At 40.2% G+C, this 49,037-nt stretch carries 44 protein-coding genes; 8 read left to right on the top strand and 36 right to left on the bottom strand.

What is annotated here, in order from left to right; genetic code table 11:
- Positions 1-725 precede the first annotated feature (725 nt).
- Entirely contained in the window at positions 726-1,526 is an 801-nt protein-coding gene (locus T501_RS13425) for a hypothetical protein (RefSeq protein WP_044915336.1), read from the top strand.
- 96 nt (positions 1,527-1,622) lie between these two features.
- On the opposite strand, the gene T501_RS13420 is transcribed toward T501_RS13425, so the two are convergent.
- Both T501_RS13420 and glyA read right to left on the bottom strand, forming a co-directional pair.
- On the bottom strand, positions 1,623-2,912 hold the full coding sequence (locus T501_RS13420) for a glycoside hydrolase family 3 N-terminal domain-containing protein (RefSeq protein WP_050008309.1): 1,290 nt from the start codon (positions 2,910-2,912) through the stop codon (positions 1,623-1,625).
- 833 nt (positions 2,913-3,745) lie between these two features.
- Positions 3,746-4,984 carry a serine hydroxymethyltransferase gene (glyA, locus tag T501_RS13415; RefSeq protein ID WP_026510750.1) on the bottom strand — a complete coding sequence of 413 codons (1,239 nt, stop codon included), beginning with the start codon at positions 4,982-4,984 and terminating at the stop codon, positions 3,746-3,748.
- A gap of 234 nt (positions 4,985-5,218) precedes the next feature.
- On the opposite strand from glyA, the gene T501_RS13410 reads away from it, so the two are divergent.
- Together T501_RS13410 and T501_RS13405 are read left to right on the top strand one after the other, a co-directional pair.
- Complete coding sequence (locus T501_RS13410; RefSeq protein WP_026510749.1) at positions 5,219-6,220, top strand: diacylglycerol/lipid kinase family protein; 1,002 nt, start codon at positions 5,219-5,221, stop codon at positions 6,218-6,220.
- A gap of 138 nt (positions 6,221-6,358) precedes the next feature.
- Entirely contained in the window at positions 6,359-7,075 is a 717-nt protein-coding gene (locus T501_RS13405) for a phosphatase PAP2 family protein (protein ID WP_044915335.1), read from the top strand.
- 72 nt (positions 7,076-7,147) lie between these two features.
- Here T501_RS13405 and T501_RS13400 read toward each other — a convergent pair whose 3' ends face one another.
- From T501_RS13400 to holA, 3 genes are all read right to left on the bottom strand, one after another.
- Entirely contained in the window at positions 7,148-8,173 is a 1,026-nt protein-coding gene (locus T501_RS13400; RefSeq protein WP_044915333.1) for a glycosyltransferase family 2 protein, read from the bottom strand.
- Positions 8,174-8,247: 74 nt separating this feature from the next.
- Positions 8,248-8,838, bottom strand: coding sequence for a DUF1653 domain-containing protein (locus T501_RS13395; RefSeq protein WP_044915331.1), 591 nt, complete (start codon positions 8,836-8,838; stop codon positions 8,248-8,250).
- A 149-nt stretch (positions 8,839-8,987) separates the two neighbouring features.
- On the bottom strand, positions 8,988-10,004 hold the full coding sequence (gene holA, locus T501_RS13390; RefSeq protein ID WP_044915330.1) for a DNA polymerase III subunit delta: 1,017 nt from the start codon (positions 10,002-10,004) through the stop codon (positions 8,988-8,990).
- A gap of 106 nt (positions 10,005-10,110) precedes the next feature.
- Between holA and T501_RS13385 the strand changes: the two genes are divergently transcribed.
- Positions 10,111-10,515, top strand: coding sequence for an amino acid-binding protein (locus T501_RS13385; RefSeq protein WP_026510745.1), 405 nt, complete (start codon positions 10,111-10,113; stop codon positions 10,513-10,515).
- 123 nt (positions 10,516-10,638) lie between these two features.
- Here T501_RS13385 and T501_RS13380 read toward each other — a convergent pair whose 3' ends face one another.
- The 12 genes from T501_RS13380 to argC all read right to left on the bottom strand — a co-directional run bounded on the left by T501_RS13380 (position 10,639) and on the right by argC (position 24,115).
- Positions 10,639-10,944, bottom strand: a complete 306-nt coding sequence (locus T501_RS13380) for a hypothetical protein (protein ID WP_026510744.1) — start codon at positions 10,942-10,944, stop codon at positions 10,639-10,641.
- 151 nt (positions 10,945-11,095) lie between these two features.
- A complete protein-coding gene (locus T501_RS13375; RefSeq protein WP_197027961.1) occupies positions 11,096-13,318 on the bottom strand; it encodes a DNA internalization-related competence protein ComEC/Rec2 in 2,223 nt (740 codons plus the stop codon).
- A 95-nt stretch (positions 13,319-13,413) separates the two neighbouring features.
- Positions 13,414-14,352: a GerMN domain-containing protein gene (locus T501_RS13370; RefSeq protein ID WP_049945804.1), complete on the bottom strand. Its 939-nt coding sequence runs from the start codon at positions 14,350-14,352 to the stop codon at positions 13,414-13,416.
- On the bottom strand, positions 14,349-15,833 hold the full coding sequence (locus T501_RS13365) for a sensor histidine kinase (protein WP_044915326.1): 1,485 nt from the start codon (positions 15,831-15,833) through the stop codon (positions 14,349-14,351). The genes T501_RS13370 and T501_RS13365 overlap by 4 nt, the downstream gene beginning before the upstream one ends.
- 13 nt (positions 15,834-15,846) lie before the next feature.
- Positions 15,847-16,527 carry a response regulator transcription factor gene (locus T501_RS13360; protein ID WP_026510741.1) on the bottom strand — a complete coding sequence of 227 codons (681 nt, stop codon included), beginning with the start codon at positions 16,525-16,527 and terminating at the stop codon, positions 15,847-15,849.
- A 22-nt stretch (positions 16,528-16,549) separates the two neighbouring features.
- Positions 16,550-17,323, bottom strand: coding sequence for a helix-hairpin-helix domain-containing protein (locus tag T501_RS13355; protein WP_050008308.1), 774 nt, complete (start codon positions 17,321-17,323; stop codon positions 16,550-16,552).
- A 156-nt stretch (positions 17,324-17,479) separates the two neighbouring features.
- On the bottom strand, positions 17,480-19,006 hold the full coding sequence (locus T501_RS13350; RefSeq protein ID WP_044915323.1) for a sugar ABC transporter substrate-binding protein: 1,527 nt from the start codon (positions 19,004-19,006) through the stop codon (positions 17,480-17,482).
- A gap of 21 nt (positions 19,007-19,027) precedes the next feature.
- Positions 19,028-20,209: an aspartate aminotransferase family protein gene (locus T501_RS13345; RefSeq protein WP_081843163.1), complete on the bottom strand. Its 1,182-nt coding sequence runs from the start codon at positions 20,207-20,209 to the stop codon at positions 19,028-19,030.
- 49 nt (positions 20,210-20,258) lie between these two features.
- Positions 20,259-21,149 (bottom strand): acetylglutamate kinase, encoded by an 891-nt coding sequence (gene argB, locus T501_RS13340; protein WP_026510739.1) that lies wholly within the window; start codon positions 21,147-21,149, stop codon positions 20,259-20,261.
- Positions 21,150-21,253: 104 nt separating this feature from the next.
- Positions 21,254-22,477, bottom strand: coding sequence for a bifunctional ornithine acetyltransferase/N-acetylglutamate synthase (gene argJ, locus T501_RS13335; RefSeq protein ID WP_044915320.1), 1,224 nt, complete (start codon positions 22,475-22,477; stop codon positions 21,254-21,256).
- A 61-nt stretch (positions 22,478-22,538) separates the two neighbouring features.
- A complete protein-coding gene (locus T501_RS13330; RefSeq protein WP_026510737.1) occupies positions 22,539-22,985 on the bottom strand; it encodes a GNAT family N-acetyltransferase in 447 nt (148 codons plus the stop codon).
- A gap of 74 nt (positions 22,986-23,059) precedes the next feature.
- Positions 23,060-24,115, bottom strand: coding sequence for an N-acetyl-gamma-glutamyl-phosphate reductase (gene argC / locus T501_RS13325; RefSeq protein ID WP_044915319.1), 1,056 nt, complete (start codon positions 24,113-24,115; stop codon positions 23,060-23,062).
- A gap of 281 nt (positions 24,116-24,396) precedes the next feature.
- Between argC and T501_RS13320 the strand changes: the two genes are divergently transcribed.
- Complete coding sequence (locus tag T501_RS13320) at positions 24,397-25,623, top strand: argininosuccinate synthase (protein WP_026510735.1); 1,227 nt, start codon at positions 24,397-24,399, stop codon at positions 25,621-25,623.
- Positions 25,624-25,720: 97 nt separating this feature from the next.
- Here T501_RS13320 and T501_RS13315 read toward each other — a convergent pair whose 3' ends face one another.
- From T501_RS13315 to T501_RS13300, 4 genes are all read right to left on the bottom strand, one after another.
- A complete protein-coding gene (locus T501_RS13315; RefSeq protein WP_044915318.1) occupies positions 25,721-26,527 on the bottom strand; it encodes a hypothetical protein in 807 nt (268 codons plus the stop codon).
- A gap of 45 nt (positions 26,528-26,572) precedes the next feature.
- A complete protein-coding gene (locus T501_RS13310) occupies positions 26,573-26,866 on the bottom strand; it encodes a DUF1294 domain-containing protein (RefSeq protein WP_026510733.1) in 294 nt (97 codons plus the stop codon).
- A 102-nt stretch (positions 26,867-26,968) separates the two neighbouring features.
- Complete coding sequence (locus T501_RS13305) at positions 26,969-28,060, bottom strand: S66 family peptidase (protein ID WP_081843160.1); 1,092 nt, start codon at positions 28,058-28,060, stop codon at positions 26,969-26,971.
- 76 nt (positions 28,061-28,136) lie between these two features.
- Complete coding sequence (locus tag T501_RS13300; RefSeq protein WP_044915316.1) at positions 28,137-28,619, bottom strand: DUF5721 family protein; 483 nt, start codon at positions 28,617-28,619, stop codon at positions 28,137-28,139.
- Between the two features lie 244 nt (positions 28,620-28,863).
- On the opposite strand from T501_RS13300, the gene T501_RS13295 reads away from it, so the two are divergent.
- Complete coding sequence (locus T501_RS13295; protein WP_044915314.1) at positions 28,864-29,700, top strand: DegV family protein; 837 nt, start codon at positions 28,864-28,866, stop codon at positions 29,698-29,700.
- 170 nt (positions 29,701-29,870) lie between these two features.
- Positions 29,871-31,040 carry a lysozyme inhibitor LprI family protein gene (locus T501_RS20340; RefSeq protein ID WP_050008307.1) on the top strand — a complete coding sequence of 390 codons (1,170 nt, stop codon included), beginning with the start codon at positions 29,871-29,873 and terminating at the stop codon, positions 31,038-31,040.
- A gap of 263 nt (positions 31,041-31,303) precedes the next feature.
- On the opposite strand, the gene T501_RS13285 is transcribed toward T501_RS20340, so the two are convergent.
- The 12 genes from T501_RS13285 to T501_RS13230 all read right to left on the bottom strand — a co-directional run bounded on the left by T501_RS13285 (position 31,304) and on the right by T501_RS13230 (position 40,598).
- Positions 31,304-31,660 carry an Hpt domain-containing protein gene (locus T501_RS13285; protein WP_044915313.1) on the bottom strand — a complete coding sequence of 119 codons (357 nt, stop codon included), beginning with the start codon at positions 31,658-31,660 and terminating at the stop codon, positions 31,304-31,306.
- A 308-nt stretch (positions 31,661-31,968) separates the two neighbouring features.
- Positions 31,969-33,042 carry a peptide chain release factor 1 gene (gene prfA, locus T501_RS13280; RefSeq protein ID WP_044915312.1) on the bottom strand — a complete coding sequence of 358 codons (1,074 nt, stop codon included), beginning with the start codon at positions 33,040-33,042 and terminating at the stop codon, positions 31,969-31,971.
- A 174-nt stretch (positions 33,043-33,216) separates the two neighbouring features.
- The gene (gene prmC, locus T501_RS13275) at positions 33,217-34,059 is read right to left on the bottom strand and encodes a peptide chain release factor N(5)-glutamine methyltransferase (protein ID WP_044915310.1); all 843 of its coding nucleotides are present in this window, start codon (positions 34,057-34,059) and stop codon (positions 33,217-33,219) included.
- Positions 34,060-34,065: 6 nt separating this feature from the next.
- Positions 34,066-35,022, bottom strand: a complete 957-nt coding sequence (locus T501_RS13270) for a DUF1385 domain-containing protein (protein ID WP_026510727.1) — start codon at positions 35,020-35,022, stop codon at positions 34,066-34,068.
- A 132-nt stretch (positions 35,023-35,154) separates the two neighbouring features.
- Positions 35,155-35,364 (bottom strand): 50S ribosomal protein L31, encoded by a 210-nt coding sequence (gene rpmE, locus T501_RS13265; protein ID WP_026510726.1) that lies wholly within the window; start codon positions 35,362-35,364, stop codon positions 35,155-35,157.
- 250 nt (positions 35,365-35,614) lie between these two features.
- Positions 35,615-36,247, bottom strand: coding sequence for an RNA polymerase sporulation sigma factor SigH (sigH, locus tag T501_RS13260; RefSeq protein WP_044915341.1), 633 nt, complete (start codon positions 36,245-36,247; stop codon positions 35,615-35,617).
- A gap of 1 nt (position 36,248) precedes the next feature.
- A complete protein-coding gene (gene rlmB, locus T501_RS13255) occupies positions 36,249-37,031 on the bottom strand; it encodes a 23S rRNA (guanosine(2251)-2'-O)-methyltransferase RlmB (RefSeq protein WP_044915308.1) in 783 nt (260 codons plus the stop codon).
- Positions 37,032-37,125: 94 nt separating this feature from the next.
- Positions 37,126-37,620, bottom strand: coding sequence for a Mini-ribonuclease 3 (locus tag T501_RS13250; RefSeq protein ID WP_081843159.1), 495 nt, complete (start codon positions 37,618-37,620; stop codon positions 37,126-37,128).
- A 45-nt stretch (positions 37,621-37,665) separates the two neighbouring features.
- Positions 37,666-38,229, bottom strand: coding sequence for a 2-C-methyl-D-erythritol 2,4-cyclodiphosphate synthase (gene ispF / locus T501_RS13245; RefSeq protein ID WP_044915307.1), 564 nt, complete (start codon positions 38,227-38,229; stop codon positions 37,666-37,668).
- A gap of 102 nt (positions 38,230-38,331) precedes the next feature.
- Positions 38,332-38,637 (bottom strand): AzlD domain-containing protein, encoded by a 306-nt coding sequence (locus T501_RS13240; RefSeq protein WP_026511976.1) that lies wholly within the window; start codon positions 38,635-38,637, stop codon positions 38,332-38,334.
- Positions 38,630-39,349 (bottom strand): AzlC family ABC transporter permease, encoded by a 720-nt coding sequence (locus tag T501_RS13235; protein ID WP_026511975.1) that lies wholly within the window; start codon positions 39,347-39,349, stop codon positions 38,630-38,632. Before T501_RS13235 ends, T501_RS13240 begins: the two co-directional genes overlap by 8 nt.
- A gap of 52 nt (positions 39,350-39,401) precedes the next feature.
- The gene (locus T501_RS13230; RefSeq protein ID WP_044915306.1) at positions 39,402-40,598 is read right to left on the bottom strand and encodes an alanyl-tRNA editing protein; all 1,197 of its coding nucleotides are present in this window, start codon (positions 40,596-40,598) and stop codon (positions 39,402-39,404) included.
- Positions 40,599-40,839: 241 nt separating this feature from the next.
- Here T501_RS13230 and T501_RS13225 point away from each other — a divergent pair, with 241 nt between their 5' ends.
- Positions 40,840-42,561, top strand: coding sequence for a methyl-accepting chemotaxis protein (locus T501_RS13225; RefSeq protein WP_044915305.1), 1,722 nt, complete (start codon positions 40,840-40,842; stop codon positions 42,559-42,561).
- A gap of 119 nt (positions 42,562-42,680) precedes the next feature.
- On the opposite strand, the gene T501_RS13220 is transcribed toward T501_RS13225, so the two are convergent.
- From T501_RS13220 to T501_RS13210, 3 genes are all read right to left on the bottom strand, one after another.
- Complete coding sequence (locus T501_RS13220; protein WP_044915337.1) at positions 42,681-44,015, bottom strand: MATE family efflux transporter; 1,335 nt, start codon at positions 44,013-44,015, stop codon at positions 42,681-42,683.
- Between the two features lie 570 nt (positions 44,016-44,585).
- Positions 44,586-46,367, bottom strand: a complete 1,782-nt coding sequence (locus tag T501_RS13215) for an alpha-amylase family glycosyl hydrolase (protein WP_044915304.1) — start codon at positions 46,365-46,367, stop codon at positions 44,586-44,588.
- 856 nt (positions 46,368-47,223) lie between these two features.
- Complete coding sequence (locus T501_RS13210) at positions 47,224-48,627, bottom strand: zinc ribbon domain-containing protein (RefSeq protein ID WP_044915303.1); 1,404 nt, start codon at positions 48,625-48,627, stop codon at positions 47,224-47,226.
- Positions 48,628-49,037 lie beyond the last annotated feature (410 nt).

Below are 49,037 nucleotides of genomic sequence, written 5' to 3'. Positions count from 1 at the left end.
GGAGTCAAGGGACAGTACGCTGGGCGCGTGCGCCCGGGCAGCCCTTGACGCAGTGACACGGATTATCCTGAACTAACAGACAGCAAGCATGCTTGCTGTCCTGCTTCCGGCGAGGACGGGTCTGGGCAGAGCCCAGTTAAAGGGTCAAGGGACTAGTCCCTTGCAGGTTCTTAGGGCGGAGCCCTGAGCCTCCGGAGGACGTTAATCATGTCTCAGCCTGTATTTTGACCATTAACTATTAAATTCCGAGGTTTCTGCGGAGCAGAAACTTCCATTTCATAATAAAAAAGCCGGAGTTCTGCGTGGTTGGATGACTTTCATACCTACTTCTCTTAGGGGTGGAATTCACTAACTCTTAACCGGACAACGTGAACTCGACTTCTGATTGTCATACGCATTTTTCCGACTTTTGTGCTATTATAGCCGTAAATGTGGATAAAATCCATCATTTTTGTAAAAAGAAAACTCCACCACGTGGAATTTACTCCTACAAGGTGGAATTTACTCTTACAAAGTGGAATTAACTATTACAAGTCACCCTGTCTTATTCCGGTTTTTATCCCGATTCGTAAAACCGAGCATTTTTACACATTCTTCATATTGTTAATCATCTTTTCATTTGAAAGATTGCATTTGCCGGTGTAAAAATAAATTAGAGGTACTATACACAGCAAGGATGCTGTCGTTTCCGGGATATTTTCCCGAAGATCAAAGGAGTGATTTCTATGGGAATTAACATCAATATGGATTATTCCACCTTATTTGGAAGTTTACCGGGAGGTGGTTCTTCAAACAATCTGATGTCAGGGCTTTCCAATATGCTATCCGATTACTCCTCTATCAGAAATGGAAGCTATGGCAAGCTGGTTTCAGCATATTATAAAAAAATTGAAAGCGAAGATTCAGATTCAACCGAAAAGTCAGAACGCAGTTCAAAGGATACAGGATGGCCAAAGACCGAAACTCCAAAATCCAATGCTGCAGAAAAGAAACAGTATTCTGCAATTTCTTCTGATGCAAAGAGCGTAGCTTCTGATATCGAAAAGCTTGCAAAAGCTGACAGCTCTGTTTACAGCAAATCCTGGCATAATGTAACTGATGAAGATGGTAATGAAAATAAAGTATTTGATTACAACTCGTCAAAGGTTTCAAACGCCGTATCAAATTTTGTAAAAAGTTATAACAGCCTTATGGATTCATCCTCTGATGTATCAGATGTTACTACTTCCACAAGAGCTGATTACCTGTCCAAATTGACCAACTCCTACAAGAGCGAGCTTTCGTCTATTGGAATTTCAGTTAAGAATAATGGTAAGCTCTCACTTGATAAGGAAAAGTTAAACGCCGCCGGAGCTGAAGCAGTAGAGAATGTCTTCACCCAAAAGGCCGGATATGGATATAAAATATCTCAGGCTGCAACAAGCCTTGAGACCGCAGCTTCCAGAGCAGCATCCAATTCGTCAACATATTCGAAATCTGGATTTATGAACTCTGATTTTTCATCGATTATGGACTCTTTCATCTAAGAAAGAGCCATCGTACGCCGAATGGCGCACTTTAAAATAGCCGCCGGACCAGTATTTTTACTGATTCGGCGGCACTTTAATTTTATTAGCTTATTATTACTGAGCAGTTATCTCCTCTACTCTATTGGCATACTTCACTCTGTAAACCCTTCTAAGTGATTCGTTTATTCTATCCTCTGAGATCGTGCCATTCTGAACTGCAGCCAGCACTCCCTGATATGCCTCTCCAAAATTCTCCGGCAGGAAAATCATGTCTGCACCTGCCTGCAGCGCTGCAACGGCTGCATCTGCAGAAGAATACCTGTCAGAAATATCTGATAAAGAATCAGTAATTATGATTCCGTTATATCCGAGCTGTCCTCTAAGAACCTCCTGCATAACTGTCTGACTCAGGCATGAAGGTGTATCATCACCTGTGATTCCGGTGGAAGGTGCGCTGCAAACCATTATCATGCTTGCTCCGGAATCAATTCCTGCTCTGAATGGTTCAAGAACTTCTGCAAGTCCGTCTACATTATTACCACTGTTTATTGTCTCAGGAAAATACTGAAGGCAGGCTGAAACTCCAAATGACTGTAATCCCTCAACAGTCTTGGCAACCATTGCAGATACAGTCTTTGAATCAGCACCAAAAGAATTCCCTTCAGCTGACAAATTGGCATTAACACCAAGATTCAAATTGAATCCATAACCGTTTAAATAATCTGCAACTCTTGATGCAGTATTGTAAGCTTCGTCAGCATTACCATTACTTCCAAGCTCTGCCGGTGATGCAACAGGATCAAGTCCCAAAGCATTTGCCACTACACTTTTCTCACCGCCAACCTCAACTGTAGATAAAAACAAAGGATATTTACTCATTGCTGATGTAGAACTAAGCATTTCTTTTATCTGAGCACCATCCTTGATATTTTTTGAAAGATATACAAGACCTCCCACTGCATAGGAATTAAGTGCATCCTGGGTAGCAGTGCCAGCCTTAATGACAGCATCTGAGTTGGTGAGCTGCTCCGGTGAGACCATAAAAAGTCCTGCCACCCTATCCTCTAAAGGCATCTCGGAAATGCATGTATCAACCACATGATCAAGCATATCCTCTCCACTCATAACCTCAGCATCCGTCACTGCTTCATCAGGTGATTCAACAGCAGCCGGCTGTACATTAACCTCCTTAGCCTCTGCTACAGTCTCCTCAACCTGCTCATTATATGCTTTTACAGCGCCTATAACCTTATCCAGCGTAAAAAAAGCGCCGGATATTACTGAAACGCCTAATACACCTGTTATAGCATATGCCGTTATCTGTGCTCTAATCCTGCGCTGCCTTCTAAGCTCTCTGCGAACATCTCTCTCAGAACCGCCGTTATTATTCATTTTATCTTCCATATTCCCTCCCCATGGAAAATCCCCTAAAACTTTATATTCAAAGTATAGCATATGAATATTACAAGTTCTACTGATATGGAAAATATTTACCACAAAATATTGTATATTATGAAACTAAAAATCAAAACTTAGTGCTTATCCGCCTGTGATCAGGGGTTCCACATTTTTCCCGGGCAATCACTCACAGGACTATAAAGCAAACATAAAAAGGCTCTACCGCACAAAAAGCATAAGGGCGAATGCATCTGTTTCTATACATTCGCCCTTACGCATAATCAAATTGTGATTCACTGTCCAATGGACTTACCTCCAAGTTCTCAACTCTGCTATTTCCATTAACCTTTGCACTCGTATGCTGTGACGGCTAGTTCGACGACTAAGCTCTCGCCACTATGTCATGTACTTAAGCTCGTTGTGTTGGATATTCACTATTGTTTAGATGTTACTTAAGTAGTTCGGCGGACTATACCTTCCTTTCCGAAAATTTTAAAACTAAGATTTAGAGTAAAAACTTAAGTTCCCTTTGGACCGTACCTCCATTTCTTTCAGCCTGTTCTGCTGAATTATTGAAAGAAGTTTTCTCTTTCTCTTATCTTTAAACGTAGTATACACATGTTTTAAGCAATTGTCAATACACTTTTTATATTTTATTTTCATATTTAGATTATTTCGTTTATTAATATTGATTATCTGATAAATTGTTTTAAATCAGTATATTATATACACAATTCAAAATACCGTTTTTCTTGCTCGAAATTCTGAACGTAAAACAGAAAAAAAGCTGCCCCTCTCTATACATAGAGTCAGGACAGCTCTGATATACAATATATTGTTTAAATTAGCGGATATTTTGCAGTTAATTCTTTGATGATAGCTCTGGCTTCATCGTTTTTCTCACCCTTGCTCTTGATGACTATAGAAATTGCTTCGGCAATTTTATCCATGTCCTCTTCGTTCATTCCTCGTGTTGTAACAGCAGGTGTTCCAAGTCTGATACCACTTGTTACAAACGGTGACTGCTTTTCGTTTGGAATTGTATTCTTATTAGCAGTGATGTGCGCATCATCCAGCCATGCTTCAACTTCCTTACCTGTAAGATCATAGTTTGTAAGATCTATGAGCATAAGATGGTTGTCTGTGCCACCGGATACTATCTGAATTCCTCTGCTCATAAGACCTTCACTTAGTGCCTTTGCATTCTTAACGATCTGCTCAGCATAGGTCTTAAATTCAGGAGAAAGAGCTTCCTTAAAGCATACAGCCTTGGCTGCAACAACATGCTCAAGAGGGCCGCCCTGAATTCCGGGGAATACAGCCTTGTTGAATTTGTATTTATCCTGGGCTTCCTGATTCCATAAGATAAGTCCGCCTCTGGGTCCGCGAAGAGTCTTGTGTGTAGTTGTAGTTACAACATCTGCATACGGGAACGGGCTGGGATGTACGCCTGCTGCAACCAGTCCTGCGATATGTGCTATATCTACCATAAGTACAGCGCCGCACAGATCAGCAGCTTCACGGAACTTCTTAAAATCGATGGTTCTGCAATAAGCAGATGCACCTGCAATTATAAGTTTTGGCTGATGCTCCTTGGCAAGTCTCTTCACTTCATCATAATCAATGAAGCCGTTATCATCCACACCATAAGCAACAACATTAAAATATGTTCCGGAAATGTTTGCCGGACTTCCGTGTGAAAGATGTCCGCCCTGACTGAGATTCATTCCAAGAATTGTGTCACCGGGCTGTAAAAGTGCAAACTGAACAGCAAGGTTAGCCTGTGCTCCTGAGTGAGGCTGCACATTTGCATAATCGCAATGGAAAAGCTCCTTTGCTCTGTCTCTTGCGATATTTTCAACCTTATCTACGACTTGACAGCCGCCGTAGTAGCGTTTCCCCGGTAATCCTTCAGCATATTTGTTGGTAAGAGGGCTTCCCATAGCTGCCATAACAGCCTTACTGGTCCAGTTTTCAGATGCGATGAGCTCAATATGATCGTTCTGACGCTCCATCTCCTCTACAATAAGTGACGCGATTTCCGGATCAACATTTTTAACTTCGTCCAATGAGTACATACCTGCATATCCTCCGCTTCGATAATTTGACGTTTTAATGTGGTAAAGCAATTTTGTGTTGTATCATAGCATATAATAATATAGGTGTCAAAAGCAAAGATAGCTTAATGTATAAGTTTTTATTTACCGTAATTATTTATTAAATTCAATTTTAGCGTTATTCTATATTAGATAGAGTTTATCCCCTTCAATATCCGGATAAACTCTATAATTAACTATTTGGGGAGCAGTTGTATGTTCTATTGTATTGTTAATCCCTCTGCCAGATCCGGGCACGGGAAAAATATTTATAATCTTTTTGAGGAAAAGTGCAAAGCACTGGGAAAGCCCTACAAGATTTTCTTTACGAAGGGACCGGGACATGCCCTTAGCGTTGTAAAAAGGATAACAGATAATATCTCTGTAAAAAATAATGAAAATAAAGCTTTTGCTTCTGCGGATAATGAGCCTGTAAACATCGTTGTTATGGGCGGAGACGGAACCATCAACGAAGTCATTTCAGGAATTCAGGATTTTGATAATGTAAGGCTCGGGGTTGTCCCCCTTGGTTCAGGCAATGATTTTGTACGGGATCTTAATTTTCCCAAAGATCCAGCGGTTTTGATAAATCAGATATTAAAGGGCGAGGTTGTCAGAAAGCTCGATATCGGTAATGTACATTACGATCACATGACCAAGACACTTTCAAGACTTCATGATGAGCGAATCTCAGAGGAAAGACGCTTTGATGTAAGTGCAGGTATAGGCTTTGATGCTGCGGTCTGCGAAGAAGCGCTCTCTTCAAGTACCAAAAACAAGCTCAATAAGTTCGGACTTGGAAAACTGACTTACGGTATTATCGCAATCAGACAGATTCTTCATGCAGATCAGCCCTCATGCGATATTGAGACCGACGATGGCACACATATACATATAGACCATCTCATTTTTGCAGCGGCAATGCTTCACGCTTATGAGGGTGGCGGATTTAAATTTGCACCGGATGCAGATCCACAGGATGGTTATTTTGACCTGATCGCAGGCGGCGACATGAGCATAAGACAGATATTCAAGGCTTTGCCACTGGCATATTTTGGCAAGCATTATGGTCAGCATGGCATTCACCATGTCCGCGCCAAAGAAATCAAAATCACAACAGCCATTCCCTTATGGGTGCACACAGATGGTGAAGTATTATTAAAGTCCGATTCAATAACACTTACCTGCCATCATAAAAAGCTTAATTTGCTCTCTTAAATTTGGTCAAAATAACTAGGATTTTATAAAACTTTTATGATTTTTGTACAGTTTTTAGTTTGATAATTATTTTGTGCTGAGATATAGTAGAAAACGTAATACTAATTAGCTTTTTATCAATATAAGGTGATTTTTTTTATGAAAAAAAGAACATCAAAATGGTTTGACAAGCCTTGGACCAGGGAACGACTTGAGGATACCATCAGATGCCTGATACCGGTTATCATTTACGGTTTCATCTACCTTACATGGTTTTTCCACCTGGAAGGCACAAAAGAATTGCATTATACAGAGATTCATGCAGCTTTAGATGATAAGATTCCTTTTATCGAAGTGTTTATCATCCCATACCTTGGTTGGTTTGCATATTGTTCATTCTTCTTCTTCCTATTCCTTCTCATGTATGACATGGAAGACTTTTTCAAGAATGCAGCATTTTTCTTCACAGGTATGACGCTGTTTTTGATAATATCATCAATCTGGCCCAATATTCAGTATATGAGACCTGCTGTGATGCCCAGAGATAATATTTTTACTCATCTGATTGCTAACCTCTACCGGACTGATACACCTACTAATCTCTGGCCGAGCATCCATGTATACAATGCAATCGGCACACACCTTGCTGTATCTAATTCAAAGCGTTTCAGCAAGGGACTTAAATCCGGTTCACTGATCTTCTGTATACTGGTTATTCTTTCAACCATGTTCATCAAACAGCATTCTGTAATAGATGTACTTGGCGGAATCATATTTGCAGTAGCTACTAACCTTGTGGTCTACAAGAGTGAGCTGGTGGTAAATGCTTATCATCGCCATAATGAAAGAATTAAAGCCAAGAGAGTTATTCAATAATTATTAAAAAAATTAACCATGGACTGATGCATTTGCAGGTCCATGGTTTTTTTACGTCTCAAAATACTAAGCTTAATTGAAATTGTAGAGCTTCTGTGCAATCTTATATCCGGTAAGCGTAATCTTTCTTCCGCCCTTTCCCGGGAGATAAACAAATACACCCTCAATGCGATATCGAAGCTTGCAATAGAGAAGAAGGCTTCTGTTCTTGATATATCTCATGAGTTCTTTTCTTCTCTCAAGATTCTCCTTTGTTCCTGATGCAATCATCAGAATTGTAGAGATAGCTGTAATGATCTCAAGATAATTAAACATGTAATGATAACGCTTCTTGTTTGATCTGATCATTCCGATGTTTTCAACATAATAGTCAACCATCAGCTTGTTCACACGAACCTGCTGATCCAGTCTTGAAATCATGATATTCTGGTTTACTGACTGATCTGATCTGCCAATATAGTAGTAGTAAAAATTGACATCCAGGTAATACATGGTCTTAACAAACGGCAGCGGATTAAATACATAAATATTATCCACATAGAAGGTGTGCTCCGGCAGTTTCAATCCACAGTCACGCAAAAGCTTGGTTCTGAAAATAACTGAGTGCATAAGCAGGTAATGGCCTATGCTTATCTTCTTAACGTCATCCCAGGTAAACATCTCCTCGATAGGGAACATTCTGTTATAACGCATAACCTTGTGTCTATGCTCACCCTCTTTGTTGTAAACAAAGTTGCTGATAAGAAGATCAAGTCTCTCGCTCCCGCCAACAAATTCTTCAAGAGTTGTCAGTATCTTTCTGTATGCAATCTCCTTTACCCAGTCATCACTGTCTACAACTTTAAAGTAAAGTCCGGTTGCATTCTCAAGACCTGCATTAACTGCTGAACCATGACCGCCATTCTTCTTATGGATTGCTTTACATATGGTAGGATACTTCTGCTCATATTCATCTGCTATGGCAGCTGTGTTATCCTTTGAGCCATCATCAACTATGAGAATCTCAACATCTTCACCACCAACAAGAAGTGAATCAATACATTTTCTCATGTAATCCTGCGAATTATAGCAGGGAACTGTTATACTTAATAACTTCATATTACCTTCATATCTCCTCATCTATAAACAAATCTTTTTATCTTACCTGTCTGCTTACAAGTCCGTCCCATTCATCAGCTACGCAGTCTGGTAACTTCGAATCTCTGCTTGGTTAAAAGACACTCCCTGAGTTCTCCGCAACGAACGTCCGGATCATCCCCGGGGATCTCCGTATCTATTGCCATAGCCATTATATCAATCATATCATTTGTGACAACCGGTCTTATGAGATTAAGAACTTCAAGTCTCTCAGTTGAGCTGCCCGCATCAAGGAATCTGACTACCAGTGGATTCATGCCAAAATCCTCAGCCTCCTCCTCAATAGTGCGATTCATATAATCGGAATTTGGCTTAGTCTCTTCCTTCTTTTCTCCAATGCCAAGCCCCTCCGGAATCTCAAAATGGCGCTTTGACTCATCAGCTGCCTTCTTTTCATCAGGAGTAAAAAGTTCAAATCTCATCCTCTGATCAGCATTGGGATATTTTTCTTTATCTACTTCAGATACAAATTCCTTTAAAGGTCTGCAATATACCGTAAAATCACCGTACAGTGCCTGATATACCACCTGTTCCTCTCCTGTGTCTGCATCTCTGGCGATTGTTATAACCTGATATTTACCGCCTTTAAAATGTCTGTATAATTCCTGTGGTTTTGGTCTTAGCAAAACAAATGCCTCCTAAAACAAAATTTGCAAGATACTCATCTTTAGCGTAATTACACATATTTTTCTTATATGATTACGCTAATTATGGGCAGAGAAATCCAATTTCGACTCCCTTAAGATTTTATCATAAAAAACATCTTATAGGTAAATTATCTCGATGTGGATTTAACTATGATCATTTCAATACTTATAAATCTATCCAGCCTTCCGGTTTTTACCGCTTCATCACTTGAAAGGCACATATCTATTGCTTCTTTCAAATCTTTCATTGAATAACTTCTCGCCCAGCCCAAAAGCTTCTCAGCCACAAAGGGGTGCACACTGATTTTGGACGCCACATCCTTCTTGTTCATTCCAAGCTCCGCCATTTCCTTAGTCTGCAGAAGCTGATTAAACTGCCTGAGTACAAGAGCCAGTATCTGTTCAGGTGCAGTCTTAAGTGCCAGAAGTTCATAATATATTTCCATGGCCTTCGCCTGATTTTTCATGACTATAGCATCTGTCATTTCAAATATCCTGCTGGTCAGCCAGTTTGCACATACAGCGTCTATGTCCTTCTCGGTGACTTCGTTCCTGCCAAGGCAATAGCTTACGAGCTTGTCCATCTCATGGATCATGTTGGACATATCTGTTCCGACTCTGTTTATAAAATATGCGATAGTCCTGGTTGAGATAACCATATTTTCACTCTTAAACTTGCCTGTAATCCATTTATACAGCATCTGCTCATCAGGAGTTTCACAGTTAATATCAAGTCCTATCTTACTTACGGCTTTATACATATCCTTTCGTCTGTCGACTTCGGATTCCACAAACAGAAATGCCGTTGTTTCCGCAGGATTCTTCAGGTACTCTGCAAGCTCGGGACATCCGTTTTTAAAAAAGCCGCTATCCTCTATTACGATAACTCGTCTCTCCGCAAAAAAAGGAAGTGTCTCTGCCATGTCTATTATCTCACCGGGATTAAGATTATTTCCTTCATAACTTTGCAGATTCATGGCATCACCGCTTCCAAGCAGTGCTTTCTTAAGCTTATCCCTGTTCTGTTTCCTTAAGTATACTTCATCACCGTATATCAGATAACAGGGTCTGAAATTACCGGTCTGTATGTCCTCATTTATTTGTTTTTGCTTAACCGGGTAATCCGTAGTTTTCTTCGCAGCCATATTCTCCCCTTGCTCCGTAATCACAATATGTTGTATTATATCATAAATAGGCCTATAGAAATTGCTTTTTGAATCAGGCTAAAGTCTTTTTATGGAAGGAGTCAGAATGTTAAAACAGGTATCTATTTACGCTGAAAACAAAAAGGGATGTTTTCAGAATATCACCGGAATTCTCAGGACAAATGATATCAATATACTCGGTTCCGTAACCAATGATTCTGCTGAATACGGTATAATAAGAATGGTTGTTTCCGATCCCGAGAAGTGTATTGAAGTCTTAAGATCTGAAGGATATATTTGCAAAACTACTCACGTACTTGGCATAGAGTGTCCTGACGCAGTAGGTGCACTTGATAATATCCTCAAGTCTTTATATGAAAGTAATATCAATGTCAATTATATCTATTTATCTTTCAACCGCGAATCTGGTCTGCCCATAATGGTAATGCACACAGATGACATTTATGCGGTAGAGAATATTCTTGTTAATAAAGGTTATAAATCCATCTAATGAATAGAATGTGCACTTATGAAAAGTATCCAGAAATTCAACTGAGTTTTATATTGAATTAAAGCAAGAACGCGGACTCCCCAGTCCGCGTTCTTAAAATTATATATAAAATTTCATACCTACCTACTTAACCTCTGCCCATGGCTTGCAGCAAAGACCAACTGCAAATGTCAACGAAATCGCTATTTCTATAAAAAGAATAAATTTATCTGCCTGCTCTCTATTCTCCCCTAGTACTTCAGCATCTTCATCACTATCGTCCGTATCTGTCTCTTCATCAGTTTCCTCATCTGCATTGGCAGAATCTTCACTATAACTGGTCAAAACAGATTGCTTCTCAGTAGCCGCAGCATGTACTGTCACGGTGGAGCTGCCAGCCCCCAGCAGAATCGCGATTATAAGCATCGCGCCTGCGATTATTTTTCTCATCCCTCACCTCTGTTCTATACCTTAACTACATGGTTATTATAAATGACTAATTTTACCTTGTGTTTACAAAAGATGCACCGCATCATTCAAAACTCGTACTTGACAATTTTTACCATTAATGAGTTATCTTTACTCACAATTCTTCAAGGCATTAATTTATGTAAGTATTAATTTTTAACCGATTATCATCCAAAGAAGTAATAATTGCACCGCTTTCTGCAGTTATATACGTTCTGGTGCCTATTTTCTCAAGTCTGTCTATCACTTCCTTATGAGGATGATGGTATCTGTTTTTTATGCCGCAGCTGATAATGGCTATCCTGGGCATGATCAGATCAAGGAATTCCTCATCGGTAGTATATCTGCTCCCATGATGCGCAACCTTTAGAAGCGTCAGATTGTTGAATTTCTCCCTGTTTTCACGGATATACTCCCTTAAATTTTCCTGTCCCTGTCCGTCTACATCACCGGTAAAAAGTCCGCTGAATTCGCCCTTCCTTAAGTACAATACGGTTGAATATGCGTTTGGTTCATCTGTGATCATATTCTTTTGAGGTCCAATGCAACACACCTCCATATCACTGTCATTAATCCTGTCACCTCTTCCTATATACATTACAGGTATTCCACATTCTTTAGCCTTTCTTTCGATTTCAAGATAATTATTTTCCTTTGAAGCTTCATCAACTTTAGGCAGTATCAGATTCTCAATTCTTATGCTTCCTCTGCTTTTTTCCATTTCATCCATAAGCTCAAGGATTCCACTTATATGATCCTCATCCTCATGGGTCATTATCACAGCGTCGAGCTTTGAAATCCCACTGTATGATAAAAAGGGTATCAGCTGGTACTTTGCAATATTCTTTTTTGATGTGCTTCCTCCATCAATAAGATAATTGGCGGTTTTTGTTTCGATAACAATTCCATCCCCCTGCCCCACATCAAGAGCAGTTATTCTAAGTTCAGGCCTTATCCTGATACAAAGGACCATGATCCCGGCAAAGAGTATGAAATATCGTATTCCTTCGAAGAAAAACCGGAATCTTCTTTTTCTCTTATCTTCAAGATCAGGATTTATATACTCTTCCATTACCCCGGATTTTAATATCACAAACATTCCCAGAGCCATAAGATAAAGCACCACCTGCAGAATCCCAGCATGTCCTGCATACCATGTACTTCCAGGTATAGAACTGCCAACATCACAGCAAAAGATGAACCATCTGATTATCAAATGACAGGCAGTACCTGCCATGACACCACTTGGTAAAAACACAGTCCCTAAAATGATGCAAAGTATTCCAAAGAGCATAAGCAATGACATAAGCGGAAGTATCAGAACGTTCAGAAAAATTGAGTAAACTGGGTAGGTATAATAAAAACTCATATACACCGGCAATGTAACCAGCATAATAGAAAGGCTTGCAGAAAATATTTTCAATTTTCCTTTTCTGATAACTTCAGGTAATGCAGGCAGAACATATCCTATAGCCAGTACCGCACCAAAGGACATTAAAAAGCCGCTGTGCTTTATGTACAAAGGCTGAGCGCACAACAACATGATTCCTGCCAGCGAAAGTGCTGATAGCATATCGTACGTTCTCCCAATGACATCAGCGAATAACCTTACCATAAACATGATTATTGCCCTGAACGCAGATGTGCTCATTCCGCACATAACTCCATACATGTACATAACAGATATTGCGGACAAGGCACTAATAACAATGCCGGCTCCTGTCCTTCTGATAAGCTTGTACAGCGTCATGCCTATTATTGATATATGTAGCCCCGAAACTGCCATTATATGAATAATTCCGTTCCTTGTAAAGGCTTCTTTTACATCTTCATCAAGTCCGTTTTTATTGCCAAGAAGAACTGCCTTCATAACTCCGGCATCCTTAGGTCTTAACACATTATCAAGGACTTGTTCAAGATACAGTCTCACATTATAAATTCCTTCAGAAAAGCCATCCTTCTCTCCTCCTATTCCGAGTATCTGAACATCGGTGAGACAATATTCAATTTTTAAAATTCTATAATAATTACGGCTGTCAAATTCCCCGGGATTTCTGTCTTCGGAAAAGAGCTTTACCTTCCCTTTGGCCTTAACAAAACAGCCAAAAGGAAGATTATACTCTGCATCATCAATGTAGAGCATAACCTTTTTTCCATTATCTTTTTTCAAGTAAACAACAAGCTGCTTTTCTCCTGAAAAGGAGTTTATTCTATTCTCTTTTCCACTAATCTCTCCAATTATGGTGATCACCTGCCGATCAGCAGGTAAATTAGATTCCCCCGTTGGCAAAATCTGAACGAGGAAAAAGACAACCACAGCTAATAATCCCCCAATAGCACATAGTGGTCGCTTCATTATAGTATTTCCATTCATTACCGGATTCGTACAGATCACTTTGTAAGGTTCATCACAAGCCCGGTGGAACTTGTCTAAGCAGAGTCCTTAACCTGTTACTGCCTTACAATATCGAGATTTCTCTCAAACACGGTTCCGAGTGATATCTTTTCCATAAAATTAACATCGGAAGAACCGTTTATTGAAATCTGCACCTTGTTAACATCCGCAGTTTCACAGATAGTATTAACAAGAGAGTAAAGTGCAATCTTGGGATCCATGTCATTTGTCCTGATATTCACAACTGAATCAAAATCCACATAGCACACTCCGTCTCTTACTGATACGGAGTTGATTTTTGTCTGAGGATTTATGGTAGGATAGGCAAGGTCTGTATTAGGGCCGCTTATAACCTGCTCAATAACAAGTCGCTGCATCAGAATATTACTGTTGTATACAACAGTTCTGTAAACAGGAACAAGCTCCTGTCCATCTTCGGTAGCAAAATACAGCACAAGCTCAGCCTTTTCATACGCATTGATCTCGTTGCCCGCATTATATACAAAATTATCTGCAGCCATGTTGCCGATCATATTGCCGTTCCCGTCAAGGAGTGGAGCTCCTTCCACAGTAAAAGTCACATATTCCACTCCCGGAATCTGAGTCAGGGTTCTTACCATCGCTGCCCTGTCAAGAATCTCAGTAGTCTTCTTGGTTGTGGTATAAGTATTGGCAAAATCCAGCGTAAGGATATCATTGCGCAATGAATAGGATAACAGATTAACAGGTCCGTAAATAGGCGCTTCATATTCGAGCTTTTCAGGCATGGTCTTCATCTGTGTAAGCAGCTCATCTATGACCTTCTCGGTATCATTCATGTCTGCCGCCACAACGTACTCCTGAAAAATAATCCCTGTCTCATCAGAATTCAGGTAGTAAACCTTGACATTGTTTTTCCCATCGGAGACATCCTCATTACCACATCCTGACATGCATCCAAACACAAGCAAAAAACACATTATTAAATTTGATATTTTTTTAATTGTCATATTCATATTTTTTGTTGTTCCAAAGACTGCATGTATATAAGAGGAATACGCACAGTAAATGTAGTTCCCACATTTTCCTCACTCTTAACCTCTATCGTTCCTCTGTGCATCAAAATAGCATTGTGAGTTATGGCAAGACCAAGTCCTGTTCCGCCAATCTCTCTGGATCTTGACTTATCTACACGGTAAAATCTCTCATAAATCCTATCGAGACTGTCCTCCGGAATTCCGATTCCGGAATCACTGATCTCACAGGTAAAATATTGATGATCAGCATCCAGCTTAACCTTGACAAAGCCATCATCCTTATTGTACTTAACTGCATTCTCGACAAGATTCATAAGTGCCAGTGAAAGCTTTATCTCGTCGATCTCAGCAGTAATCTCTCTTGTTGTTTCAAGTGTAAGTTCTATGTTATGCTTCCTTGCTATCGGCTTCATTCTCTTAAGAATGACCTCCATCATCTGCACCACATCTACCGATGTGATATTAAGAGGAGTAGCCTTTTTGTCCATCCTTACAAGTTCCAACAGATCGTTGATTATCTTATTCTCTCTGTCCACTTCTGCTGCTATATCCTCCATGAAATCCCTGTAGACTTCATTAGGGACATCCTCCTGCATGATAAGTGAATCAGCAAGTACCTTCATTGATGTGATTGGTGTCTTAAGTTCATGTGATACGTTTGAAACGAATTCCTGTCTTGATGTATCAAGAGCATTCATCTTAACAAGAAGCTGATTGAATGCCTGTATGATATGCTCGGTTTCATAGTAATCCGATGCCGGAATAGGTTCATTTGTAAAGCCTGCTCTTACATCATTAATAGCCGTAGAAATCCTGTCAAAGGGCTTAAGGAGTCTCCCTGACATATACCACGCCATCACCAGAATCAGCAGAATTGCAATAACCTCTATAGTTACAGCTCTTCTTGTGAGAATATCCATAGTCGTTGAAATGTACTCAGAAGAAACACTGATCAGAAGCACTCCTCTGACCACATCCTCTGTGGCAGTCTCTGCAGCCCTGTCGCCGCTTTCATAGGTCAGCGTCTCAGTGATAGGTGCTGTCATTTCGATGTAATGGTTATTCCTGTCGTATACCGTTGAAGATCCACTGGTTCCGCTTTTCAGACACTTAACCACTTCTTCGGAAATTATGGTCTTACCCTCGCTTATACCATAGGTATCCTTGCGAATAGTAAGATTACTGTCTATAACCATAACTCGTCCATCATACAGATTGGCAAGAAGATCCAGCTCAGCATTTATTACATCTGAAGTTGTATCAGAAAAATAGTTGTAATTGATCAAATGATTAGCCAGAATCATGAGCTGTGTAGAAACTTCCGTCTCTCTGACATTAACAGCACGGTCTTCGTAGCTTTCAAGAATCGCATAATGAATCACGAGGCATGAAACCAGCCCCGTGAGAAAAACAATCAAAAATATCCTGAATCTAAGACTTTTAAAAGGATTGTAAATCATAAGAGCTCCCTAATTAAGCCTGAAAGTAATAGCCTGAGCCCCACTTTGTCCTCACATAACGAGGTTCACTGGGATTATTCTCAAGCTTTTCTCTGAGTCGTCTGACATGTACATCAACTGTTCTCTCATCGCCCGGGAAATCATCTCCCCAGATTGCAAGAAGCAGCTCACTCCTGTTATAAACCTTACCGGGAGTCGATACCAGAAACTCAAGAACATCAAACTCTCTGCTTGTTAAGTTGATCTCTCTCTCGCCGACGTATACTCTTCTGTACTCCTCGTTTATCATAAGATCACCAAAGTTCAGTACCTTCTCCTGTACCTCGGGTTTATTGGTTCTTCTCATGATAGCCTTGATTCTGGCCTTCACCTCAAGAATATTGAAAGGCTTTGTGATATAATCATCAGCGCCATATTCAAGCCCAAGGATCTTATCCATATCATCACCCTTGGCAGTGAGCATTACTATCGGCACATTGGAAAACTCTCTTATCTGCTGGCAAACCTCAAATCCGTCCATTTTAGGAAGCATAACATCAAGTAGAATTATGTCATAGGTATTATCGTGAGCAAACTGCAATGCCTCTTCGCCATCAAAAGCACTGTCAACCTTCATTCCGTCCTGTTCAAGACTGTAACGGATTCCTTTTACAATTGTCTTCTCGTCATCAACAACTAATACCCTTTTTGCCATCTCTTCTACTCCATTCAACTAATCAAACTGTTATGTGATCTTTTATTTTTGAAAAGAACTTATCTTTGATACCGGTCACTTTTTTGATATCTTCGATAGTTCCAAATCTACCGTTTTCTTCTCTGTAAGCAATAATGCTTTTTGCTCTGCTGGGCCCTATTCCGGGAATACTGCAAAGCTCATCCTCTGTTGCTGAATTTATATTTACTTTCCCTTCGTCCTTTTCCGATGCAGAAGAACTATCAGATGGTGCTCCGATAATTCCGACCTGTTCGCCAATATCTGCTCTCTTTTGACTTCCATCCGTTTCAGCTATGGAAGCGCTCTCCTCAGTAGTAGGAACCTTAATCTTGATTCCATCCTCAAGCACAAGTGCCTGATTTATGAAGTCGCTGTCAGCATCCTCTGAAAAACCTCCTGCCGCTTTTATGGCATCCACCACTCTGCTGCCTGTAGGAAGCTCATAGACTCCCTCGCACAAAACAGCCCCGCAGACGTGCACCATAACGGTACTTGGAATAACTATCTGCGCAGCCTGTTCATCTGCTATACTATCGCTATTTTCAGATTGGGAAGTATGCTCCTTTTCCGTAGTATCAGATAATGCTTCACTGCTCTTTGCAGAGCTGCTATCTTCAGAAAAAGTCCCCTGTAAGCTCTCATCCGCGCTGTCCTCAGTAATCGGACCATCAGGTTCATAAATGATCATACCCGAATTTTTCTTACTGCAACCGGATGTAAATAAACTACAGGTCAAAAGTATAAATATAAAGCATTTTGTAATATTTTTATGCATGTCTCCTCCAGGATAAAAATGGAGGCCCCACCACGCATGAACTTTATTAAGTCCATCTTCATAATAACGGAAATAAATTCTTAAAGCAAGATGGCTGTAACATTTTCGTAACAATTACAAAAAAGACAGCCAATCAGATAAATCTTTTGTGAATTTTTATTCTTCCTGCCCTTCAGTTATAACAACCGTAGCATCGGGAAGTCTCTCTTCTTCGACCTCTGAGCCATTAATCTGAAGCTTAACATTTTCGGACAAAGTCTTTAAAGTATCGTTAACATTTGCCCCGTCCCAGATATCTGCAAAAGCAATTTCAAGCTTAACCCAGAAATTACTTGTAGCCATGAGTTTTGGCATCGGTACAGAATTGCCATAAACACTTAAAAATGAATCAAGAGAATCGTTATTGTATGGTACTCCCTCATGTGCTATGAGTTTCCCACTCATGGTATAACATGTATCAGTATTCTCACTGCAAAGGAAAGCAGCAAAATCGTTAGCTTTATCTGGATGCTCCGAATAGCCGTTTACCGCAAGGCAGTTGGTTACTGACATAGTTCTTGTGCCGTAGTTTTCGTTAAGAGCAGGCATGGTTGTAACACCGTAATCAAAGCTGCATTTTCCTTCACTCTTTGCCGCCTCGATTTTGGCAACGGCATCAGATGTTGCCACAGTGAATACAGTTTTTCCATCTATAAAATCCTGCAGAACCTTATCATAATTCACAGCGCTCTCATCAATGGCAAAGAACTGATTAAGCTGCTGATAAAAGCTCATACAGTTAATGGTATTCTCATTATAAACATCGATCTGACTGATATCATCTCCTGACTTGCCGCCAAGATTAAGATAATTCCCAACAAAGAAATAATTATAGAAGATATCGGTTACATCCCACTGAAATACTGACTCTACAGTATCAGGAGCATTGTAGTTATCCGCAAAGAGCAAAATATCTTCTATTGTTTTGGGAAGCATCTCCTGTACCTTAGCTTCAAGCTGCTCCTGACTAATCTCAATAGCTGCCGTCTCTCCTTCAGCCTCAGCTTCATCATATACAACTTCACCGGCTTCGTCTGAGTTTATGTCTGCGCCTTCAATCTCCCCGGCATCTGCCGCAGCCTGTGCAGCTTCGCCCTCTTCTGCATCAATCTCAGCCTGAGCCCTGGCCCTTACTTCATCCTCAAGATATGTCCTGTTGTATAAAAGAGAACTGGTCTCAAAATAGTAAGGATATGCTATGTATTTACCTTTATATGTAACAGCATTTTTGGCAGCATCACTAAATCCAAGAGCCTTATCATCCAGGATCTCAGGATTTCTGATTTCTCCCGCAAGTCCTGCAAGATAAGCCTTTTCAAGGCCGTCGTGTGTCATTATAAAAACATCAGGGAAATTATCACCCTCAGCAGACGCCTTGTTAATGGCTTCAAGATATTCAAGACCTGATACCAGCTCCAACTCTACTCTGGTGGTTTTACTCTTCTTATTATATTCAACAACTCTGCCTGTCAGATAGTCAGTCATTGCTGAATCCGTATACCACAATCTGACAGTGGTTTTATCATTTGAACCAAAAATAGGGCGTTCCTCATGGAGGCTGACACCCGATTTAGAATAATATAAAGCTGCCAAAAGCAGCGCTACCAAAAGAACTGCTCCCAGCAGCCTGAATCTCATTTTCATATAAACCTCGCAACCGATAACTTATTTAATGCAAGGCTCCAGGATACTAATCATCTCATCTACATTTTCCTTTGTAATGATGAGCGGAGGGATAAAACGTATTACATTTGTTCCAGCATTGATAAGAATAAGACCTTTTTCCAATGCTTTATTAATCGTGTCTGCCACGGGATGATCAAACTCAAGTCCCTGAAGCAGTCCGCTTCCACGGCGATCTATTATAAATTCATAGCGCTCTTTGAGTTCATCAAGGCGCTCCTCCAGATAATCCGAAACCTCTCTCACGTTATCTATTATATGTTTAGTCTCGAATAAATCAAGGACTTTGTTGATTGCAGCACCTGCCAGGGGATTACCGCCGTAGGTAGTGCCATGATCTCCGGCAACCAGTGAATTCTGCCCCACCTTTTCAGTCATAAGAAAAGCTCCTACAGGCACGCCGCATCCAAGAGCCTTGGCAGTAGTCATAATGTCAGGCTTAACTCCGTATTTCTGCCATGCATACATGTATCCTGTTCTTCCCATCCCACACTGAATTTCATCCAATATGAGAAGTATATCCTTTTCATCACAGAGCTGCCTTACATTCTTAAGGAATTCCTCTGTTGCAGGGTAAATTCCGCCCTCTCCCTGAACAGTCTCCATAATAATGGCAACTGTCTTATCTGTAACCTGAGCCTTAACACTTTCAAAATCGTTAAAGTTGGCAAAGCAGATGTTACCAATCATGGGCTCGAAAGCTTCTCTGTAGTGACTGTTTCCTGTCACTGAAAGAGCTCCAAAGGTTCTTCCGTGAAAGGAATGATTCATGGCGATTATTTCATGGTCAGTTCTGCCATCCTTTAAAAAGCCATATTTTCTGGCTGCCTTAAGTGCACCCTCAACGGCCTCAGCTCCGCTGTTTGTAAAAAATACGCGGTCCATGCCTGAGACTTCTTTAAGCTTTCTTGCAGCCTCAATTGCAGGTACATTGTAATAATAATTAGAGGTATGAATGACCTTATCAATCTGATTTTTTAAGGCATTATTATAATCCTTATTCCCGTAGCCAAGGGCGAATACTCCGATTCCTGACACAAAATCAAGATAGCTTTTTCCTTCAAGGTCATAGAGGTGAACTCCCTCTCCCTTATCCAGCACCACCTGATATCTGTTATAAGTATGTAAAAGGTCTTTTTCAGCCTCGTCTATATATTCCTTCATTGTGCTCATGAAATTTCTACTTCCTCTCTATAAACGCTATTTTCCTGCTTTATTCCTCTTTTTCATCATCATCTGCCACAAACATGGTTCCAACACCCTTGTTGGTAAAGAACTCAAGCAACAGGCAGTGAGGAATTCTTCCGTCAAGAATATGGACTCTGTGTACGCCTTCTTTTACTGCGTCTGTACAGTTTTGGAGCTTTGGAAGCATTCCACCTCCGATATTGCCGCCTGCAATCAGTTCATCAACCTCAGAACAGGTAAGCCTTGAAATAAACGAGGACTTATCATTTATATCCTTGTAAACGCCTTCAATATCTGTGAGGAACACAAGCTTTTCAGCTCCCACAGCCTTTGCAATGGCACAGGCTGCATCATCAGCATTTATATTAAAGGTATCAAAATCCTCATTCATTCCAACCGGTGCGACTATGGGAAGATAATCATTATCCATAAGATCATAGAGTATCTTGGGATCAACCTTCTCAACATCTCCCACAAAACCTATGTCCTGACCACCGGAGAGCTTCTTTTTAGCCTTTAAAAGTCCGGAGTCCTTACCGCTTATTCCGATAGCCTTAACGCCAAGCTCCTGAACCATTCTCACAAGGCACTTGTTCACCTTGTTTAAAACCATCTCAGCAATCTCCATGGTTTCTTCATCTGTCACGCGAAGTCCGTTAACAAACTCAGCCTCTTTACCAACCTTACCTACCCATTTGCTGATGGCCTTTCCACCGCCATGAACAATTATAGGTTTAAAGCCAACAAGCTTTAAAAGTGTAACGTCCTTAATTACATTTTTCTGAAACTCTTCACTTTCCATGGCACTTCCGCCGTATTTAACAACGATAATCTTGCGATTATATTTCTGAATATATGGCAGAGCCTCGATAAGTACCTCCGCCTTTTTAAGCACTTCCTGCATATCTTTGTCCATTGCTTCTTCCTCCTCAAATATCTACCGGAAAGATTACTTTGTAATCCTGCCTTACCGGTCGGAATGGTTCCTCCCTAAACTTTAAACAGTAACAGACTCCATAATCAGGATCTGTAATCAGCGTTGATCTTTACATAATCATAGGTAAGATCACATCCCCAGGCGGTTGCCTCATCGTTACCTGTATGCATATCAGCTATTGCAATTACTTCCTTCTGGGATAAAACCTCAGTGGCAAATTCTTCATCAAAAGGCTGTGGTTCTCCGTTCTTAAAAAGTAAAATGCTTCCCTTTGAACTTTCAATGGAAAGCTCTATCTTGTCGGGATCAAACAGAACACCTGAATAACCAAGTGCGCAAAGTATTCTTCCAAAGTTTGCATCATGACCATAGATCATAGCCTTTGTCAAAGATGAGCAGATAACAGACTTTGCCAGTGTTCTTGCATTTTCCTTTGTATCTGCATTGACAACCTTTACAGTGAACAGTGCGGTTGCACCTTCGCCGTCGCCTGCCAGCATTCTTGCCATTTCTTCGCAGATGGCATAAAGTGCATCCACAAAGGTTTTATAATCATCGTTTTCTTCTGTGATCACAGGATTGGCAGCATCTCCGTTGGCGATTACCATAAGTGAATCGTTTGTAGACATGTCGCCGTCAACAGATATCATGTTGAATGTATCAACAACTACTGACCTTAATGCCTTCTGTAAAAGCTCATTGGATATTGCAACATCCGTTGTCATAAAGGAAAGCATTGTGCACATGTTGGGATGTATCATACCTGATCCCTTAGCCAGAGCGCCGATTCTGCAGGTTTTCCCGCCAATCTCAAATTCCATTGCCATCTGCTTGGAGTGCGTATCTGTAGTCATAATAGCTTCAGCTGCGCCTGTACCTGCATCTTCTGAATCAGAGAGCTCCGGAACCATTTTAGCAATACCGCCCTTTACAGCTTCCATATTCATCTGCATTCCGATCACACCTGTAGAAGCCACCAGAACTGAATCCTCAGGAATCCCCAGAAGAAGTGCCACTGCCCCGGCAGTTTCAGCACATAATTTTCTTCCCTGCTCTCCTGTACAGGCATTGGCTATTCCTGAGTTACCGACTATAGCATGAACAGGATGAATTCCATTGCATATCTCCTTATCCCACACAACCGGAGCAGCCTTTACAACATTACTGGTAAATACTCCTGCTGCCGTACATGGAGATTCACTGTAAATCAGCATCATATCTTTTCTGTTTATATATTTAATTCCTGCCTCGCAGCTTGCAGCCTTGAATCCCTTTGCTGCAGTCACACCGCCTTGAATACGCTTCATATTTTTGTCTCCTTCAAAACAATAGTTTTATCCCGCTTTAAATAGTAAGTGAACCAGCTCTTTAGCATGTAACAAATTCCGTGCGGTTGTCTTCATTTAATGTAAAGTCATAGTAGTTCATATCTGATCTCAAGGTCCAATTCATACGCTGCCAGAAGGCATTGCCGACTTTATTCGTCACAAAAGCGTTTAGACATACCTTATTGATTTTTTCTTCCTTAAGCTTTTCTATGCAAAACTCGACCATTCTCTTACCGATTCCATGGCGTCTGTACTCTTTATTCACACATACATGATAAAAGCATGCCCGCCTTCCATCGTGTCCACACAGGATTGCTCCGACTATTTTGTTATCTTCAACATCAACTGCACAGGTTGTGGGATTCCTTTTAATGAACATCGATATTCCTTCAAAAGAATCATCGATGGTCCTTATTCCAAAACCGTCTATAGAATTCCACAGTGCATAAACTTCTGCATAATCTTCAATGGTCATTGTGCGTACCATGACTTACTCCACCTTAATCTTCTTTATAGATTTTCCGAACGATAACAAGGAAAAATCATTCGGAATCCAATTCTTTATGGAAATGCAGGAACAAAATCAAGTCCCATGCTCTCTTCAAGTCCAAAAAGAATGTTCATATTCTGAACTGCCTGACCTGCTGCCCCTTTTACCAGATTATCAATAGCTCCCATCAGGATAACGCGGCCTGTGCGCTCATCTATCTTAAATCCGATATCCACATAATTACTCGTCTCAACCCATCTTGTCTCGGGATATACTCCTTCAGGAAGAAGTCTTATAAACTTCTCATCCTTATAGTATTTCTCATAGGCTGCTCTTATCTCATCTGCTGTAGGGAGCTTGCCATCAGCTTTTTTCACCAATGATGCATATTCTGTAGCAAGTATTCCACGGTTCATGGGGATAAGATGAGGAGTGAAATTAATTGTAAAGCTCTCCCCTGCTGCGTAACCCAGCTGCTCCTCGATTTCAGGCGTGTGTCTGTGATTTGCAACTCCGTAGGGTTTTACGCTTTCATTAACTTCACAGAAAAGATTTGCTGTCTTTGCTCCTCTTCCTGCTCCTGAAGTTCCGCTCAAAGCATCAATGATAAGAGTTGAAGGATCAATAAGCTTTTCCTTTATAAGAGGATAAGCCGTAAGAATTGAGCAGGTCGTATAGCAACCGGGATTAGCTATAATTCTTGCATCCTTTATCTTGTCCCTGTTGATCTCACAAAGTCCATACACTGCTTCATCTATATACTGAGGTGCCTTGTGTTCAATCCCGTACCACTTCTCGTAGATCTTTACATCCTTTAATCTGAAATCAGCGGATAAGTCTATTATCTTTACCTTACTTAATATATTGTCATTCACAAGTCCGGCACATAATCCCTGGGGTGTTGCGGTAAAAATCACATCTACTTTATCCGCAAGCTCATCCATATTATCATCCATGCATTTAGCATCTACTACATTAAAAAAGTTTCCATACACTGATGAGAATCTCTCATCAATATAACTTCTTGAACCGTACCAGACTATCTCAGCCTCAGGATGGGAATAGATCAGTCTTGCGATCTCAGCTCCCGCATATCCTGTAGCACCTATAATTCCTACCTTAATCATAACCGTGCCTTCCTTTATATATTCGTTATTCTCAATACATCGTTTATTATATGCTTTGCAACTCAGTATAATCAACATCTCATGTTTATGCAAGCATTATTTATATTTATGCATAAAATGTGAATATTATAAATTTTTATGCATAAAACTATTGCAAATAATCATACAATGATGTATATTCGGCTTGTACAGCAAAAACAAATCCGTTAGATTATAAATAGACATTATTGTTTTTTCGATAAGCAATGATATTCAGACGGTATTGATTAAAGGAGGAAGACATGGCTAAAGAAAAGGTTATACTTGCATATTCGGGTGGTCTTGATACAACAGCGATCATTCCGTGGCTCAAGGAGAATTATGATTATGAAGTAGTTTGCGTATGCATCGACTGCGGACAGGAAGAGGAACTTGACGGGCTTGAAGAGAGAGCAACAAGCTGCGGCGCTTCTAAGCTTTATATATTAGATGTAATCGATGAGTTTTGTGATGAATATGTAGTTCCCTGCGTTCAGGCACACGCTGTCTATGAAAACAAGTATCTTCTTGGTACATCAATGGCTCGTCCGCTCATTGCCAAGAAGCTCGTAGAGATTGCAAGAAAAGAAGGCGCTGTTGCCATCTGCCACGGTGCAACAGGTAAGGGCAACGACCAGATCCGTTTCGAGCTTGGAATCAAGGCACTTGCACCTGATATCAAGATCATCGCTGCCTGGAGAAGTGACAAGTGGACAATGGATTCCCGTGAATCTGAGATCGAATATTGTAAGCAGCATGGTATCAACCTTCCATTCTCTGCTGACAGCAGCTATAGCCGTGACCGCAACCTCTGGCATATATCACATGAAGGACTTGAGCTTGAGGATCCTGCACAGGCACCCAATTACAAGCACCTCCTTGTCCTTGGATGCACTCCCGAGGATGCTCCTGATGAACCTACTACCGTTACAATGACCTTTGAAGGCGGCGTACCTAAGTCCGTAAATGGTAAGGAAATGAAGGTTTCTGATATCATCCGCACTCTCAATAAGCTGGGTGGTGAAAATGGTATCGGAATCGTAGACATCGTTGAGAACCGTGTCGTTGGTATGAAGTCCCGTGGTGTTTATGAGACTCCCGGCGGAACAATCCTTTACGAAGCTCATCAGCAGCTCGAAGAGCTCATTCTTGACCGCGATACCTATACCATGAAAAAGGATATGGGCAATAAGTTCGCAGATCTTGTATATGAAGGAAAATGGTTTACTCCCCTTCGCGAAGCTGAGCAGGCATTCATCGAGTCAACTCAGAAGTATGTTACCGGTGAAGTTACCTTCCGTCTTTACAAAGGGAATATCATCAAGGCAGGTACTTCTTCACCCTACTCACTTTATAATGAGTCAATCGCTTCCTTTAAGACAGGCGACCTCTATGACCATCACGATGCAGAGGGCTTCATAAATCTGTTTGGTCTTTCCTGCAAGGTTCGTGCAATGAAGATGCAGGAAGTTGAAGGAAAAAATAAATAATTTAACTACTTGATTCAAGTAAAATATCCCGGGTGAATCACTCCTGATCACCCGGGATATTTTTATAATAAAAAACAGTATTAAATGGTTTGTGGTTTTATTTTACTTTTGCATTTGTCTGCTTTGATACCTTCTCGATCATTTTTGATTTCTCTTCAGCCTCCTTTGCCGCAAGGCGTCTTCTTATTTCCTTGATATTACCGCGGTATGCAAAGGCTACCTTTATTTTTCTGCCATTATCCATGAGGACCCATCCAAAGCCTTCATCCTTTATATGAAGCACATTTATAAGAGCATTCTGTGATATAGGGCATATTGAAGTAAAAATCTCACACTGCTCATATAAATTATAAATATCTGTGATGATAGAAAGCTCTCTGCCATCTGAGAAAAACATAGCAGCCTGATGCTCACTTGTCATCTCGGCACAGACGATATCATTCTCCCTGGCGTAAATCGTATCCTTCTCACCTCTAAGTTCAAGAGTAGGAATAGGATCTCCGAGTCTCCTCTCACATTCCGTAAGCATATCCTCCAGCTCTTTGACCTTTATGGGCTTATCAATAAACAAAAGTTCATCGAATAATCCGGCGTCTTTTGCAAGCGCTTTATAGTCATGCTTCGAGGCGCACATTACAACATTTTTTAATCCACCGGCTTCAAATAGGAGCTTTGCTACATCCATTCCATTTTTAAAATGGCTATCCTCAGACTCGGGCTCTGCCATATCAATGAAGATTATGTCATATAGCTGAGGGAAACGCATAAGCGCCTCGATATTACCATATAGATCGATATAAAAATGTTCCTTCCCCTCTTTTTGATATCTGTCAGACTGACGCCTAAGCAAACGTTCCATCTGCCTTCTGTCAGCGATATTATCATCAAAAACTGCTATATGCATTCTTCTGCATCCCCTTAATAAAATAAGAATTCCCTATTAAATAAATTACCTGAACAGGACCTCTATCGGTGACATCTTTACAGCCACAACTAATGCTATCTGCAAAAGTAAGATCATGGGCATTCCAACCACAAAATACCAATGCTTAGTCTTATGCCTGAAAATATACATTCCGAGAATACTGCCTATGCTGCCCCCCATAACAGCCAGTATAAAAAGGATTGATTCCGGTGTCCTGAAAGCATTCCTTTTAGCCTTCCTCTTGTCACTACCCATGGCAAGAAAGCTAATAATATTCATTATTCCAAGATATACCAATAATAATTCTAATGAGTTCATGAAAGATATTCTAACTTATAAAAAGCCGCTTCGCAAGTTACTGCTTACACTTTACAGTGCTCACAGCAACCGGATTTAAAGATCCCGGTTATCTTCGAAACGCTATTTTGTATATGTAATTCTGATATCGTTTCCCTTTACCTTTACTGCCGCATCTGCACCCATAACTAAAGGAATCATGGGATCAATATGTCCGATATCTGCATCCATGATTATCGGCACTCCAAGCCCGGCGACAACATCTGTAACAGCATTATAGTGATCAGCCCCCATCATCTCCTGATTAAAGGCTGCCAGAGGTCTGCCAATCACAAATCCCTTCGCGTTCTCAAACCATCCTGCCTCTCTCATGTTCCAGATAGTTCTTCTATAGCTCATCGGCGTGAGATCACAGGCTTCCAGAACCCATATAATATCCTTGTACTTTTTATTGAACTCCTTCATGTTGTCAAAGCGCGTTCCAACAAGGTTTGCAAGAACATCCGCGCATCCACCAAGCAGGATTCCCTGCATACCTATCTCTGTCTCCGGATCTGCCTTTACTGCTTTTTTGCTGTCACATAAAAAGCTCGTCAGCTCTTTTCTTGAATTGTACTCATATGGTACATCAAAATTGTACGTGGTATAATCCACAGGCTCTTCCGGTTTCTCTCCGCTCTCTTCGTCTTTAATGAAAGGATTTAAATATTTCTCATAGCCAGAAAACTCTGTCTTTGTTCCCTCAAGGAGAGATAACGCATCCTCCTCAGGAAGCTCCCATTTTTTAGCAAAGCCTGATATACAAGGGCCATAAATTCCCTGCACCTCAGCTATAGTTACCATAGGGAAAATGAAATTCGTATTATCTGAATATCCCAGATACCACTTGGGCTTACTGTCCTTTAATGCCCAAAAATCCACATTGGCTATTGTCTCATTCATGAGCTCACCGCCGCCGGCAGAAATTATAGCATCAATATCACTTCTCTTATAAAACTCAGTCAGCTCTTTTGCTGCAACCTTGGGATCAGTGTTTATACCAATGCCGTCATTCTTAAAAAGAGTATCCCCCTCAGCGATTTTATAGCCTCTCTCCTCCAACTTCTTCTTAGCCACAAAATACATTGATCTGTATGGCTCGCTTGAAGGGCCAAAAGATGGTGCTGTTATTCCGATTGTACATCCTGGTTTTACATAATCAGGTCGTCTTATCATATTCACCTCCAAATAATTACTCTGTTTCTTCTTTCACATTTAAAAACCTTTTGTTTTTCTGAAGAAAAACCAGAATCTAAAGTTCTTCGAAATCAATATTCACACCTGTAAGAAAACGTCTCATATAATCATCCCAGATTTTTTCAAAGGACTTATCAAGTGTGAATCCCGATAACGCCACACCTGTAGTAAGTATTATCTCGCCCTCTTTAAATCTGAGCATAAAAACCAGTGATGAAACGCTACTGTTATATTCTTCCTGCAGGAGCTTTAACTTTTCATCCGGAGATACGCACATCACAAACTTAAAAGAAAGCGGTGTCCTTTTCCCCTTTATAAGCTCATAGCAGACAGGCTTTAAGCTCCTCCACTCCGAAAGATCATATGGCGGAATCTGTTCATCATCTGCCATAAAAAATTCTTTATTCACTCTCCCATCAATGTGATATGTGTTAGCTGTGTGAAGCTCAGCGCTCTCCAATAAAAAATCATCAAAAACTTCTGACGCAAGAAGTACACTCATGAATTGTCTGGTATTTTTGATTTTTAAAGCAATCATGTTTTTGAAACTCCTCAAAAAATAGTCCACTTGTAATTATACAATATACTTGATTAACTCGTTAAATATTTTCTGATAAATAATAACCTCCGTTTATTTACCCATATTGCTTTTCATGCTAGAATATGTGGTGTAAAAAACTACATGGTTTCCGTTCCTAATGATGTTAGTAAGCTAACGCATTCATGGCATCACATATAGCCATTTCAGTACTTAACGGATTACTTGAAAGGAAAAATGTATTATGAGTTATAAAATTGTAGTAGACAGCTGCACGGATTTACCTGCTGAGTACCACACTGACAAGCGTTTCGAGATCATACCTCTTATTCTTCAGGTTGGTGATTATACTGTTCTGGATGATGAGAATTTCGATCAGCTTGACTATTTAAAGAGAGTGGCAGAATGTGAAACCTGTGCAAAATCAGCCTGCCCCTCACCTGACAGATATAAGAAGGCCTATGAATGTGATGCAGATGATGTTTACGTAGTAACACTTTCTTCCAAGCTCAGTGGAAGTTATAACAGTGCACTTTTAGCAAAAGACCTTTATCACGAAGACATTGGAGAAAAAAATATTCACGTTTTTGATTCATTATCAGCCTGCTGCGGGCAGACAAATATTGCCTTTAAGATAATGGAGTACGCAGAGGCAGGTCTTCCCTTTGAAGAAGTAGTTAAAAAGGTAGAAACCTACCGTGATGGTATGGATACCTACTTCGTTTTGGATTCACTTGACACCTTGAGAAAGAACGGACGCCTGACCGGTATGAAAGCTATCGTTGCTTCTACCTTAAATATCAAGCCTGTTTGCTATGCAATTGAAGGTGAGATCGCCCAGTGGAGCCAGGGTGTCGGCATGAGAAAGGCACTTATTAAGATGGCAGAGCTCACTGCCAAACGTATCAAAAATCCGGAAGAAAAGACCCTTATGATAACTCATATCAATTGCTATGAGAGAGCTGAGATTGTTAAGAATCTTATACTTTCAAAAGTGAATTTCAAAGATGTACTGATAGTTGATGGTGCAGGAGTTGCTACTACCTATGCCGGAGATGGAGGAATCGTTGTAACCTGCTGATATAATCAGCAGGTTTTTTCTTATAAAAATCTGCTGATTCTTATATAGGATAAAGTTTATATAAGATAAAGTTTATATAAGATAAAGCGACATTCTTTTATAATACTTCTTTTCTATTTAGTGGCCATAGTTATATAATACATCTTGTATGTAGAGGAGGTTAGTATTGTATGAAAAAAAGACTCTGTTTAACGCTGATCATATCTATGATCGGCCTTTATGGTTGTACCCCAATAAAGGACTCTGATGTAAAACAAAATAGTGAAGTTGTTGAAAATCAGGAGGAAAATACTGATGAGCAGGATAATGCCATAGCTCAGGATGATACTGAAAAAAAGCGTCCTGATGTAGTTATAGAGAATCCTGAAATCGAGAAAGATGAACCTGTACCCGAAAGCAGCGATTCTGAAGCCGGCTCTGACGTAGCCGCCAATGCTGAATCTGAGGACACTGTTTCCGATGAATCAATAAGTACTGATACAAAAGCCAGTGATGATACAGATCAGGCAGAAACAGACGCAGCTGACACAGATACACAGTCAGATGATGCTGTAGTTTATTCCAATCCTATTGCTGACAGCTTTGTATTATCAGATGATTTATCCCATGACTACGATAAAGAAATAAAAGATGCTGTTACAGAAATCTCCTCTTCTGCTTCAACAGTACAGGATGAGCTAAATGGGATTGAAGCCCTTGAGAGACGCCTCAACGAGCTCACAGAAAAAGCAGAAACCCAGGTTGAAATAAACCAGACAGCAAAGCATTCCTTCGATATCTGGGATTCGGAGATCAACAATCTCTGGAGCCGCGTAAATAAGCTTCTTGATGCTGCTTCAAAGGACAACCTGCTTCAGGAACAGCGAAAATGGATTTCCGTAAAGGATAAAATTGTTCCGGAAGCACTTGGTCCCAGAGAAGAAGGTGGCAGCATCTATCCAATGCTTGAGCTTTCACTTTTTAAGGATATCACCAAAAGAAGATGTTACTACCTTGCTACAATTATTGCAGATAAAAATGGCGAAGCCTTCACTCTCCCTAAGCGCAGTATTACCGGTGCTTATGTTGATGACCAGGACACAGGCGACATTTACAGCTCGCTGATTATTACAGAGAGCATGGAATCCGGCTACAATGCAACAATCTCAATTTATCGTACCGCAACCGTGGAAGGCACTGTAACAAAAGAAGGATCTGATCTCATCTTTACAAGCTATGATGAATCTGTTAAAGGAATAATCCGATATGGCTGGAGCGGTGCGAGTTTGGAAATCACAGAAGCAGGTGCAGACTCAGTACTGAAAAAAGGTGATGTTTATGAATTTAAGATGACAATTTAAATTTTATTCTCATCGTTATAACATAATGTTTATAATTATATTTAGTACCTTTTCAATATACAAATTACTTCGTTTCTCCGAATAGGCAATAGAGTAATCACTCACAAGAATCCTGCACTCTCGCAATTCTAAAACATTAAAGTAAAATCCCGGATTTCAGAAAGAAACCCGGGATTTATTATAATTTCTTGGTCCAAAAGAGTCATAAGGAATCGTATTGAACCAGGTCCTCGCGAAGCGAATAAAAAAATCTGTTCAAGCTGTCATGAGTACTTATTAAGTATTCCAATGAGGTTATCATAAGATGCCTTTATCTTCTGATAAAGTTCATCAGAGCCCTCCAAAGACCCTGCTCTAAGAATTTCTGTCAGCTCAAGAACATCCGGCCTCATACCATCAAGTGCCAGATTGCCCGTAACTCCTTTTAATGAATGACAGCCCTTAAAAGCTGCCTCAGCATTTTGCTCTTTAAGGCCTTCTGTCAATTCCCCAAAGCTTTTATCATTCAAAAACTTCAGCATGAATTTTATCACGAGATCTTCATTGCCCATGAATCTCTCTTTGACATCATCCCAATTAACACCCCAATCAATCAGATCCTGTTTAAACTGTTCATTCATTCAAAATACCTCGTCAAACAAGCTGCACCAACCGAACTAAGCACTCTACTTGAGCAAGCTCCACTAAGCTCGACAACACCTTACTAAGTGGACCTGCATGGTTCGCACTAAGCTCGTAAAACCTCGCTAAGTGCTCTACCCAATCAAAAAAATTACATTTATAACATCATTTTATCATAGATTTATGTTAATAAGAAAACTTTCCGCGCTTCAAAAAACTGTGATAGGTATTATGTCGTTACTGTTCAGACAGCTCTGCGCACTTGCTGCGCTGAGCGTGAGAATGTTCTACGTCTTGAATATAGGATTTAAGCATTATTCATTCCAGCAAGCTTTTCCGCCTGGCTTGCTGTGGTAAGAGCATCTATCAGTTCCTCAAGGTCACCATCCATTATTGAATCAATCTTATAAAGGGTCAGATTGATACGATGGTCTGTTACTCTTCCCTGGTGGAAGTTATAAGTTCTGATCTTTTCTGATCTGTCACCTGTTCCAACCTGGCTTTTTCTGAGGGCAGCCTCTGAATCATGGGCCTTTTGTCTCTCCAAATCAAAAAGCTTGGCACGAAGAACCTTTAGTGCCTTAGCCTTGTTTTTTATCTGGCTCTTCTCATCCTGACAGGAAATAACTATTCCTGTGGGGATATGTGTAAGTCTTACAGCAGAATCCGTTGTATTTACGCACTGTCCGCCATTTCCTGACGCTCTGAAAACATCAAACTTACAGTCATTCATATCGATATTGACTTCAACATCCTCAACCTCAGGCATTATAGCCACTGTTATTGTGGAGGTATGAATTCTTCCACCGGATTCAGTTACCGGAATTCTCTGAACTCTGTGAACTCCACTCTCGAACTTCAGCTTGGAATAAGCACCTGTTCCAGAAAGCATAAAGCTGACTGACTTCATTCCTCCGATTCCGGTGTCTTCCACACTCATTGTCTCTATTTTCCAGCTATGTCTGTCAGCGTATCTCGTATAAACCCTGTACATATCAGCTGCAAAAAGCGCCGCTTCATCACCACCTGCACCGGCACGAATCTCAACGATAACATTTTTATCATCGTTAGGATCCTTGGGAATCATAAGAAGTCTTAATCTTTGCTCTATCTTTGGAAGTTCATCCTTTGCCTCAGAAAGCTCTTCTCTGAGCATTTCCTTCATATCCTCATCAGATTCAGCTGAAAGAAGCTCCTCACTGTCTGAAATTGTTTCCTTGCATTTCTTATAATTATTGAATTCTTCTACTATCGGAAGGAGATCACTCTGCTCCTTCATAAGAGCTCTGAACCTGTTCTGGTCTGCTGCCACGCCTGGTTCACCCAGCTCCCTTGTTATATCCTCATATCTGCGGACTGTATCTTCTAATCTATCAAACATATTGCTCTCCTATTCTCAATATGAAAGCTTAAGAATCTAATAAATCATCACTCTATCCAAAACTTTCACTACATCTACTACACTCTGTTTTTAAGTTATCATCAAAAACTTATTCCATTTTTGCAACTCACAAAATATGAACAAAAGTAAGGTGATATATACCAACAAGCGCAGCTAATAGAAGCAGCCACTTACCACTCTGTCATTTCCTCCAAGATCTTTAATTACCTGAACATCTTTATATCCGTTTTCTTCCATGAGAGCTTTTACAGCTTCTCCCTGGTCATATCCGATCTCCAAAAGAAGATACCCATTCCTGTAAAGGTATTCTTTTGCCCCGGGAACTATCCGGCGATAAAATAAAAGTCCATCTTCACTTCCGTCAAGTGCCATGTATGGCTCGTAGGTCTTAACCTCCGGCTCAAGGCTCTCTATAACTCCTGTCGGAATATACGGCGGATTGGATACTATAAGGTCATACTTCTGATCTGATTCATCTCCGGGAAAAATATCTGCCTTCACGGCTTTATATCTGTCGGCAACTCCAAGCTTAACCGAATTTCTCTCTGCAATCTTAAGAGCAGCCTCTGAAATATCTGTTCCTACCGCAGTAGTGTCATTGGTGTATTTCAGAAGACTTAGAGCTATACAACCTGAACCTGTGCAAAGATCAAGTATACTCATACCATCATGAATGAATCTAAGAGCCTCCTCTGCAAGAGTCTCAGTATCCTGATTGGGAATAAGTACATCGTTTGTCACATCAAACTCAATTCCCATGAACTCGGTATTTCCAATAATATATGCAACAGGAACTCTCTCCATCCTTTTCCCGATAAGATTCCTATACTCCAGGGCATTCTCATCAGAGACCTGCATATCGCCGTGTGAGAGCAATGTATTATGATCCGTACCGCAAACATGCTCCAGAAGAAGTCTCGCATCCAGTGAGGCCTCGGAAATACCAGCACTATTTAGTTTTTCTTCACCCTCTTTAAAAAGCGATGCATAGTCCATAAATAATCACTCCGCAATTTCATCTTCAAACTTATGTCCAAAGGAATCCTCTAAAAATTCCTTCCAATCAAAAACAGCCTCAACTGACTTAATTCCGACTTCTATCATCTCATCGTCAGGCTCTTTTGTTGTCAGCATCTGAAGCATAAGCCCCGGTAAAGACAGAATCTTTATAAATATATTATTGCTTCTACCGGCAAGTCTTATGATCTCGTAGGAAATGCCTGCAATAACGGGTATAAGAGCTATTCTGACAAGTATTCTAAGCGGTATAGACTGAACTCTTATAAAGAAGAACAGTATGATACTCACAAACATTACAAACAAAAGAAAGCTGCTGCCACATCTCTTGTGAAGTCTGGTACTTGCCTTTACATTTTCAAGTGTGAGCGGTTTTCCGCTCTCCAGACAGTTTATACACTTATGCTCTGCCCCATGATATCTGAAAAGTCTCCTGATATCCTTCATACACGAGATCAGTAGTATATAAACAATAAAGATCAGAATTCTTAAAAGTCCCTCTAAGAGCACCACAAGAGAACTGTTTCTTATCTGATTCTCAAAAAGTGAACTTATATAATAAGGCAGGATCATAAAAATACCAATAGCCATAATAAATGAAATTACTGTGGTGAGAGCCATGGCAAACTTCTCTTTTCCTTCTTCAGCGATTGGATCCTTGGAAGAAGCAATCTCCTCCTGTCCAAAAAGTGAAGCTGAAAAGTTGAGAGATCTCATTCCCAGAACCAATGAATCCCAAAAAACAAATACTCCACGAATAAAAGGTATATGAGTCAGTCCAAGGCTTTCTGCCTTACCAAGATAATGTTCTGTGTCTACTGCTATTTCACCATTCTCTTTGCGAATAGCAACTGCATACATATCCTTGTTGCGCATCATAACGCCTTCAAGCACTGCCTGCCCGCCAATTCCTGAATAATGATTGATTTTTTTCTTACCCATAATTATTTTGCTCCTCAATGCGTGCTATACCGATTTAACAAACTCTACCAGGTTCGTGAAGAACCTCGCCAAGTATACTGTTCAAAAAAAGAGGCTGAGGCAGTAGCCTCAACCTCTTAACATTTCCAGTAATTAGTTGTTAGAAGTCATACCATACTTACGGTTGAACTTATCAATACGTCCGCGAGCAGCGGTTGCCTTCTGTGTTCCTGTATAGAAAGGATGGCACTTAGAACAAATTTCTACGTGGATTTCCTTCTTTGTTGAACCTACTGTAAATGTGTTACCGCAGTTGCAGGTAACTGTTGCCTGATAATATTCTGGCTGAATGTCCTGTCTCATCTTCTCACCTCTTTTATATCAATGATTCTTAATATTTTACAAATATTATACTATAGTTGCAAACGCTGCATAATCACAACAGCTTATTTATCTTAGCATATTAGGAGTTCCTACGCAAGAGTAAAATTTCCCATATCTGATTCTTGAATACATTTTATTGAATTCCATCATTGGCAAAATTTTATGACAACGTAGATTTATTCAGCTTCAAACAATTTGATTACTCATGAATGTAGCAGTACATTAGTAATTATGACTTCGACTTATTATTATCTATAAATTTCCGTATCTTGTTTTTTAATCTGAAAAGAGCATTGTCGGTAGATTTTTCATCCTTCCCCAGGACCTTGGCAATCTCTGCATAGCCCATTCCGGTCATATGCAGTTCTAAAACTGCCTGCTCAAATTCACTGAGTCCGCTCTCAATAAAGCTCTCTATATCCTCGATATTCTCCCTGTCTATCATCATGGATTCAGGGTCTTGGTCGTTAATATCCTCAAGAATCTGATCAAGGGAAAATTCCAACTCTTCCTCATGACCATCCATTTTGGCATAAAGTGATATATAGCTGTTCAGGGGCGCATGCTTTTTCCTGTTAGATGCCTGAATAGCGGTGTACATCTGCCTTGATATGCAAAGGTCAGCAAAGGTTCTGAAACTCGCATCCCTTCCAGCATCGTAATCTCTCACAGCTTTAAAAAGCCCGATCATCCCCTCCTGTATAAGGTCATCCCTGTCAGCACCCAAAATGTACATGGAAGCTGCTTTCGTTCTGACCATATCCTTATATTTATTCATGATATGATCAGTTATATCCGATTCTCCTTCACGGATTCTGATGATCAGTTCTTCATCTGATTCATCCCCTGATAATTTAGTCATATTATTTACCATAACCGCCGCGCTGTCTTACTATCTCAAATCCAAGCACGCCTGCTGCCACTGAAGCATTTAATGAGTTTATCTCGCCCTTCATTGGAATAGCTGCTACCATATCGCACTTTTCACGAACAAGTTTACTTACTCCGGATCCTTCATTTCCTATTACAAGACCGATGGCTCCCTTAAGATCAAGATCATACATTGTGGTCCCGTTCATATCAGCACACACAAACCACATGCCTCGATCCTTAAGCTCCTCAATGGTCCTTGCCATATTCGTAACCTTAACAACGGGAGTGTAATTCAAAGCCCCTGCACTTGTCTTTGCAACAGTTGCCGTAAGTCCTACCGCACGGTTCTTAGGAATGATAACACCATGAGCACCGGCAATATTAGCGGTTCTTATGATTGCACCGAGATTATGCGGATCCTCTATATTGTCAAGCAGGAAAACAAAAGGCGGCTCTCCCTTTTCCTCTGCCAGATTAAAAATGTCATCTATTTCTGAATAGTTGTAAGCCGCAGCATAAGCAATGACACCCTGATGAGCACCTGTCTGTGATATCTGATCAAGCCTGTCCCTTCCGACAAACTTCATCATTATCCCTGCTTTCTTCGCCTCTTTTCGGATGGTGGCTATAGGACCGTCCTGGCATCCGTCAAGAATAAACAGCTTGTCGATGGTCCTCCCACTTCTAAGTGCCTCGATTACGGCATTTCTTCCTTCAATAGTAAGGGACTCTATCCCTTCTTCATCTCTTCTTTTGTTATGATTATCACTCATTAGTATTATATAACTTTCCTTTCTGAGCTTTATTGAATTCCATTCTCTGTCAAAAATCCGCCCAATCTGTGTAATAGATATTCTACGTTCCTGCTTATCTTTCTATAACTGATATTCCGTCCTTAAGAAGCTCCAGCAGTCTTTTCATATCGCCCTTTAAGTACAGATATCCGCAGAGTGCTTCAAATCCTGTAGCTTTACGATAATCCGTTACGCTTTGGTTTTTCGCGCTGGTGTATGATTTTGCATTTCTTCCGCGCTTATAAACTTCACACTCTTCCTCTGTAAGCTGTGGCTCCAGATATTCTACTATTTTGGCCTGAGCCGCCGCATTTACATACTTTATTTTTATCTTATTAAGCTGCCCTGCAGGTCTGTTAGCTTCCTGAACCACTATACTTCGTATTATGATTTCGTACACACTGTCGCCAATAAATGCCAGTGCAAGAGGGCTATATCTGTTCATGGGTTCGCCGGGAACATCAAAGCACTCTCTCACCGCTCCTGCCAAATCCGGAAAACCGGTTTCCTTTTCAGGAATTCCATCACCAGTATTTTTTAAATTACTATCTTCAAAATTATTATCCATTAAAACTCCAACAAATCGTAATCCTTAAGATTATTGGTAAATAATTCAAGTGTTCTTGGCACAACCCGGGCAGGATTCACATCCGCCTGCAGGTGCCTCACCTGTCTGATAGGTCACATTTTTTGTGTAATATTCAATCGGGCTTGCTAAAAGACAAACCGCCTGAGATGCTATTCCCTCACCTGCTCCGGTGAAGCCAAGTCCTTCCTCGGTAGTTGCTTTTACGCTCACCTGCTCGATATTTATTCCAAGAGCATCCGCAATGTTCTGACGCATCATATCGATGTAAGGTCTGAGTTTTGGAGCCTGACAGAGAATTGTTGAGTCGATATTTTCTATTAAATATCCGTTCTCCTCAAGCATTTTCCCTACTTCTGATAATAATTTTACTGAATCTGCTCCCTTGTACTTAGGATCAGAATCGGGGAAATGTTTTCCGATATCCCCCAGAGCTGCTGCCCCAAGGAGCGCATCACTAATCGCATGCAGCAAAACATCCGCATCCGAATGACCAAGAAGCCCTTTTTCATAGGGGATATCAACTCCACCTATGATGAGCTTTCTTCCTTCTACTAATCTATGAACATCATAACCAGTTCCAATATGCATGTTAATTTCCTTTCAAAACTAAAAATCATGTTTTGAGGGTCAACAAGTCAGAATGCTATTTAAGCACGCATTATCGCATCATGACCTTTTGCCCCATCATCATTATATTAAAAACCATTCTACCACAAATACAACTGCGCAGGCACAGACCGCAACAGTAAGGAGACTCTTTTTCCTGAACGCAAGTACAAGTGCCACAGCAAATCCAACAATGGACGCCCTCATATCATCCGACGCATGAAGAATCGCCGGAAATGTCATGGCCGAAAGAGTCGCGTAGGGCACGTAATGCAAAAAAGACTTCACAAAAGGTGAAGTGATTTCCTTTCTGATAAGCGTAAGCGGCAGCATACGTACAAGATATGTAACGATTGCCATTACAAAAATATAGCCGTAAATATTATGCATCTGCAGTCTCCTCGTCTATTTTGGGTGCAAGGACTGCTGCCAGTCCCGCGATTACTATCGTCACAATAATTATCCTGAAGCCCGAGGATATATTTTTCAAAACTGGTGCATAAGTAAAAATAGTACTCATGGCCATTGCACCGATAACAACCATCATTATCGGTACGCTCTCCCTTGCATCAGGGATCACGATTGCAAGGAACATTCCGTAAATAGCAAGTCCCAGCGCACTTATCAGTCTGTGCGGCATAATAGCGCCTGCAAATGCCCCAAGAAAGGTTCCAAGAACCCATCCAAAAACCGAACAGATTATGAGGCCGTACGAATATGCAGGATTCAGTTTTCCCTTCCTTGTAACACTTAGCGCAAAGATCTCATCCGTAACGCCGTAGGCGATAAGGAATCTGTGAATTGTACCAACCTTTGGTGAAAGCTTCTGGGACAACGCGGTACTCATCAGCATATATCTGATATTTACCACAAGCTGCAACAGAGCCATCTCTGCAAAGGTAGCATTTGTCACTATAAGATCAAGGGATGAAAACTGCCCTGCACTTGTCACATTCGAAAGAGACATAACAGATGCCTGAAAAACAGACAGTCCCGCCTCTGAAGCCTGAATTCCGAATGCAAAGGATACCGCCAGATATCCAAGGCAAATGGGAATTGCATCTATAAGCCCCATTCTAAACTCACTTGTATTTTTCTCCATAACCACTCCTCAATTCCCTCTATGGTAACAGTACGTTCACACCTTACGGTGCTCACTGCAACGCTGCAAAAACTCTCCTGATATCATCAGCTCCTGCGCCTTCGACGCTCCCCTGGACCATGGCAGATTTTCCGCCTCCACGGACATTGCAACACTTTTTGAGCTCAGATAGGACATCATTGCTATTTAGCCCTTCTGCGCTTCCTATTATAAACCTATAGCCGGAATTGTCATCTCCAAAAAAGATTCCCTGATAGCCGCCTCTGTCTGCAACCATGGTATTAACAACTCGCCTTATTACATTTGGATCCATGCCGCCGTCTGTAAAAAGGCATGCATTTTTCATATCCGCAGGAATTTCAGTTGCATCCTTCATAAGAAGCTTTTCTGAAGCATCTGAGAGCTTTCGCTTAAGCTCACTTATCTCCTCCTGCTGCTTTTCAAACTGAGAAGGAACATTGTCGATAGAGGTTGACATTGATCCGGCGAGCTTAAGGATCATATCATGCTCATCAGCTAAATACTTAAGCGCCCTGAATCCACAAAGAATGCTGACTCTTGTTCCACCTTTATAATTCTGGGAACCTATCACCTTCAAAATACCTATTTCTCCGGTTTTTCTGACATGAGGCGCACAACATGCACAGATATCATACCCGTCTACTTCCACAATTCTTATGGCTCCCGTGAGCTCCTTTTTGCTTCGATAATCAATAGACAAAAGCTCCTGCTTTGTTGGATAAAAGGCCTTTATCTCGCGGTTTTCATATATAGCTCCGTTGACCTTTTTCTCAATATCAAAAAGATCCTCTTCTGAAAGTTGTCCGCTATAATCCATGGTCACCACGGAATCACTCAGGTGGAAACCAACATTGTCGTAGCCAAACTGCTTATTAACAATGCCTGAAAAAATATGCTCTCCTGAGTGCTGCTGCATATTGCTAAAGCGATGTATCCAGTCAATTACACCGGAAACCTCTGCTCCTTCAGATATGGCTTTATCAACATAATGATAAATGACCTCATCCTTTATCTGAACATCGATGACATTTATATCATCCTCTCCCTGCAGTGTGATTTTCCCCTTATCGGGTGTCTGTCCTCCCTCCTCCGGGAAAAACAGGGTTCTGTCAAGGACTGCAATGAATCTGTCATCACTTTTCTCATCCTTTTTACAGCTGATTACTTTTGCTGTAAACTCCGTTTCGTATGCATTTTCGTCATATAATTTAATTGTTTGTAAGTTCATAATGCACTTATTATACCTTAAAATTTGAATAATTTACCCACCATCCTGATTTTTTGAAAATTTCTATCTGTTCGACCTAATTAGTGTTTTGACATCCATAGCAAAATCTTCCGTAATTATGCTCGCAATATTTATTAAAAATTGATAACTTTTTTTCGTATATTAAGCAAAACAATTCTTTTGGTTGTAAAATGAAATTAGGACACAATTTCTTATTGTTTCTTCTTAAATGGAGGCACTTATGGAAGCTAAAGCAAAAAACGGGAAACTGGTTTTAAAGCTTATAATCATAGCTATTAGCGCAATTATTGGCATTTCGGTAGTTCTTACTACGATCAGTGCTGTCGAGATCACAAATACCTACAATAACATGATCCAGGAAGAATTAAAGGTCGCTGCAGAGCATCTTCAAAGCGAAATGAATTCTGTATGGGATGGTGACTGGTTATTTGTAGATGGGCAGCTTTATAAGGGTGAACAGAATGTCATGGAGGAATATCAGGATCTTATGGATGAACTCCATGAACATACAGGAATTGAATATTCACTGTATTATCAGGATCAGCAAATTCTTACGACCGTTCTTAATAATGGCAAAAGGCTGTCAGGTTATAAAGCATCTCAGGAAACTTCTGACCATGTATTAAAAACAAAATCCGAATACTATGCTCCCAAATCAACAATCCAGGGATCCGACGAGAGATATTATCTCTATTACGCTCCCATGACCAATACGGATGGAAGCATTGCCGGCATGGTATTTGCCGGAAGAGCCGTTGATGATGTTGAAGCAGCCATCAACAGGATTCTTTTTGGTATGATTGCCATAGCAGCTTGTCTTGTTGTAATTCTATCCATTATCGGATTTGTAGTTGCCAATAAAACTTCAGTAAAAATGCGTGCAATAGCAGATGAGCTTGGCCTTCTGTCTCAGGGTAATTTAAAGCTCAACATAGATGAAACCTCCATATCAAGAAATGATGAGATCGGACTTCTTGCTGACGGAGCCAAAACTCTTAGTGATAAACTTGGCGAAGTAATTAGAACTACAGTTGATATGTCCAATGAGCTAAAGAGATCCGGCACAGATCTTTCTGATTCAGCAAGTCAAGCTTCCCAGGCCTCCAACCAGGTAAGTGAAGCAATAGATGAGATATCTAAGGGTGCCGTTTCACAGGCTGAAAATGTCGAAACAGCAGCCGGCAATACTCAGGAAATTGGGAACAATATCGAAATCGTGACAGATAATGTTGATCAGCTTCATTCATATGCCAAGGAAATGAAGCAGTCCTGTGAAGCAGCTATGGATGCTTTGAACAGGCTTATTGCCCAGAGTACAGAGGTTCAGTCTTCCGTTAAAGAAATCGGCCAGACCATTGATTCTACCAATGAGTCTGCAAAAGAGATTTCAAAGTTCTCAGAAGCCATCACAAATATCGCATCACAGACCAATCTCCTTTCTCTCAACGCCTCCATCGAAGCTGCCAGAGCCGGAGATGCCGGAAAAGGCTTCGCAGTCGTTGCTACCGAGATCGGTCAGCTTGCTATTCAGAGTAGTGAAAGCGCAGATGAAATCAAGAAGATCGTCGATAAGCTTGTTTCTGACTCTGAAGCTTCAGTAGAAGTAATGCAGAAGCTCAATTCCAACTTTGAAGTGCAGGGTCAGCAGCTTGATGATACCAAGAGCAACATGCAGAACATGGCAGAGAATGTAGATAATGTATCTGAAAGCGCAGAGAATATTTCCTCCCGCATTGAGGAGCTTAATTCCGCAAAGGATCAGCTCGTAAATATCATTTCTGATCTGTCAGCTATTTCAGAAGAAAACGCAGCATCTGCCGAGGAGACAAATGCTTCCATGCAGGAACTTAATGCTACCTTCTCAATAATCACAGAGGCAGCCAGCAGCTTGCAAGACCTTGCCTCCAACATGACCGACGCAATAAGCTACTTCAAACCTTAAAAATTGGTGAATGATACGCCCCGGGTATATATATTCCACTTCATCCTCTGTTGCAAAAAACGCATAATCGGCTGAAATGGAATATATATATACCCGGGGCTACTTTTTGGCTCCATCTTCTATTTATTTAAGGTTTTCACCTTGTCTATTTTTTTTATCCATTTTCCACTTTTAAGTCGGATGACGCATACGATGCATTTTATAAATTGGTCTATTCTGAGCATTATGAACACCCAGAATCCGGGCCATTTTAGTACAAGGCCTGTCAGAGCGCCCAGTGGTATGCTGCAGATCCATAGGAAGATGATGTCTGCGACCATTAAGAATTTTGTATCTCCGCCGCCTCGTAATGTTCCTTTTGTAAGTATGCTGTTAGCAGCCTGAAACCAGATAACGAACGCAAGCGCAGTCATAAGATCCTTTGCAAGGATTGCTGTCTCAGGTTCTATCTTGTACGCACTTATAACGAGATCTGAGATAGCAAGAATGAGCAGGCACCCGATACCACCAATCAAAAAGCCAAGTGCAGCGAAGGTAATTCCCTGACGCTGAGCTTTTTCCACTTCTCCTTTTCCCAGGGTTATGCCTGTAATGGTGCAGCTTGCCTGACTTATGCCCTGAATGACAACAGTTGCAAGTGACATTACCACAGTTGTTATGGAATTGGCTGCAACAAAACTCGCTCCTATGTGGCCCATAACCACTGCTACTGCGCTATTACCCAATCCAAGAAGTGTATCAGATACAAGTACAGGTATTGAAATGCGGATATACTCAGGAAGCAGATCCCCCACCTGCAAAGCAAGATCAGGTATACGGAGTCCGATATTTGTATCTTTAAAAAGAAGGAATCCAAAGATAATAGAGAATTCAACAATTCTGGCTATTAGGGTTCCAAGAGCTGCACCGTTTACTCCCATAGCCGGCGCTCCGAGTTTACCAAAAATAAATACCCAGTTACAAAAAATGTTCAAAAAGAATGAGCAACAGCTTGCCAGAAGTGGCACATGTGCTTTTCCTACACTTCGCAGCATCAGACTTGATGTAACTGCAAATCCATTTAAGTAGTAACACGGTATCGAGATAAGCAAATATCCTGTTCCCTGGCGGATTACCTCTTCCTCAGCGGTAAACAGTCCCATTATGCCTCCTGGCATAATAAAAGTGACAACTGAGAAAAATGTCGCCACTATAAAAAGCATCCTGAACATGATATTTACAGACTTTTTCATGCTGAGACGATCATTCATTCCAAAAAATCTACTGACCAGTACACTTGCTCCCATTCCAAGTCCCATACACATTATCTGAAAAATGGTAATAAAATTGTTGGCAAGTGTGGCACCGCTCATTGGTGCCTCTCCCAGCTGCCCAAGCATCATGTTGTCTGCCATATTCACGCCTACAGTAATCAGCTGCTGCAGTGCGATTGGAAGAGCGAATGACACTAGCATTTTATAAAAAGATTTATCTCGTACAAATAACTTCACTTCAATATTTCCTCTTTTTCATATATTTTTCCCTCATAATTTGTCCTAAGTAGGCCGCTTACAGTAGATTCCTTAAGATGGTCTACTATTTTTTGATTCTAAGCAGGACTTTTTTGTAAAAGATTCTTTATGATGGTCTACCGCTTTTTGCCCTGATGATAACTCCTTTCGTTAGCTATCTTAGAATAGTTTACAGTTTCCATCATCAGCCTGACAATATCTTCAACCTGAAGAATTTCGCTTGAAAAGCAATATTACGAAAATATATCATCTATATAACGTACATATGCAGTCACAACAAAGATATTTTGAATTTTGACTCCTCATTTTCTTAATATCGCTCATTACTTTGCTATTATACGACAATTATTTCAGTCTGAATCTTGCTAATTTGACAAATGACTGTATGTGCTTTATATAGCGTTTTTATTCTGTCTAAATATTGTATTTTTGTACAGTCTATATCTCAATTTTTTAGATAAGGACTTACAAAGGTAAATTGTTAGAGTTTATTAGCTTACATAAGTCATGTATTTACCTTATGAAGCTTTTAACCCAATTCACCAGCGAATCATGATGCGTATTATTGTAAACATCATTTCTCATCTGATCTGTAACATACCCGTTTTTCTCCATAATGGCGAGTATAGCTTCTTGGAGACCTGCTATTACGCCTTCTTCGTAGGTACCCTTCGAATCTGATATGGATTTTGCTTCTGAATTCTTTTCAGAGATTCCTGCAGAATCCATTTTAGATTCAATTACCGGATTTGATTCAGCAGTTACTTCGGAAGCTGTTTCAAAGTCCTCTCTTTCAGTGTGAGAATCAGCTTCGGTTCCTTTGATATCAGAATGTGTATCATTCTTTTCTTTAGTACCTGATGCACCCTTATTTTCCGAAGCATCTGAGATCTTCCCTGCTTCTGTAATTGTCTGCAGTTCTACCAGCTTTTTCTTCTTATTTCCTTTTTCTGCAGGAACCCAGATTTCACCGGAATTTGCTTTAACACAAACCTGAATACAACCATTATTAACAGTTATACGCTCTCCAAAAAGTGCGCCGACATATTCAACAGAATTTCCCGCAGGAAGCGTAAGCATGCAATCATTATCATCGTTATTAACAGTAACTACGACGCTTCTTCCATCATAGTTTCTCGAAAATGCATACTGTCTGTTTTGCAGATGAAGCTCCTTGTAGTCTCCATAGGAAAGCTCAGGCGTTTCGCTTCTTACTTTTCCAAGTGCAGCAACAAGCTTTGTCGCCGGGTTATTTTTTACAGAATCCTTGTAGTCCTTGATATTCAAGGCCGGACGAAGTGAAGCATCTGATAATTTTTCCTTGCGTCCTTCAATTGCAAACTCAGAACCATAATAGATTGAAGGAATTCCCGGCAATGTGTACAGAAGAATATGTACCGGCGTAAAGTGAGCCTTATTACTCAGCTTTGTAAATATCCTCTCAACATCATGGTTATCCACAAAATTGTAGAGCTTAAAGCCCTGACCGGAGCTGCCGCCCATCCCATCAAGCCATCTTTGCGTGTGAGCGATTTCAAAGTAGTTGTGATCATTATGCCCCGAGTACAAAGCCTTATGCATGACATAATTAGTCACAGAATGAAGCGTTCCCTCATTAACCCATCTCGTATAATCTCCGTGAATGACTTCGCCCATGAGCCAGAATTCAGGCTTTACTTCGTTAGCCACCGCTCGCAGAGCCTTCATGAAATCAAAATCAAGAACATCCGCAGCATCAAGCCTTAGACCATCTATATCAAATTCACTTACCCAAAAACGTATTGTATCACAAATATAATCCTTAACCTCAGGATTTCTCTGATTAAGCTTCACAAGGAGATTAAAGCCTCCCCAATTGTCATAAGAAAAGCCGTCATTATACTCATTATTTCCCCCAAAATTAACATTGCAGTACCAATCTTTGTAGCGTGAATTCTCCCTGTTTTCCTTGATGTCTTTAAACGCAAAAAAGTCCCTTCCTGTGTGATTAAAAACGCCATCAAGAATAACTCTTATGCCTTTATCATGACACTTTTTCACAAACCGCTTTAGGTCCTTGTTGTCTCCAAGACGTGAATCAAGCTTCCTATAATCTGTAGTTTCATAACCATGTCCGACAGATTCAAACAAAGGACCAATGTACAGCGCATTACAGCCAATTTCTTTAATATGGTTAATCCACGGATCAAGCTCTTTTAACCTATGTGTAACGCCATCATAACTGTTTTCCTTCGGTGCTCCCAAAAGACCAAGAGGATATATGTGATAAAAAATCGCCTCATCATACCAAGCCATACAGATACCTCCATGCAATATTTACAGATTACTGCCACTTTGCAAAAACATCTCTTACGCTATTTCGATAATACAATTATAAAATATTATTCAAAATTTGCATAATTTTTCTCATCACTCTTGTGCTACCTATTTCGTCACCAACAAAAGCGGTTCTCATACTCCCAGAAACGTGTTGAAAGCTAAATTACATACATATCCTATGTTCGACCAATTTTGTAGTATTCTTGTCTGTAGCTAAAAATTCGAATACAGGAAAAAAAGAAGCTTATAAGTTACATTAAGAAAAATCCGAAAGTGAATACACGTGATGTAATACATTATACGAGTGCTGAGCTCGGACTATATGCAGACTCTAAGAAAACAGAGTCGGAGATGTTGGTATAGGTAATAAATAATAATTTATTTCTTAAGCAGTATGTGATGATAACCTACTACTTTTTTTCGAAGAAATATTTTTGAAAAACTGACATGGATAAGAACAGATCATCAAAGAAATATTTCCAGATACGAGGAAGCCAAGGCAAAAGCTCACTAAGTGCTAAATGCATCAAATTTATTTACGTACCAATTTGCCTTAGTGACTGGATCGTAACTGCTTGCCGTCTATCATAAACTCTCTCATTCTTGATGTAGCTCAGTATTAAAAAACTCCAAGTATCCAAAAAGGTGCATTTGGCAACTGCCAAATGCACCTTTAACTTATTATTGGGATATCCTTTTGTATTAAATATTACAACCGAATCATATCCATACTATCTACAATTACAAAAAAACAAGCAAGCAAAACCAGTTCGATCAACTTGATATTTTGAGATAATCTATGCGTATATCCATTCCTCTTTCTTATGAATATTTATCGTTCTACATATACCGTTCCACGTACATCATCAATAATATATCCATCGTCATAAATCATATAAACAGGCTTTCCTTTTGAGTCACCTTCAAATGCGACATATATATTTGCGGACATACCAGCTTCAATGTTGTCAATATTGAAGATGTTACTATAACCATCAATCTTTTCATCAAATATATAAGATGCGTCGCCAGCATAATAATTATCAATATATGCGTTCATGCTGTATCCAGCTAAACTGTAATCTACTGCTGATGTACCAGTATTATTTATTGTATATTTGAATACAGTATAGGGTTCAGCTCCTGTGATAGAATTTTGGTAAACATAATCGGTCACTCCCTGAAAGACAATTTCATATCCATCATTAAATATAACCGTACCTTCACCGATGGCATTTCTCCTAATAGCTATCGCATCATACATAGATTTAAAGGCAAAATCATCTGTTTTTATGTCATCCTGAGTTACTGTCCAAATTAGCTCAGACTTATAGAAAAACTTAAGTTCAGACCAATTAGTGGGTACCTCATAATCTTGAACTGTAATCATCTGAGTATGGTCTGCAAGTTCTGCTGAATAATATTGATTTATACCATCACACTCTACATTTATATACTGATCTACATCCTCAGTCTGAACTCCATCAGCATAGCATGTAATATCCTCAGGCGAAACAGTACTCTCTTTATCTGAGTCATTATAAAAATCAAAAAATGCCATGATAACTTCATGACCAGCAGTTATGTCGTTATTTTCTCCGAGTTCTGTTGGCAAATATGACATTCGTTTTACATAAGAGAGACCAGCATACACATTATCTCTTTTCCCAATATCACCAACCTTCATATTTTTGAAATCAGCTGCTGTTGCAATTGCTGATTCAGATGATGTGTCTGCTGCAAAAACGTCTTCAGATACAGCTTCTTCTGCTGTTTCATTGACTGTCGCTTCTACAGATTCAGTTTGTTTTTCGGACTCTTTTCCAGTTTCTTGGTTTGTACTTTGTTCAATATTTGAATCCTTACTTCCAGATGAAGGACTGAAAGCTATCAACAGTATGATTACACCTATAACAATGGCAGCTATTGATAGACCATGTTTATGTACCTTTTCCTTATCTTTCACAAGATCAATTATTGCCAAAACTATACCGATTGGTCCAAAAAAGGAAAGAAAAAAGGCAGCAATTGCAAAACCAGTATGTTTTTTTCTAGTAGATGCTTGAATATTGTTATAATGCACTCCACGACCCATATTTAAAGTATTATTATATGTCGGCACATCTTGTTGGATAGTATTATTCTGATTTTGTGGTTTGTTGTTTTGATGTATTGCCGTTCCACAGTATGAACAAAAATTCCCTGTAACCTCTGCGCCACAATTTGGACATTTCATGAAATAATTCCTCCTATAAACAGTTATCAACATTTGTCTATATTATCACAAACCAATAATTAATTTAATCAGATCAGGGATAAAGTTAGATGTCTATAATAGGTCTAATTGTATTTTATGCTATCCAAGAAATGAATAGCCGATAGTTACAGTTAAAGTTTCAGGTAAATAGACCTATACAATTTACTAAAACAATATATCTACATATTATCTTAACACTACACATGTTCGCATATGTCAATAGCAGTCTATCCACATACTTACTCATTTTTCCACTCACTTTGCGATAGCTTCCTATAGCTTGCCTGTCAGACCATTCGCGTACTTGTTATATTTGTGACTCCCTCTGCGGGAGCTTCATTGTGGCTGCCTGTAAGTCCATTCGCGTACTTGCTCTATTTGTGACTCCC

The sequence above is a fragment of the Butyrivibrio sp. WCE2006 genome (assembly GCF_000701985.1).
GTDB lineage: Bacteria > Bacillota > Clostridia > Lachnospirales > Lachnospiraceae > Butyrivibrio.
The sequence above is the reverse complement of the archived record's forward strand: the minus strand, read 5'-3'. Positions and strand labels throughout refer to the sequence as shown.

Excerpts from the sequence above, each read along its gene's own strand:
- T501_RS13425 (WP_044915336.1), top strand. The coding sequence starts at position 726 with ATGGGAATTAACATCAATATGGATTATTCCACCTTATTTGGAAGTTTA.
- T501_RS13420 (WP_050008309.1), bottom strand. The coding sequence starts at position 2,912 with ATGGAAGATAAAATGAATAATAACGGCGGTTCTGAGAGAGATGTTCGC.
- glyA (WP_026510750.1), bottom strand. The coding sequence starts at position 4,984 with ATGTACTCATTGGACGAAGTTAAAAATGTTGATCCGGAAATCGCGTCA.
- T501_RS13410 (WP_026510749.1), top strand. The coding sequence starts at position 5,219 with ATGTTCTATTGTATTGTTAATCCCTCTGCCAGATCCGGGCACGGGAAA.
- T501_RS13405 (WP_044915335.1), top strand. The coding sequence starts at position 6,359 with ATGAAAAAAAGAACATCAAAATGGTTTGACAAGCCTTGGACCAGGGAA.
- T501_RS13400 (WP_044915333.1), bottom strand. The coding sequence starts at position 8,173 with ATGAAGTTATTAAGTATAACAGTTCCCTGCTATAATTCGCAGGATTAC.
- holA (WP_044915330.1), bottom strand. The coding sequence starts at position 10,004 with ATGGCTGCGAAGAAAACTACGGATTACCCGGTTAAGCAAAAACAAATA.
- T501_RS13385 (WP_026510745.1), top strand. The coding sequence starts at position 10,111 with ATGTTAAAACAGGTATCTATTTACGCTGAAAACAAAAAGGGATGTTTT.
- T501_RS13380 (WP_026510744.1), bottom strand. The coding sequence starts at position 10,944 with ATGAGAAAAATAATCGCAGGCGCGATGCTTATAATCGCGATTCTGCTG.
- T501_RS13375 (WP_197027961.1), bottom strand. The coding sequence starts at position 13,318 with ATGAAGCGACCACTATGTGCTATTGGGGGATTATTAGCTGTGGTTGTC.
- T501_RS13370 (WP_049945804.1), bottom strand. The coding sequence starts at position 14,352 with ATGAATATGACAATTAAAAAAATATCAAATTTAATAATGTGTTTTTTG.
- T501_RS13365 (WP_044915326.1), bottom strand. The coding sequence starts at position 15,833 with ATGATTTACAATCCTTTTAAAAGTCTTAGATTCAGGATATTTTTGATT.
- T501_RS13360 (WP_026510741.1), bottom strand. The coding sequence starts at position 16,527 with ATGGCAAAAAGGGTATTAGTTGTTGATGACGAGAAGACAATTGTAAAA.
- T501_RS13355 (WP_050008308.1), bottom strand. The coding sequence starts at position 17,323 with ATGCATAAAAATATTACAAAATGCTTTATATTTATACTTTTGACCTGT.
- T501_RS13350 (WP_044915323.1), bottom strand. The coding sequence starts at position 19,006 with ATGAAAATGAGATTCAGGCTGCTGGGAGCAGTTCTTTTGGTAGCGCTG.
- T501_RS13345 (WP_081843163.1), bottom strand. The coding sequence starts at position 20,209 with ATGAAGGAATATATAGACGAGGCTGAAAAAGACCTTTTACATACTTAT.
- argB (WP_026510739.1), bottom strand. The coding sequence starts at position 21,149 with ATGGACAAAGATATGCAGGAAGTGCTTAAAAAGGCGGAGGTACTTATC.
- argJ (WP_044915320.1), bottom strand. The coding sequence starts at position 22,477 with ATGAAGCGTATTCAAGGCGGTGTGACTGCAGCAAAGGGATTCAAGGCT.
- T501_RS13330 (WP_026510737.1), bottom strand. The coding sequence starts at position 22,985 with ATGGTACGCACAATGACCATTGAAGATTATGCAGAAGTTTATGCACTG.
- argC (WP_044915319.1), bottom strand. The coding sequence starts at position 24,115 with ATGATTAAGGTAGGAATTATAGGTGCTACAGGATATGCGGGAGCTGAG.
- T501_RS13320 (WP_026510735.1), top strand. The coding sequence starts at position 24,397 with ATGGCTAAAGAAAAGGTTATACTTGCATATTCGGGTGGTCTTGATACA.
- T501_RS13315 (WP_044915318.1), bottom strand. The coding sequence starts at position 26,527 with ATGCATATAGCAGTTTTTGATGATAATATCGCTGACAGAAGGCAGATG.
- T501_RS13310 (WP_026510733.1), bottom strand. The coding sequence starts at position 26,866 with ATGAACTCATTAGAATTATTATTGGTATATCTTGGAATAATGAATATT.
- T501_RS13305 (WP_081843160.1), bottom strand. The coding sequence starts at position 28,060 with ATGATAAGACGACCTGATTATGTAAAACCAGGATGTACAATCGGAATA.
- T501_RS13300 (WP_044915316.1), bottom strand. The coding sequence starts at position 28,619 with ATGATTGCTTTAAAAATCAAAAATACCAGACAATTCATGAGTGTACTT.
- T501_RS13295 (WP_044915314.1), top strand. The coding sequence starts at position 28,864 with ATGAGTTATAAAATTGTAGTAGACAGCTGCACGGATTTACCTGCTGAG.
- T501_RS20340 (WP_050008307.1), top strand. The coding sequence starts at position 29,871 with ATGAAAAAAAGACTCTGTTTAACGCTGATCATATCTATGATCGGCCTT.
- T501_RS13285 (WP_044915313.1), bottom strand. The coding sequence starts at position 31,660 with ATGAATGAACAGTTTAAACAGGATCTGATTGATTGGGGTGTTAATTGG.
- prfA (WP_044915312.1), bottom strand. The coding sequence starts at position 33,042 with ATGTTTGATAGATTAGAAGATACAGTCCGCAGATATGAGGATATAACA.
- prmC (WP_044915310.1), bottom strand. The coding sequence starts at position 34,059 with ATGGACTATGCATCGCTTTTTAAAGAGGGTGAAGAAAAACTAAATAGT.
- T501_RS13270 (WP_026510727.1), bottom strand. The coding sequence starts at position 35,022 with ATGGGTAAGAAAAAAATCAATCATTATTCAGGAATTGGCGGGCAGGCA.
- rpmE (WP_026510726.1), bottom strand. The coding sequence starts at position 35,364 with ATGAGACAGGACATTCAGCCAGAATATTATCAGGCAACAGTTACCTGC.
- sigH (WP_044915341.1), bottom strand. The coding sequence starts at position 36,247 with ATGACTAAATTATCAGGGGATGAATCAGATGAAGAACTGATCATCAGA.
- rlmB (WP_044915308.1), bottom strand. The coding sequence starts at position 37,031 with ATGAGTGATAATCATAACAAAAGAAGAGATGAAGAAGGGATAGAGTCC.
- T501_RS13250 (WP_081843159.1), bottom strand. The coding sequence starts at position 37,620 with ATGGATAATAATTTTGAAGATAGTAATTTAAAAAATACTGGTGATGGA.
- ispF (WP_044915307.1), bottom strand. The coding sequence starts at position 38,229 with ATGCATATTGGAACTGGTTATGATGTTCATAGATTAGTAGAAGGAAGA.
- T501_RS13240 (WP_026511976.1), bottom strand. The coding sequence starts at position 38,637 with ATGCATAATATTTACGGCTATATTTTTGTAATGGCAATCGTTACATAT.
- T501_RS13235 (WP_026511975.1), bottom strand. The coding sequence starts at position 39,349 with ATGGAGAAAAATACAAGTGAGTTTAGAATGGGGCTTATAGATGCAATT.
- T501_RS13230 (WP_044915306.1), bottom strand. The coding sequence starts at position 40,598 with ATGAACTTACAAACAATTAAATTATATGACGAAAATGCATACGAAACG.
- T501_RS13225 (WP_044915305.1), top strand. The coding sequence starts at position 40,840 with ATGGAAGCTAAAGCAAAAAACGGGAAACTGGTTTTAAAGCTTATAATC.
- T501_RS13220 (WP_044915337.1), bottom strand. The coding sequence starts at position 44,015 with ATGCTAGTGTCATTCGCTCTTCCAATCGCACTGCAGCAGCTGATTACT.
- T501_RS13215 (WP_044915304.1), bottom strand. The coding sequence starts at position 46,367 with ATGGCTTGGTATGATGAGGCGATTTTTTATCACATATATCCTCTTGGT.
- T501_RS13210 (WP_044915303.1), bottom strand. The coding sequence starts at position 48,627 with ATGAAATGTCCAAATTGTGGCGCAGAGGTTACAGGGAATTTTTGTTCA.